The organism is Serratia sp. S4, from assembly GCF_000347995.1.
Classification (GTDB): Bacteria; Pseudomonadota; Gammaproteobacteria; order Enterobacterales; family Enterobacteriaceae; genus Serratia; species Serratia quinivorans.
The window spans coordinates 4,897,579-4,955,058 of the sequence record NZ_KB661120.1 but is presented as its reverse complement, the minus strand read 5'-3'; the positions used below and the strand labels follow the sequence as shown (position 1 = coordinate 4,955,058).

Here is a 57,480-nt window from a genome sequence, read left to right as displayed (position 1 = left end):
ATTCAGCGCTACTGCTGACGTGTATAAAGACAAATAATAACGATTGAATCAGTTAAGTTGGGGCGTGCTTTGTGCTGCGCCCCAACCTCCATTACTTCAAACGATACACCACGGTACTGCTGCACTTCTGGCCCTCAGGGCAGCTCTTGCAACTGCCGCTCAGGCAGGCGCTGTTATCCTGCTCGATTCGCTCCACTTTCCCCATTGCAATTAAACGCTCCAGCATGGCCTGCACTAACGGCAGCGGGGCGGCCAACTGACGGCTGAGTTGCAGCGCCTGCACGTTTCCGTGCAGCGCCAATGCATCGCGGATCTGCAACAGGCCGGCCATCAGTGACAGTTTCCCTTGCCACTCTGACAGCATGCTGCAGGTGTGGCGTTGCCCAGGCGAACCGTTACCCGGCTGCGCGCCCGGCGCAGGCCGAACAGGATCAACAGATTGAACAGCACCACAATGACGATCGCCGTCAGGCTGTATTGCGGATGCTGGCTGAAGGTGGCGACCTGATAAAACAGCGTGGCCAACGAGTAAGCGACATTCAGCCCCCAGAGAATGGAGAAGGTCATCCAGCCACGGCTGGATTCACGGGCGATAGCCCCCATGACCGAGACGCAGGGGACGTACAGCAGCACAAAGATCAGGTAGCTGTAGGCGGAGATTCCTGAACCGAATTTACTGCTCATCACGCCCATAGAACCGACGTCCATTTCCCCGTCACCCTTGCTGGCCTCAATCGGGTTGGACAGCACGCTCAGGCTGAAGGTGTCTTTCAAGCCCTGCCAGGTGGTATCAAGGGCACCGCCCAGTTCGTCCAACAGATTAAAGTTGGCGGCGTCAAACTCGGTGTTATTGATGCGTTCGGCGGTGTACAGCGTGTTCAGCGTGCCGACCACCACTTCTTTCGCCATGGCCCCGGTGACCAGGCCGACGGTGGCCTGCCAGTTATCATTGTGTACGCCCATTGGCTCTAGCAGCGGTGTCAGCACCTTGGATACCGACGCCAGCGCGGAGTCATTGATGTTATCCACCGGCTTGCCGCTGAATGAAAAGCTGTTCAGGCCACCAATGAAGATGCTGGCAATCACAATCACTTTACCGGCACGCAGGACGAAGCCTTTCAGTCGCTGCCAGGTTTGCAGCAGCAGGCTTTTCAGGTGCGGCACGTGGTAGACCGGCAGCTCCATAACGAAGGGGGAGGCTTCGCCGCGCATGATGGTGTACTTCAACACCAGCCCGGTGAGGATCGCCACCACAATGCCGAGCATATACAGGGAGAACACCACGCCCGCGCCGTCCTGGCCGAAGAAGGCGGCGGCAAACACGGCGAAGATTGCCAATCGGGCGCCACAGGACATAAATGGCGCCATCATGATGGTCATCAGGCGTTCGCGCTGAGCATCCAGCGTGCGGGCGCCCATGATGGACGGCACGTTGCAGCCGAAGCCCACAATCAGCGGCACGAAAGATTTACCCGGCAGCCCGAGTGCCTGCATCAGACGATCCATCACGAAGGCCGCCCGCGCCATGTAGCCGGAGTCTTCAAGGAATGACAGGAACAGATACATCATGCCGATTTGTGGCACCAGCGGCAGCACGGTATTGATACCGCCACCGACCCCCTGCGCCAGGAAAATCGTCAGCCATTCAGGGAAATGCAGGGTGTAGCCCAACCATTGAATGCCCTGGATAAAGATGGCCGCTGAGCCAATATCGAAAATAGGCTGTAGCGCGCCGCCGATGTTGATCGCCAGCAGGAACATCAGATACATCACCAGCAGGAAGATCGGTACCCCCAGCCAGCGATTGAGGATCACTTTATCCAATGCTTCGGTCAGGCGGTTCGGCATCGCCTGCTGAGAATTACTGACGGCGTCACACAGGGTGGTGATTGACTGATAGCGCGCATCGGCGATCACCAGTGCCGGGTCTTCCTGCTGCTGCTGTCGCAGTGCCTCTTTGGCTGCCGGCAGCAGAGCTGCTGCCGGGCCGGCCAAAGTATGGCTGTAGATATCCCCTTCCAGCATTTGCAATGCCAGCCAGCGACGCTGTTCGCTTGGCAAGTTTTGCGGCATCGCGTCGCTCAGCGTGGTCATTTCTTTCAGCAGCACCGGTGGGTAGAGCACCAGCGCTTTCAATTCGTTGAACTGATGATTGTCGATCATTTGCTTTAACACGCCAATACCGTCGGCCTTGGTGGAGACCAGCGGTACCACCGGGCAGCCGAGGCGTGCGGACAGTGCGGCAATATCAATATCAATTTTCTGACTTCTGGCAATATCCAGCATGTTCAGCGCGACGATGCAGGGAATACCCAGTTCCAGCAGTTGCAGCGTCAGGTACAGATTGCGTTCCAGGTTGGAAGCATCGACCACGTTGATCAGCAGATCGGCGTCGCCGCTCAGAATGTAGTGGCAGGCGATCTGTTCGTCGAGTGAGGTTTGCTCCGAGATGGTGGTCAGGGAGTAGGTGCCGGGCAGATCGACCAGCTTGACCTGGGATTGCGGCGTGGTGAACAGGCCTTCTTTACGTTCTACCGTCACCCCCGCCCAGTTCCCGACCCGCTGGCGCGCCCCGGTAAGCTGGTTAAACAGCGTCGTCTTGCCGGAATTAGGATTTCCTATTAAGCCAATAGTGAGTTTTTTCATAATTTTGCGTGATATCAGTCAAGGGAAATGGGGCCAGGCAATGTGCATGGCCAAGGCAAGGCGGCTCAGCGTCAGGATTGGCCGTCGAGCAGGATCAGGGCCAGATCTTTCCTGCGCAGCACCAGGCTGACGCGGCGGGTTTTAATTTCTATTGGGTCACCCAGCGGCGCTACGCGCACTACTTCAAACGATGAACCCGGCAGCATGCCGAGCGATAAAAGTTTCTGGCGGTAGGCTGGGCCAATGTCATTGGCGAAGCCGGCGATCTTATACGATCGTTTAGGCTGAAGATGCATGTAACCTTCCCTGAGCCCAGCTTATTGGGCCGATGATGATAAAAGAACGTTCCTGAGGAAGCGCCGAGCAAAGCTACGGGCTGCCGACGTTTTCAATCCATGAGGTAATGCAGTGAACACGCAAAATAATAATAGTGAGAATCATTATCGTATTCAATACAAAAAATAGGGGTATTGGTAACCAAAGGTTGTGGCGATCACATTTTACGATCGGGATTGCCTGACAGGACTACTTTTATCACCCGCTCTGGCGGGGTGCAAATGCGAATGGTGAGTTAAATCAGTTACGTGATTGTAGTGATTTTTTCCAGTTTGAAAAAATTAGCGACAAATTCGGCAGCTTTGTTCCGACGGCATCAATATCGGTATTTATTTGGCAACATCTCATTGGCTGAATACGAGCGGTAACCATTTGTGTTTCTCTGAGAAATACCAAAATGAGAACATGATGTTAATAACGGTGTTAATCGATGGCTATGCAGCGCTATTTTCAGGCCTGAAACAGCGGGTCATTATGGCTGTTGGCAAGATTGAAGAAATATGCAGGTTTATTGAGGCGGGTCAAAAAATTGCGGGGATAGTTCGGCAGGAAAGGGCGGAGTGAACTCCGCCCTGCATCCCATAGGCCTGGTCAGGGCCTGATTAAGATTTTTTGCCGAATGCCGCCGCCAGCGCATCACCCATGGCGCTGTTACCCGCCGAGGTGTTGTTGTTGCCGCGCGGTTTGGCCTTATTAGCCGGCGCCCGGTTGGCGTTGTCCCTGGCCGGGGCGGCGTTACCGCCGCGGCGTGGTGAACCTTCACCCGGTTGCTCGTCCAGACGCATGCTCAGCGCGATGCGTTTGCGCTGCAGATCCACTTCCATCACCTTCACTTTGACGATGTCACCGGCTTTCACCACGGTGTGCGGATCTTCGACAAACTTGTCCGCCAACGAGGAGATATGCACCAGACCGTCCTGATGCACGCCGATATCGACAAAGGCCCCGAAGTTGGTGACGTTGGTCACTGAACCTTCCAAAATCATCCCCGGCTGCAGGTCGCTCAGGGTTTCAACGCCCTCGGCGAAGGTGGCGGTTTTGAATTCCGGACGCGGATCGCGGCCCGGTTTCTCCAACTCCTTCAGGATGTCGGTCACCGTTGGCACGCCGAACTTGTCGTCGGTGAAATCGCTGGCCTTCAGGCTGCGTACTGCTGCCGGGTTACCCATCAGATCTTGCAGTGCCTGGCGGGTGGCGGCCAGAATACGTTCGACCACTGGGTAGGTTTCCGGGTGAACGGTCGAGGCGTCCAGAGGGTTGTCGCCGTGGTTGATACGCAGGAAGCCGGCGCACTGCTCGAAGGCTTTTGGCCCCAGGCGGCTGACTTTCAACAGCTGCTCGCGGTTGCTGAAACGGCCATTCTCATCACGCCAGGTAACGATGTTCTGCGCCATCATGCGGGTCAGGCCGGCCACGCGGGTCAGCAGCGGCACCGAAGCGGTGTTCAGATCAACCCCGACGGCGTTTACGCAGTCTTCAACCACCGAATCGAGTTTTTTCGCCAGTTGGCTTTGGCTGACATCGTGCTGGTACTGACCAACACCGATGGATTTCGGATCGATTTTGACCAGTTCGGCCAGCGGATCCTGCAGGCGACGGGCGATGGAGACGGCGCCACGCAGCGAGACGTCGAGATTCGGGAACTCCAGCGCCGCCAGTTCGGAGGCGGAATACACCGAGGCACCGGCTTCGCTGACGATCACTTTCTGCGCTTTGACTTCGCCGAATTGCTGTTGCAAATCAAGATAAAAACGCTCGGTCTCACGCGATGCGGTACCGTTGCCGATGGCGACCAGTTCCACTTTGTGTTTGATGCACAGTGCCGCGACGATGGCCGCGGCTTTGGCGGCCTGGCCGGTGTGCGGGTAGACGGTGTCGGTGGCGACCAGCTTGCCGGTGGCATCCACCACCGCCACTTTCACCCCGGTACGCAAGCCCGGATCCAGCCCCATGGTTGCGCGCATGCCGGCCGGTGCGGCCATCATCAGGTCGTGCATGTTACGGGCGAAGACGTTGATTGCTTCATCTTCCGCACGTTCGCGCAGGGTGCTCATCAGTTCGGTTTCCAGATGCAGCAGCACCTTGATGCGCCAGGTCCAGTTGACCACGGCTTTGCGCCAGGCGTCTGCCGGGGCGTTATTCAGGCGCAGATCGAGATGGCTGATGATGATCTGTTCCGCCTGGCTTTCGCGCGGGGCTTCTTCAAACTGCGGGTCGGCGTTCAGCGCCAGTTGCAGCACGCCTTCGTTGCGGCCACGGAACATGGCTAGCGCACGGTGTGAAGGCACCTGGGCAATAGGTTCGTGGTGATCGAAGTAGTCACGGAATTTCGCGCCGGCTTCTTCTTTGCCTTCCACCACTTTGGAGACCAGGTGCGCGTGCTTCCACAGGTAATTACGAACCTTGGCCAGCAGCGCGGCGTCTTCGGCGAAACGCTCCATCAGGATGTAACGCGCGCCGTCGAGGGCGGCTTTCACGTCCGCTACGCCCTTGTCGGCGTCAACGTAGCCTTCGGCCAGTTGTTCAGGCTGCTGCTGAGGATCTTGCCACAGGGTGTTTGCCAGGGGCTCCAGACCGGCTTCAATCGCGATCTGGCCACGGGTGCGGCGCTTGGGTTTGTACGGCAGGTAGAGATCTTCAAGTTCGGTTTTGCTTTGCGTGGCGGTGATCGCCCCCGCCAGCTGTTCGGTCAGTTTGCCCTGCTCGTCGATCGATTTAAGGATGGTCTGACGGCGGTCTTCCAGTTCACGCAGATAACCCAGGCGGGTTTCCAGCTGGCGCAGTTGGGTATCGTCCAGACCCCCGGTGACTTCCTTACGATAGCGTGCAATAAAGGGCACGGTATTACCTTCATCCAGCAGACGGATGGCGGAGTCAACTTGCTCCGGCCGGGCCTGCAGTTCTGTTGCAATAATGCGGCTCAGTGGGTCATTCATATGTCTGGTATCTGTTGGGAATGGTTAGTAAACAGGGGGACAGTTATACGGATTGCGCGGGGAAAATGCCAGTGAAGCGGGCCGCCTCTCGGCAGCCATGGCGCGCAAAACGGCCTGTACCGCGGCGGCGGGCGGCCGCTCGGAAAAAACTGAAATCTTTTAAGTTTGATTTTAGCCCGAGATACTCGGGCCTAGCGCACCGAGGGGCAACTCCGGCGGGCAAGCCCGCTACGACCCCTTCGGCACGCTCTCCCTAATAATGGACTTGTTAGTCGCCAGCTCTATTTAACGTACTCGATCTCATTCACATACCACAGCGCATCTCCTGCCGGAGTGTTGACGGTGGCGGCGTCCCCCACTTCTTTTTTCAGCAGGGCGCGGGCCATCGGTGAATCGATGGAGATGTAGTCCCGGCGGCCAAAAATCTCGTCATAGCCGACGATGCGAAAGCGTTTTATCTCACCGTCTTCGTTTTCTACCGCTACCCAGGCACCAAAGAAGACTTTGCCTTCCTGCTGCGGCGAGTAGTCGACCACCTTCAACTGTTCGAGGCATTTGGTCAGATAGCGCACGCGGCGATCGATTTCCCGCAGCCGTTTTTTGTTGTACTGATAGTCGGCATTTTCACTTCTGTCGCCGAGGCTGGCCGCCCAGGTCACTTTTTTAGTGACCTCTGGCCGATCTTCGCGCCAGAGGTAGTCCAGCTCTTGTTTCAGTTTGTCGTACCCTTCACGGGTGATCAGCGGTGTTCTCATGCAACCTGTTGCCATGGCAATAGTGGAACCTATAGCGCGAAGTGTACGACAGATGCGGGGCCAGAGGCATCGAAAATAGGGGCCGTTACGACGCGTTGTCGGCAATCGTGACCGACATCGCACCGATGCGCTCGATGTTGACCTCGATACGATCGCCGGCCTGTATCGGTGAGACGCCGGATGGCGTACCGGTATAAATCACGTCTCCCGGCCACAGGGTAAACATCGCCGAGGCATAGGCAATCAGGCGTTGTACGTTATAAATCAGGTGGCGGGTGTTGGAGTGCTGCCTGAGTTGGCCGTTGACCCGAATGCTGAGATCCAGGGTGTTCGGATCGCCGATTTCGTCAGGGGTGACAATCCACGGGCCGAGTACCGAAAACCCATCGGCCGATTTACGAAAAGAGGGAAACTCCGAGCCGCGTACGGTCATGTCTATGCCGATACTGTAGCCGAACACCACCTCAAGGGCCTGTTCGAGAGGTACGTGGCGCGCGCGTTGGCCAATGATCACCGCCAGCTCGACCTCTGGGTCGGTGCGTCGCTCGGGAGCAGGCAGGTTTATGATCTCGTTCGGCCCGCACAATGAGCTGTTGGCCTTGAGAAACAGACCGTATTCGCTGATATCGGTGTAGACCTTGCCGTGGTTGATTTGCTGATCGGCATTGGCTTCGGCGATGTGGTCACGGTAATTGATTGGCGCGCCGAGAAGCTTGCCTGGGTTGGCTACCGGTGCGTTCAGGCTCACCTGTTCCAGCGGATAGCTTACCAGCCGCTCCCAGTTTGCACCCAGCTGCGAGGCAATGTCGGGGAAATGGCTAATCATCCAGTCGGCAGGCGGTGCGGGCCAGTGGGCGGGGGTTATGGCGTGAAACATCGGCGTGATGTCGTACACCCGCTGTTGCCGGATGATCCCTATCCGATCCTGGTTAAAGCGGCAAATCTTCATGATATAGATCCTCTGAAGGTGGCAATGCAAGGGAGGCTCACGATGAGCCGAGGGGTAAAGCCGACGGCATCAGCCGTCCGGCGTGATTTCATGGCGCCAGATCCCCAGTTTTTCCAGCACCGGGCGATCGGAAAAGCTGAAACAGACCGTATCGCCGTCAGGTGCCGACAGCTGATAGCTGAGCCACGAAGGCAGCGCAAAAATGTCTTTCGGTTTTAGCCGGAAGTGGATCCCGCCGGTTAACCGGACTTCCAGTTCTCCCTCCATCACCACCAGCACCTGGCTGGCATTGCCGCGTTGGGCGAGGGTGGTAAAGCCTCCTGGCAGCAACATGATGACCGTGCCAAGGGTGGGAATAGCCCAATCACCGCTGGCCGGATTGATATAACGCAGGCTGATGGCGCTGGCTGGGTCGATCTCGCTATGGCGTTTTAATTGTTCCAGTGCTTCGCGGGTGCGCTGATACGGATAGTTAAATATCGGAGAAGGCTGGCTTTGCCTCGTTGGCCGGTATTCCAGCGGTATCAGGCCGGCACCGTAGCGGGCCAGGGCATCACCTTCCGGGCGTGGCTCCAGCGTTTGGCCCGCGGGCAGGCGGTCTTGCCGAAACCCGGCCTTGAGAAAGTGCAGCAGCGGGGCATCCAGGCCATCGAGCCAGAATATCGGTTTATCGGTATCATTCTGGTGCTGGTGCCAACGCCATGAAGGGGTAATGATAAAATCCCCCGGATGCAGAGTGGTCTGCTCGCCGTCCACCGTGGTGTTGCCGCCCTCGGCTTCCAGAATAAAGCGCAGGGCGGTGGGCGTGTGGCGATGCAGCGGGGCCACTTCCCCCGGCAGCACCATTTGCATCCCGGCGTATAGCGTGTCGGTGATGCGCGACGAACCCGGCGGCAGCGATGGGTTTTCCAGTACCAGCACGCGGCGTTCGGCACGTTCGAGGTCGATCTGCGAGCCGATATCCAGCAGCGCTTTTTTCACCTCGGCATAATGCCATTGGTAAGGCGTGGCCTGAGGTTCTGGTTGATTGGGAACCAGACCATGCAGTGACTCCCACAGCGGAAACAGGTGCTTTTTTTGCAATTGCTGAATATCGATGCTCATTTAGCACTCCCTTTGTGGGGCAGAAACCCCCACATTTTGATAGACGTGTTTGTATTCGATAAAACTGTCCAGTGAGGCGATGCCGTTCAAACGGCCAAGGCCGCTCTGCTTGTATCCGCCCTCTTCGAACTCATCGTGAATTTGCGCCCAGTCGTTGATCCACACGCTGCCGGCCTGAATTTCCCGCGCTACCCGGTGCGGACGGTTGGCATCCATTGACCAAATGCTGGCGGCTAACCCGTAGTCGCTATGATTGGCGGAAGCGATCGCTTGCGCTTCGTCGTCAAAGGCCTCCAGCGTCAACACCGGCCCGAAAACCTCCTGCTGCACAATGTCCATATCGCTGTTGGGCACTTCCAGCAGGGTCGGCCGGTAGAACGCGCCTTTGGCCAGGGGGCCTTCCACTACCGGTCCACCGCGAACCACGGCCTTGGCCCCCTGGGCCAGCGCGGCAGTGACCATGGCATCGACCCGCAGGACGCTTTTTTGGTCGATCAACGGCCCCAACTCAACGCCCGGCTCCAGCGACGGCCCGATTTTTACCGCCTCCAGCAAGGCGGCCATGCGGGCTTTAACCTGCGGATAGATCGCGCGCTGCACCAGTAAACGGCTGCCGGTAACACAGAATTGACCGCTGAAGGTAGTGAGTGAACGAACGATCATCGGCAAGGCGCGATCCAGGTCGGCGTCTTCGAACAACAGGTGCGGCGTTTTCCCACCTAATTCCAGCGAGATGCGTTTGACCCGCTGCATGGCGTTGGCCGCCAATGTGCGTCCGGTGCGGGTGCTGCCGGTAAAACTGATGCCCGGGACTGCCGGGCTGCTGACCAGCAACATGGCACCTTCGCTGCCGCTTTCGGTGAACAGGTTCACCACCCCCTGTGGCAGACTGTCGACTTCGGCCAGAATGCGGGCGAATGCCGCGTTAACTTGAGCGGTCTGAGCCGGAAGTTTGATGACGACGGTATTGCCCGCGGCCAACGCCGGGGCCAGCGATCTGATGGTAAGAATGGCCGGTGAATTCCACGGAGTGATCACCCCGACCACGCCCAGCGGCTCGTACAGCACCCGGGATAAGGCACCGGGCTGGATCTCCATGGCACGCCCGTAAGTGGTCAGTGCCAGTGCGGCGGCGTAGCGCAGTTTGCTGGGAATGAACTGAACCTCAAAGCGGGCTTCGCTCAGCGGTTTACCGTTGTCCTGCGCCAGGATCCGGGCCAGGGCTTCCGCATGCTGTTCAAATCGATCGGCCATTTGATTCAGGCAGCGGGCCCGCAGCTGCCGGTCGCGGCTCCAGGCCGGCACAAATGCACGTTGGGCGGCGGCAATCGCCATCGCGGCTTCCTCGGTGCCGCCGTCGGCAAATTCTCCCAGTTCGGAGCCATCCGCCGGGCTGATACTGATGCCTTGTTTGGGCGAATCCAGCCATTGGCCATCGATCCAGTGCAGTGCTTTTGGCCTGGCTGAGTGGGTCTGGTCACCTGTCTGCATAACCGCTCCTGTGATGCATTTTTGTTAATGAAATGAAAATTCTTATGTACTGAGAGAATATCTGCTGCCTACAATCAATCAATCGAATGTGGTTTATTGGGCGAATAAGAAAAATGAATTTGAAGAACGTCGATTTGAATTTATTGGTGGTGTTTGACGCTATCTTTCGCCAGCGTAGCGTCGGCCTGGCGGGGCAGATGCTGGGCATCAGCCAGCCGGCGGTGAGCCATGCACTGGCTCGCCTGCGTCAACTGTTTGACGACCCGATGTTTGTGCGGATTAATAACGAGATGTGCCCAACTGACCGGGCCAGCGAACTGATGCCGTCCGTGGAACGTGTGCTGTCGATGATCCGCGATGATGTTTTGCAACCGGTGGGGTTTGATCCTGCGGCTAGCCGCAGAACGCTGACGCTCTGTATGCCGGACATTGGCGAGCAGTATTTTTTACCACCTTTGATTAACCACCTGGCTCAGGTGGCCCCGGAGATGGCGGTGGTCAGCCATGAGCTGGGGCCAGCGCAATTGGAAGAGGCGCTGGAAAGCGGACGGGTCGATCTGGCTATCGGCTACTTTCCCGACCTGCGTCGCGCCGTTTTTTATCAGCAGCGGTTATTTTACAGTGGGTTCTGTTGTGCGGTGCGCCAGGGCCATCCGCAGATTGGCAAAACGCTGTCATTGCCGCAGTTCTTGCAGGCTGAACACGTGACCGCTCGTTTGCGTATTCGCAGCCAGGAAATTGCCGAACAGGCGATGAGGGAGCAGGGGATTGTGCGCAACGTCAAACTGCAGACCAGCCACTTTCTGAGCCTGACCCAGATCATTGCCCAAACGGACCTGCTCGCCACGGTGACCTATGAGGCGGCACAGTTACTGCAGGCTGCGGGCAAGGTGCATATTTATCCGGTGCCTTTCCCAATACCTCCGTTCCCGGTGATGCAGTATTGGCATGAGCGCGCTCATCATGACCGTGGCAATCAATGGCTGCGGGGCGAAATACGTGGGTTATTCCAACGCGATGACGACAATAGTGCCGATGAATGCACGGCAGAACATTAGGTGCATTGTCACTGGCGGCTTAGACTGAGGCCACACTCGCCGGCATCAGGGCTAATCAGGTTATAAATACGTTATTAATTTGAGGGCCAGTCCCCAGCAGTCCACGATGATGATGTCATTCTTCCGGGAGGGCTGAGTGAGCTTTTTACGGCGAAACGAGGCAATATTGAGTGGATTAATTGACTTGTTGAATGAAAGATATTGATAACTCGGTAAAAGAATAAGCTTTGTAACAATTTAGTCTAGAATATATACCAATAATCGCTGTCCGAATTGCCATGGTTTTTTAACAATATTCACGTCAGGCAATAAAGCCTTTGGGAGTACTACAATGCAAGAGAATCATAAGATTCTGGTCGTCGATGATGACATGCGCCTGCGCGCGCTTTTAGAACGTTATTTAACCGAACAGGGTTTTCAGGTTCGCAGCGTAGCCAACGCTGAGCAAATGGATCGCTTGCTGACACGTGAATCCTTCCACCTGATGGTGCTGGACCTGATGTTGCCGGGCGAAGACGGGCTTTCTATCTGCCGCCGTCTGCGCAGCCAAAGCAACCCTATGCCGATCATTATGGTGACCGCCAAAGGTGAAGAAGTCGACCGTATCGTCGGTCTGGAAATCGGCGCTGACGATTACATCCCAAAACCGTTCAACCCGCGTGAACTGCTGGCCCGTATCCGTGCGGTATTGCGTCGTCAGGCTAATGAACTGCCGGGCGCGCCTTCGCAAGAAGAAGCGGTGATTGCCTTTGGCAAATTCAAACTGAACCTGGGTACCCGCGAAATGTTCCGTGAAGACGAGCCTATGCCGTTGACCAGCGGCGAGTTCGCGGTACTGAAGGCGTTAGTGAGCCATCCGCGTGAACCGCTGTCGCGTGACAAGTTGATGAACCTGGCCCGCGGCCGTGAATACAGCGCCATGGAACGCTCCATCGACGTGCAGATTTCTCGTCTGCGTCGTATGGTTGAGGAAGATCCTGCGCATCCACGTTATATCCAGACCGTTTGGGGTCTTGGCTACGTCTTCGTCCCGGACGGCAGCAAGGCATGAGACGATTACGCTTTTCACCGCGTAGCTCGTTTGCCCGAACCCTGCTATTGATCGTCACCTTGCTGTTCGTCAGCCTGGTGACGACCTATCTGGTGGTGCTGAACTTCGCCATCCTGCCCAGTTTGCAGCAGTTCAACAAGGTATTGGCCTACGAAGTTCGTATGCTGATGACCGATAAGCTGCAGCTGGAGGATGGGACCTTGCTGGAGGTGCCGCCGGCGTTCCGTCGTGAAATCTATCGCGAACTGGGGATTTCTCTCTACACCAACTCGGCGGCAGAGGAGAGCGGTCTGCGCTGGGCGCAGCACTATCAATTCCTCAGCCAGCAAATGGCTCAGCAGCTCGGTGGGCCAACCGATGTCCGTGTAGAAGTGAACAAAAACTCACCGGTGGTGTGGCTGAAGACCTGGCTGCAGCCGGATATCTGGGTGCGCGTTCCGCTGACTGAGATTCACCAGGGCGATTTCTCGCCGCTGTTCCGTTATACCCTGGCAATTATGCTGTTGGCGATAGGCGGTGCCTGGCTGTTTATTCGTATCCAAAACCGCCCGCTGGTGGAGCTGGAGCATGCGGCTCTGCAGGTCGGCAAGGGTATTATTCCGCCGCCGTTGCGTGAGTACGGCGCATCTGAAGTACGTTCGGTAACGCGGGCCTTTAATCAGATGGCATCGGGCGTTAAGCAACTGGCGGATGACCGCACGCTGCTGATGGCCGGCGTCAGCCACGACCTGCGTACACCGCTGACGCGCATCCGTCTGGCAACCGAGATGATGAGTGCCGAAGACGGCTATCTGGCGGAGTCGATCAATAAAGACATTGAAGAGTGCAACGCCATCATTGAGCAGTTTATTGACTATCTGCGCACCGGCCAGGAGATGCAGACCGAGTTAAGCGATCTGAATGGCATTCTGGGTGAAGTGGTCGCGGCCGAGAGTGGCTATGAGCGGGTTATCGAAACCGCCATGGCACCGGGTGAACTGATGATGAATGTGCATCCGCTGTCGATCAAGCGTGCGGCGGCGAATATGGTGGTGAATGCGGCACGTTACGGCAACGGCTGGATCAAAGTCAGTAGTGGCCGTGAGCTGCAGCGCGGCTGGTTCCAGGTGGAAGACGACGGCCCGGGCATTAAACCGGAAGAGTTGAAACATCTGCTGCAGCCGTTTGTCCGTGGCGACAGCGCACGCAGCACCAGCGGAACCGGGCTTGGCCTGGCTATCGTACAACGTATTATCGATGGTCATCACGGCGCTTTGGATATTGGCACCAGCGAACGCGGCGGGTTGTTGATCAGGGCTTATATTCCGTTGCCGATGGAAAAGAAAGAGTCGGCCAACGGGCATCAGGCAGTGAAAGACAGCGCCAAACTCCCCTGACAGTGAGGCTACCCTGTCAGGGTTTTCTGCTCATGACGTAATATTCCGCCGCTTCTTCATGCAGACGCCGACCGGTGCTGGCTTGCCAGGGGTCGATTAATTCAATTCCGCAATGGATAAAGTCTTTGGTATTACGCGTGGCCAGGGCGGCACCGTAATGCAGGCAGGTGGCGGCGATTTGGGTGTCCGCCATGCTCATTAACCGGCCCTGACGCTGATTTTTCCCCATAAGTTCCGCGTATTGCAGCGCGCAAAGTGTATCAAATGGCAGAGTTTGCTCATCAAATCTTATCTGCACCGCCTCCGCCAGCTTATGTTTGAATTCGCGCTGCCGTTTACCTTCAGGCATACAGGCCACCCCACTGAACAGCTCGGCGAGAACTATCGCACTTAGATAAAGCTCATCGTTGTCTTTTTCATTCAGCCATGTGAGGACGTTGTAGTGCGGATTGGGGCGCAACGTTTCTGAAACCACATTGGTATCGAGAATAATCATACCTGGTCATCGTCGTCGTCAAAGGTGACAATGCGCGGAGGTGTTTTATCACGCGGCGGGATCTCCAGTTCAACGCCACCCAACTCGGCAAAATGCTGATGCATCCAGGTGCCCAACCCATAGCGCGGGTGTTTTTTCACTAATGCCTGTTTCAAAATCATACGAGCTTCCTCCTCCATGGAATGGCCATTTTTCGCTGCCGAGACGCGCAGCAACTCTTTTACTTCGTCGTCCAGATTCCTGACGGTTATGGTAGCCATTGAAACCTCCTTTGCTATCAATGATTGCACTGCATTATTATCCCTTTGCGTTGATTAAATAACAACCAATAAAAATAAAAAAAGGCGTGGGATCCACGCCTTGGCTGAAGCTGTAAAAAGAAGGTTTTACAGTTTTGGACCGGCGCTGACCAGCGCGGCACCTGCCGGGGTATCGGTGTATTTGTCAAAGTTGGTGACAAAACGCTCGGCCAGATCCTGTGCCTTCTCTTGCCATTGCTCAAGGCTGGCGTAAGTGGCGCGTGGATCCAGGATATCCGGGTTAACGCCCGGCAGTGAGGTTGGCATCGCCAGGTCGAAGATAGGCAGAGTAATGGTTTCTGCCTTATCGATTTCACCGCTGAGGATCGCGTCGATAATGCCGCGGGTATCCTTGATCGAGATACGTTTGCCGGTGCCGTTCCAGCCGGTGTTTACCAGATAGGCCTGCGCGCCGGCGGCCTGCATGCGTTTCACCAGCACTTCAGCGTACTGCGTTGGGTGCAGCGACAGGAAGGCTGCGCCGAAGCAGGCGGAGAAGGTTGGGGTCGGCTCGGTCACGCCGCGCTCGGTACCGGCCAGCTTGGCGGTAAAGCCAGACAGGAAGTGGTACTGGGTCTGGTTAGCGGTCAGGCGAGATACCGGCGGCAGTACGCCGAAGGCGTCTGCGGTCAGGAAGATCACCTTGGTGGCGTGACCCGCTTTGGAAACCGGCTTCACGATATTCTGGATGTGATAGATCGGATAGGAAACGCGGGTATTCTCGGTTTTCGAACCATCATTGAAATCTATGGTGCCGTCAGCCAGAACGACGACGTTTTCCAGCAGCGCATCGCGTTTGATGGCGTGATAGATATCCGGCTCGGCTTCTTCAGACAGCTTGATGGTTTTGGCGTAGCAGCCGCCTTCGAAGTTAAACACGCCGTCATCATCCCAACCGTGCTCGTCATCGCCAATCAGTTGGCGTTTCGGATCGGTGGACAGGGTGGTTTTGCCGGTGCCGGACAGGCCGAAGAATACCGCCACGTCGCCTTTCTCGCCTACGTTGGCCGAGCAGTGCATTGAGGCGATGCCTTTCAGCGGCAACAGGTAGTTCATGATGGAGAACATACCCTTTTTCATTTCGCCGCCGTACCAGGTGCCGCCAATCAGTTGCATGCGCTCGGTCAGGTTGAAGGCGACAAAGTTTTCCGAGTTCAGGCCCTGTTGCTGCCAGTTCGGGTTAGTGCATTTGGCGCCGTTCATGACCACGAAGTCCGGCTCGAAATCCTGCAGCTCTTCATCCGTCGGACGGATGAACATGTTTTTAACGAAGTGCGCCTGCCAGGCTACCTCGGTAATAAAGCGGACTTTCAGACGGGAGTCGGCGTTGGCGCCGCAGAAGGTATCCATCACAAACAGACGTTTACCGGAGAGTTGTGTGGTGACCAGCTGTTTCAGGTCTGCCCAGGTTTCCGGGCTAAGGGGTTTGTTGTCGTTTTTACCTTTACCCTGATCGGCCCACCACACGGTGTCGCGGGTGATGTCGTCACGGACAATGTACTTATCTTTCGGGGAACGGCCGGTAAAAATACCGGTGTCGACGGATACAGCACCCAGTTTGGTTACCACCCCACGCTCAAAACCTTCCAGAGATGGGTCTGTTTCTTCCTTGAACAGCAAGTCATAACTCGGGTTGTGAACGATTTCGCCGACGTTATGAATCCCATAAGCGGCCAGATCCTGAGGGGTTATACCTTTAACACGCATGTCACTACTCCTTGGTCACAGAATTTCTGGCGCCAATTGTAGGGATTCAGCAGCGAGTAACCGCGATAGGTATCAAATATTTAACGTTTTAGTCGGTTTTTCGTTACGTTATGAGAGATAGCACACGGAAAAAAGCAAACGTGCAAACGAAGAAAACCGGCAGGCGCAGGGCGCGCCCGCCGATATAAGGTGCTACTTAGTGCAACTGCTCGCTTTCGCCGGTGTTACCGGTGTACAGCGCGGCTACGTCCATGGCGTCGAAGACATAGTGATTGCCGCAATAATCGCAGTGCATATCAATATTGCCGTCTTGCTCCAGCATTTGAGCCACTTCTTCCGCCGGCAGCGTGATCAGCGCATCGGCGCAACGCTGGCGTGAACAGGTGCAACGGAAGACAACGTCCTGCGGTTCATACAGGGTGACTTCTTCCTGATGATACAGGCGATACAGCACTTCGTTGGCCGGTAGGCCGAACAGCTCTTCGCTTTTCACCGTGTTGGTCAGTTGCACCAGATGATCGAAGTCATCGGCGTTACCGTCCTGCGCCGGCAGCACCTGCAGCAGCATGCCACCCGCGGCCGGTTGACCTTCAGACTCACCGGTACGGATGAACAGGCGGGTAGGTAACTGCTCTGACTGACGGAAGTAAGCCTCGAGGCACTCGGCCAGCGTTTCCCCTTCCAGCGCCACTACGCCCTGATAGCGTTCGCCCTCGGTGGGGGCGATGGTGATCACCATGACGCCATTGCCGATCATTTGGTGCAGCGTACTGTCATCAGTAATTTCGCTCTGTACGCGTGCTACGCCACGCATTTCCTGGCGGTTGTTACCGTTAATCACCGCCAGCTTCAGTGGACCGTCGCCTTGTAACTGGACGGTGATGTCGCCGTCAAACTTCAACGTTGCGGTCAGCAGGCTGGTGGCAACCAGCAGTTCACCCAGCAGTTTCTTGACCGGTGCCGGATAGTCGTGGTTGTTCAGAACCTGCTGATAGGTTTCGCTGACGGTAACCAGCTCACCGCGCACCGCGTAGTTTTCAAACAGGTAACGGTGCAATTGGTCATGGTTAGACATAGTTTTCTCTCATTGCGGTGAGGGGTTATTCCTGCTCACCAAATTTAAATTTAATCAGGTCGCGCCGCTCTTTCTTGTCCGGACGGCGGTCCGGATGCGGCATGGTCAGCGTATTCATTTTGCGCGCGAGCGCCACTTTCTCTCGGTTGACGATGCTGGCCTCGGTTTCCTGATACATTTGCTGCGCCTCATCGGCGCCGCGCCGTTGGCTGGTCAAAGCCAGCACGATCACCGTGCGTTCTTCATTTCCCTGACGCAGTTTGATCTCGGCGTTAAGCTCGACAATTTTGCTCGGTTTGCCGCGCTGTCCGTTGTAGTGCACCTTGCCGCCGTCGATCATCTCCCGTGCCAGTGCGCGGGTCTTATAAAAACGTGCCGCCCATAGCCACTTGTCCAGCCGAACGGCTTCGTCGCCTGTTGCTTTTCCTTTCATCAATTCCCCCTGGCCAGCGCCGGTATCAACAGGCGGTAATCGCGCATCGATGGGTAATGCTGGAAGGTTTTCTCCGCCATGCTGGAATCCGGGTTTTGCACGCCCAGGCAGTAGCGAATACCGAAGGTACGGGCGGCATCCAGTATCGGTTCGCCGTCGTCGACAAACAGCGTACGCTGCGGATCAAAACCGGTGTGTTGCTGCACTGCCTGCCACAAACGCTGATCTTCTTTCGGATAACCAAATGTGTGGGTGGAAAGTAATAAATCAAGGTGCCGATCCAAACCGGTGTGCTCAATTTTTACCGCCAGGCTGTGCGGATGGGCATTGGTCAACAAAATCGTCTGGTGGCCCGCCGCACGTAATGCTTGTAAAAACGGCTCGGTATCTTCACGCAGACGAGCACGGTTGCCTACCTCGCTGGTCATGCGGTAAATATCCATATCCAGCCGTTCGCTCCAGTAATCGAAGCAGTACCAGTTCATGGTGTGCTGTACGGCCAGATATTCCTGGTGAATAATTTTACGCGCTTCATCGAAGGGAATAGCCCGCTGCTCGCTCAGGGCCTGTGGTACCAGGCTGAGCCAAAAGTGGCTGTCGAACTCCAGATCGAGCAGGGTACCGTCCATATCCAGCAGCACGGTATCAATCTCACTCCAGTCAAACTCGGGAACCATGAAAACTCCATAGGCGAACCTTCGGCGATCCGCAGGATAAGGGGAATAGCGTTAGCGTAGCATAAGCTGATGACAGGGCGCAGGCCGGGGCTAATGACTCAGGGCATCGGCCGCAATGACATCGGGGCGAGCTGCGGGTTAAAGCAGCTTTCGTAGTAGCGCTGGATATCGGCGATGCGGTGCTGATTGATGCGACGGCGCTGCACCAGTTTCCAGCTGTTGTAGCCCAGCACGACGGCGACGCTCAGCAGCAGCAGGCTGGTGCCGAGATAGCGCCACAGGGTGATGATATCCGGTTCGCTGTGCAGTGCAATATGACGGGTACCGTTGGCATCGACGCTGATATTGGTGATCACGCCCTGGGCCTCGAACGGCGTATGCAGCAGCATGCCGGCAAGGCGTTGTAGCTCATTCCACTGGTCAAGTGCGTTGTATTCGTTTAGCGGCACCGTCGGCTGCGGATGATTCACCAGCTGTTTGCCTTCATCACTGGTGATCAGGAACCCCCCCGGTGGCGGGCTGTTGAGCGCGGCGGCGGCCTGCCTGGTTTCGCTGTAGACGAAGGATGATGCGGCCACTTTGGTCAGGCTTTCCAGCGATTCGGCGCTCACCGGGCGCAGCAACACGTTCACCCCTTGCAGCGAGCCTGATTTGGCACGTTTCACCAGAGTGCCCCAATTTTTGACGTTGCCCAGATTGACCAGTGCGTTCTTCAGCCGGACGCAGTCATTATCCGCTTGGCACAGATCCTGCGTTTTCAGCACGATATCGGAAAAATCATCCAGCAGGATCATGCCGGATTTTTCGATTGCGCTGGCCAACTGTGGGTTGAGCTTTTGGTCGGTGCCGTCAGGGTGCAACTGGGCGTTGACCGTCGCCAGCAGGGCTGAGGCCTTGTCGATTACTTCCGATTCCGGCTGCGGCAGTGGCGCCGCGTTGTTCCAGTAAATTCCGGAACAGTCGAACGGCATAAAGCTGGCGGAGCGCGTGCCACTGGTTAACGGTGGTACGTAGCACATGCCCGTGCCCTGGGCTTTCAGGGTATCCCCGATGCGTAACGTTGCGCCTTCCAGTGCCTGTACGTTGGTCACTTCAATTTTTTGCGCGCCCTGTAGCCAGGCCATGCTCAGCTTGAGTGGCAGGCTTAGCGGGATATAGGTCAGCAACAGCAGCAGCACCAAAAGTGAACTGGCCATGAGAACCGCGTTCCTGCCCCATTGCTGCAGCGGGAAGTTTTTCACCTCGTCATGCAGTGAAAGGTAGCGACCCTGGCGCAGCACCTGACGGTTAAGGTAGATATCCACGTCGGTGGTTTTACCTAGATCCTGGGCGATGTATGGCTGCCAGTGCGGCGGGTAAATCAGATCAATGATGCCGAGTGAGATATTGCTGATTTGCCCCTGATTGGATTCGCCAAACAGCCCCCAGCGCTTGGGGGTACCCCGCAGGCAGTGCACTTCTTTTAGTTCGCGTGTGGCAGGGCGGCGGAACAGGTTCCAGCAGCCCCAGGCGATCATCAACACGGCGACGACAATCATCCAGGGGATCACCACTACCGGGCTTATCAGGCTGAAGAACAGCAGCAGCAGAGCCGCCGAGATAATGGCGGCCTCTTTGATACCGTTCGGGCGATTGAGTGCGTGTTCCTCCGGGGTTTCCTTGCGGATGTTCAGCAGTTCGACATGCTCGCTCTCTTCCTTGCGGATAGAGGCGTTTTGGCTCGGGGTCGCCTTCACCACCGGCGGCAGCGGCCGATCGTGAATATGGTCTTTCAGCGAATGCCCGTTGAGAGAGATCACCAGCGGCAGCGTCTGGGTTCTAATCACTTCCACATGGTTATCGGCGCTGATGTACTGCTCCCAGAACGGCGGCAGATGCACCTCTTCGGCGTCCAGATAATAGCGCCATTTATTGGGTTCATCGCTGGCGAGGCCGTAACGGGTAATGGCGTGGGTAACCGGGTAGACGTTGTCGCTTTGCGGCGTCAGCGCCAGTTTGGCAGAAGGCAATGAGTTGCTGCCGGGCAACAGTTTGTTGCTCAGCTTGTTTTGTTGGCCAAGATAGTGCTCAACGGCGGCGCGTTCTTCGCCGGTCAGCTTGCGGTGGGTGGGTTTGATAAAGGGCAGCGTACGCATCAGCAGCGGCTGATTGCGGGCTTTGAACCAAAGATACAGGCCGGCGGCAATCAGGCAGGCAAGCACTAAGGCCAATATCAACACTATTGTGCTCATGCTATCCCCATCCTGTACCCGTGAACCTCACCAACCTGATGAATCCTGGACTATTATACGCAGCCAAATCACCAAGAGACACCCTGATCCGTAACGAGAGAACAGATTCTCTGTCAGGATCTCACTTATTGATAAAAATATTCGTCTTATTGCCCTTTCTTACCTGTGTGATGATAGCAACCAGGTTGCACTGTCGATATCGGCATTATCTTATTTTAATGCGCTCTTTTTACTGGATGAGAACAGAAAAGCGGCGGGTACTGGCTAGGCTTGTTAAAAAAAAGTAAATTACTGCTTGTGCTCGTTGCGGCAAAGGTTCTCATTAACGCACAATGTGATCAAGATCGGATTTGGTCAGCGTTTGAACGCATGCGGACTACGCGTCACGCCCATCATTATTCTGGTTACCCGCGTTAGCACGCCCGATGCTGTGGCTTGCTAGCGGATAACTCATTTGAGGCAATCATGGATAAACACCTGCAAAAACCTAAAATTCTGAAAGTGGAAACGGTCGCGCGTTCGCGTTTATTTAACGTTGAATCGGTCGATCTGGAGTTCAGTAACGGTGTACGGCGGGTGTATGAGCGGATGCGGCCCTCAGATCGCGAGGCCGTGATGATTGTGCCGGTGATTGGCGACGATTTGCTGCTGATCCGTGAATATGCCGTGGGCACCGAATCTTATGAGCTTGGCTTTCCCAAAGGCTTGATTGATCCGGGTGAAGGCGTGCTGGAAGCGGCTAACCGTGAGCTGATGGAAGAGGTAGGTTTTGGTGCCAGACGCTTTGATTTCCTCAGCAAGCTGACGATGGCCCCGTCGTACTTTTCCAGCAAAATGAATATTGTACTGGCGCACGATCTCTACCCGCAAAGTCTGGAAGGGGATGAGCCGGAGCCTTTGCCGCAGGTGCGTTGGCCAATAGCGGATATGATGGCGTTGCTGGCAGAGCCTGATTTCCGCGAGGCGCGCAACGTGAGTGCGTTGTTCCTCACCGAGGCATTTTTACGCGGTTCCCGCTAAGCGCGACGGTTAAATGAAAAAGGGCCCAGATGAATCTGGGCCCTTTTTTTGTTAGAACAACTCGTGGCTTTCGCCGCCGGGATCCGTCAGCGTAGTGCCGGTATCTCGTGAAGGATAGTCCGTCGGCTGAGTTCCTTCGATAAAGTACTCGGAACGGCTGCCGCCGCCGCCACCGGAAAGCTTACCGCTGCTTTTGTCGATGGTAACGCTGATAATGCCCGGTGGTGGGGTCACCTTCTGCTCTGGAATGCCTTCCAGTGCGGTTTTCATAAAGTCATCCCATGCCGGTTGCGCACTCTTGGCCCCGCCTTCACCGCCGGAAGCCTGATCCGGGATCGCGCCGGATACCGTTGTACGGCCAAGATCACGGCGGTGGTCATCGAAACCAATCCATACCGACGTCACGGTATCCGGGCCATAGCCGGAGAACCAGGCGTCTTTTGAACTGTTGGTGGTACCGGTTTTGCCACCGATATCACGGCGTTTCAGGTCACGACCTGCACGCCAGGCGGTACCCATCCAACCCGGTTCGCCATAGATATTGCTGTTCAGCGCATCGTGCATCAGGAACGCCAGCGGGGTGCTGATAACGTGCGGCGCATACTGCTGATCGCCGTCCTGCTGGACTTGAGCCGGGGTTACCTGCTCCAACTGCGGCATTGGCACGTTGCCATTTTTGCCTTCCTGCGACGTCGCGACATTTTCAATGTTGTCTTCGGAAAGCACGGCCGAGCGGTGAGTGTCACCATAAATCACCGGCAGATTACAGCTGTCGCAGACAATCTTCGGTTTGGTTTCGAACACGGTGTTGCCGTTATCGTCTTCAATCTTGGTGATGAAGTACGGATCCACCAGATAACCGCCGTTAGCCAGCACCGCGTAACCGCGTACCAGCTGCATTGGGGTGAACGAAGCCGAGCCCAGTGCCAGTGATTCGGTATGCACGATGTTTTGCGCCGGGAAGCCGAAGCGCTGCAGGTATTCCGCTGCGTAGTCGACGCCCATAGCACGCATCGCGCGCACCATCACCACGTTCTTCGATTGTCCCAGCCCCTGACGCAGGCGAATCGGGCCATCGTAAGTTGGCGGTGAGTTCTTCGGCCGCCAGTCGGTACCGGCACCTGGATCCCAACGGGTGATCGGCAGGTCATTGAGGATAGTGGCCAGGGTCAGGCCCTTGTCCATCGCGGCGGTATACAGGAAGGGCTTGATATTGGAGCCGACCTGACGCAGCGCCTGAGTCACGCGGTTGAACTTGCTTTGGTTGAAGTCAAACCCGCCGACCAGGGCTTTCACCGCGCCGTCATTCGGGTTGATCGAAACCAGGGCGGAGTTGACGTCCGGTACCTGTGACAGCCACCAGTTTTCACCCACCTTGCGAACCCACACTTGTTGGCCGGCCTGCACCACATCGGTGACGCGTTTCGGCGTTGGGCCTTGCTGAGTGTCGGATCTGTAAGGCCGCGCCCAGCGCATGGTGGACATCGGCAGCGCGACATGGCTGCCGTCTGCCATCATGGCCGTTGCCTCTTCGGCGCTGGTTGCGACAATCACCGCCGGCGACAATGGGCCGTAGTTCGGCAGATTCTTCAAGGAATCGACGATCTGCTTTTGGTCCCAGGCCGCTTCACCCACTTTCCACAGCACGTTGGACGGGCCGCGGTAGCCGTGGCGCATATCGTACGCCAGCACGTTGTTACGCACTGAGTCCTGCGCCGCCAACTGCAGTTTTTTGGTGACTGTGGTGTAGACCTTATAGCCGTCGGTATAAGCATTGTCACCGTAACGCTTGATCATCTCCTGACGCACCATCTCGGAGAGATAGGGGGCGGAGAAGCTGATTTCTGGCGCATGGTAATTGGCCACCAGCTCTTCACTGCGCGCCTGATCGAACTGCGCCTGAGTGATGTAATGCTCATCCAGCATCCGCGACAGCACCACGTTGCGGCGAGCTACGGCGCGATCGTGAGAGTAGAGCGGATTGAAGGTTGATGGGGCTTTCGGCAAGCCGGCGATGGTCGCCATTTCGCTTAAGCTGAGCTGACTGACGTCTTTACCGAAATAAACCTGCGCCGCAGCACCCACGCCATAGGCGCGATACCCCAGATAGATTTTGTTCAGATACAGCTCGAGGATTTCGTCTTTGGTCAGCATCTGCTCGATGCGTATTGCCAGGAAGGCTTCCTTGATCTTGCGCATCAGGGTGCGTTCCGGGCTTAAGAAGAAGTTTCTCGCCAGCTGCTGGGTAATGGTACTTGCCCCCTGTGACGCATGGCCAGAGACCAGCGCAATAGAGGCAGCACGGAAGATACCGATTGGGTCGACGCCATGATGCTCATAGAAGCGGCTGTCTTCGGTGGCGATAAACGCATGCACCATAACCGGCGGAATTTGGTTCAATTTTAGCGGAATACGGCGTTTCTCACCGTATTGGGCGATCAGCTCGCCATCGGCGCTGTAAACCTGCATCGGTATTTGCAGCCGCACATCTTTCAGCGTTGCGACGTCAGGCAGCTGTGGCTCGACATATTTGTACAAGCCAAAAATCGAGGCTGCCCCCAACACGATGCAACACACTGCAAGGATTAGTAAATACTTTACGAACTTCACCTGAGATTTCCCATTTTCATGTCATTTGGGCAGTTTATAAACAACCGCGCGGTAGTATAAAGGCAAGCCTGCAACATGGATATGTTCTTTTGTTATCTGACGATAAGGAGGTCGGGCAAAATATGATCACTCAAGCATGGCAGGTGGGGCTGGATATACAAAGTCACTGCGTTCGTGCCCTGGCGGCACAGCGCCGTCGCAATGGCTGGCAACTGCGTCACTGGTGGCAACAAAGGTTGCCGCAACCGGTGCTGCGTGAGGGCTGTCTGGAGCAGAGCGACGCGCTGATCCAGGCGTTGCGCCAATGGCGGGTTCAGTTACCAAGACATATTTCCTTACGCATTGCTCTGCCCGCGCAGCGGGTTTTACAGCACAGGTTGCCACTGCCGGACGCCAGGCTGAAAGAGCCTGCGCGCGGTGACTACATCACCAGCCAGGGGCTGAAAAAGTTTCCTCTGGATAGCCAAACATTGGCGCTGGACTACCGCCAATCCCTGCCCGAACACGCGACTCTGCTGCTGACCGCCGCCCGTCAGCAAGAGCTGCAACAGTGGCTGAACTGTCTGCGTCAGGCCAATTTACAGCCGCAGGTGGTTGATATTGCCCCATGTGCGCTACGCGTGATGGCGGCGGCCGCAGGCGTGTCGGGCGAAGCCGGTTTGCTGCACCGCCTCGATGAAGAATGGTTATGGGTGACCGCACACCGAACGGAGTTTGCCTATGGCCAGGTATCGATTCGGGAAGCGGACGGGGCAAATCAGGTGTTGGCCGCAATGCGTACCGCCTGCCCATCGCTCGGCGAACATCAGATTTACTATAGCAGCGTGATGGATGAGCAGCCTCCGTCTGGGAGCTTGCCGTGGTCACCGCTCAGCGCTTTCAGCCAGCTGCGTCCTCCGTTACCCCCATTGCCGGCGGCATTTGTTTTGGCCGGCGGGCTGGCGCTGCGCGCTGAGGACAACTGATGTATCAGGTTAATCTTTTGCCCTGGCGCATGCGGGGCCAGCGTCGCCGCTATGCCTTTTGGCTACGCGCATTCATTTTGCAGTTGGTGCTGGTGTTGGCGGCACTGATGGTGGTTTTCGGCCTGTTGAGTCAGCAACAGGCCCAGCGGCATGAGGCACTGCTGATGCTGAGCGGCCAGCAGACAGAATTGACCGGGCGTTATCAGCAATTGCAACAGGCGGTGGCGCGTCTGGCACGCTTAACCGCGTTGGCGCAACAGCATGACAACAATCGGGTGCATAACCGGCGTTACCTGCAGCTGTTGCAGCAGCTCTCCACCCTGTTGCCTGCCCCGGTGTGGCTTATCGCAATGGAAAGCCACTCGCAGAATATCACTTTACGGGGACTTGGCCGGCGTTATGAGGCGGTGCTTCAGTTTGAGCAGCAACTGACGGCGTTACCCCTGTTACAGAACTACCGTCTGGCAGAGGTGGTACAGCGCCAGGATGGTCTGTTCTCGTTTACCTTAATGGCGCAATGGGGGCCGGGTGGATAAGTCATTGCCGCTGTGGTTGGCGAGGGGGCTGAGTTTGCCGGGGTGGAAGCTGTTGGCCATCCAGTGGCTGGTGTTGGGCAGCCTGATCCTGCTGTTCAGCCTGCTGCTGTTACAAGGAAAATGGCAGCAACTGACACAAACCGAGGCGCAGCAGCAGCATCTGATGCAACAGATGACTCCCTTGTGGGAGCAACTGGCTCGTATGCCGACGCTGGATCAGGTGAATCAAAGTCTGCAGCAGGTCACTCGCCCAGCTGCCGCCGATAGCGATTTGGCGAGCACGTTGCAACGAGCGGGGGCCGGGCTGCAGCGTTGGCAGCAGCAGGGTGATTCGCCGCGCCAAACCCTGATGCTGCATCTCAATTACGGCAGTTTATTAAGGCTGCTGGAGCGTTTTCCAGCCCAGTTGCGTATTGATCAAATGACCGTTGAGGCGCAGGTGGGGGAACTAACGGCGCATTTCATTCTCCTGGCGGCTTTGGCAGAGGTAGAAGCAGAGGCGGTAAACCCCAATGAATAAATGCTGTGGGTTCTGGTTACTGTGGCTGCCTCTGGCGCTGATGGCCCAGCCTCAGCCACGCGATCCTTTTAAGCCATTACCCCTGCCCGACTGTCCGAGCGCGGCGGAGTTACCGGTGAATTGGCAATTGAAGGGCACCATTGGGCGAGCGGCGTTACACCATGCCTGGGTGGTTACGACCGCCGGGCAGTGGCTGCGATTAAAACCCCAACAAACCCTGTTGGACGGGCGTTGGCGGGTGGAGCAGGTCGGTAAGGGGCAAGTAACGCTGAAAGTGAACCAGGGCGATCCGCTGTGTCCGGCCGCTGAGAATGCAGTGGTGTTGACCCTGAGAAACCATAAGGAAGAAAAATGAAAGGATGCCGTTGGTTGGCCGGGTTGCTCTGGGGTGTGGTTATCGCCGGTGCAGCACAGGAGCAAGAACCCGTTTCGCTGGAGTTTCAGGAGGCTCCCATTACGCTGGTGTTGCAGGCGCTGGCGGACTATCAACAGCTGAATATGGTCACCGCTGCCGGTGTGGGGGGCAACCTGACGCTGAGGTTGGATAATGTGCCCTGGCACCAGGCACTGGCGGTGATTTTGCGTATGGGGAAGTTGTCAATGACGCTGGAGGGGAATGTCATGATGGTCTCTCCTGAACCCAATGAGCAAGAAAAGCAGCGCCAACAGCAGGCGTTGGCACAAAAACAGCCGCTGAAAAGCGTAACCCTGCCGTTGAGTCATGCCGATGCCGAAGAGGTTGCTGAAAACCTGAACGCGCAGGGCGGAATATTGCTGAGCGAACGTGGCAGCGTGGTGGCAGATAAACGCACCAATGCGGTGTTGATCCGCGATACAGCACCGATCGTGGCGTTATTAACGCAAAGGATCGGCGAAATGGATGCGCCTTTGGCTCAGGTGCAATTGGCGGCGCATATCGTCACCATCAACAGCGAGAGTTTACGTGAGCTTGGCGTGCGCTGGGGGTTGGCTCCGGACGACCGGCCGGCCAGCTCATGGCAGATGGACGGCTTTAACGTCGGGTTACCACTGGAGCGCAGTGCTGTCAGCGCGGGTTTTCATCTGGCGCGAATTGGCGGGCGATTATTGGATCTGGAGTTGATGGCTTTGGAGCAGGAGAACCGGGTAGAAATCATTGCCAGCCCACGCCTGCTGACTGCGAACCTGCAAACCGCCAGCATAAAGCAGGGGACTGAAATTCCCTATGAAGTGAACAGCGGCTCCAGCGGGGCGACGTCGATGGAGTTCAAGGAAGCGGTGCTGGGCATGGAGGTGACGCCGAAAATTTTGCCCAATGGCCGCATCACCCTGACGTTGCAAATCAGTCAGAACATGCCCGGGCGTTCAATCAGCCGTGCGGCCGGCGAGACGTTGGCGATAGATAAACAGGAAATCAAAACTCAGGTGACGGTAAAAGATGGCGAAACCGTTGTTTTGGGAGGCGTATTTCAGCGCCATAGCGCCGAGGGGGCCGATAAGGTTCCCGGAATTAGCGACGTGCCGTTGCTGGGTTCCCTGTTCAAACAGAGCAGCAAACAGCATAAACGGCGCGAACTGGTGATATTCATTACTCCGACATTGATTAAGGCCTGAGCAACCGGGTGTGCGGTTCGTGGGAAATCGCCTAAAGTTGATGAGCAGATGCACTTTTTTATCACCTTCGAGGCATCTGCGTTTGACGCTGCGACCGATTTAGCTTACAAGGGTTACCGAATTGAGCACCGAGGTTTTTTTGTTAGCGCCAAGACGCCGTTAAAAACGTATGGTTTCCCTCCTGCGGCGTGGATTGCGATTTATTCGGTTGCCAAACTACCAAGAGTGTTGAGATAATTTTCCGTCTGATCTCGCACTATCGTTCATGAGGTTTCAGTTTAGGTCCCGCCGCTGATTTGATTGGCGGGGCGGGTTAACATTAACGAATTGTCTTAGTAATACCGAAAAACATGGCAGAGAAACGCAATATCTTTCTGGTTGGGCCTATGGGTGCCGGCAAAAGCACTATTGGCCGTCAGTTAGCTCAGCAACTCAATATGGAGTTTTTCGACTCCGATCAAGAAATTGAGCGACGTACCGGAGCTGACGTGGGCTGGGTATTCGACGTGGAAGGTGAAGAAGGTTTCCGCGATCGTGAAGAAAAAGTCATTAATGAACTGACGGAAAAGCAAGGCATCGTGCTGGCTACCGGCGGCGGTTCGGTTAAATCGCGTGAAACGCGTAACCGTCTGTCGGCGCGTGGCGTAGTGGTGTATCTGGAAACCACTATCGAGAAGCAATTGGCCCGTACCCAGCGCGACAAAAAGCGTCCGCTGCTGCAGGTTGATTCTCCTCCGCGTGAAGTGCTTGAAGCGCTGGCGAAAGAGCGCAATCCGTTATACGAAGAAATTGCAGATGTCACCATCCGCACCGACGATCAAAGCGCCAAAGTGGTTGCCAACCAGATAATCAACATGCTGGAAAGCAACTGATAGCGGTTTCCGTGTTCGCCACGGCAAATGCGGAAGACTGATTGTGTTCCCCGCGTTGCGGGGATAAACCACATTGAGAACTGAGCGCGACATGGAGAGAATTACCGTAACGCTTGGGGAGCGCAGCTACCCGATAACCATAGCCGCCGGATTGTTTAACGATCCGGCTTCTTTTATGCCGCTGAAGGCGGGTGAACAGGTCATGCTGGTCACCAACCAAACCCTGGCGCCACTCTATCTGGACCACGTCCGGAAGGTGTTGGAGCAGGCAGGCGTCATGGTGGATCAGGTGATTTTGCCTGATGGCGAACAGTATAAATCTCTGGCCGTACTCGAGCAGGTGTTCTCGGCACTGTTGGAAAAGCCGCACGGTCGTGATACCACGCTGATTGCCCTTGGGGGCGGCGTGATTGGCGATCTTACCGGCTTTGCCGCCGCCTGTTATCAGCGCGGTGTCCGCTTTATTCAGGTCCCTACCACGCTGTTGTCGCAGGTGGACTCTTCCGTTGGCGGTAAAACCGCCGTCAATCATCCGCTCGGCAAGAACATGATCGGCGCCTTCTATCAACCCGTTTCTGTGGTGGTTGATCTCGATTGCCTGAAAACCTTACCGGCGCGTGAGCTCTCCTCTGGTTTGGCTGAAGTGATCAAGTACGGGATTATTCTCGACCACGATTTCTTCGTCTGGCTGGAAAACAATATCGATGCCCTGGTGGCGCTGGATATGCAGGCTCTGGCCTACTGTATCCGTCGCTGCTGTGAGCTGAAAGCTGAGGTGGTTGCCGCTGACGAACGCGAAAGCGGGCTGCGCGCGCTGCTGAATCTGGGCCATACTTACGGCCATGCGATCGAAGCCGAAATGGGCTATGGTGTATGGTTGCACGGTGAGGCCATTGCCGCCGGTATGGTGATGGCGGCAGAAACCGCGCACCGTCTCGGCCAGTTCTCCCGCGAAGATATTGAACGTATTAAAGCACTGTTGTTGCGCGCCGGTTTACCAGTGTGTGGCCCGCAGGAAATGGCTCCGGGAACTTATCTGCCGCATATGATGCGCGATAAGAAAGTCCTGGCCGGCGAATTGCGCCTGGTACTGCCGACGGCCATTGGCCAGGCGGAAGTCCGTGGCGGAGTGGGGCATGATATGGTGCTCGCTTCGATCGCAGCTTGCCTTCCTGACGGAATGTCTAAGTAAATCGGACGAAGTAACAGTGGCTTAGCCGCCGTTTACATCTATATTAATTAATGTGCAAAGCATGACTGACGTCGCTTTGCCATCATCGGGTTAATCTGCCCGTGCCACGGTAGGTATACAGTGGTGGGCTTTTGCCTCTAGTTGGAGGGTTTCAGATGGATGAGTTTAAACCGGAAGACGATCTCAGACCTGATAGCAGCGATCGTCGTCCTGCACGTTCGCGAAAACCGGCTCCGGGACCGCGTTTTGCCATTTCACGTCAGCATTTAATGATTGGTATCGGTATTTTGGTGCTGTTGTTGCTGATTATCGGCATTGGCTCGGCGTTGAAGGCGCCAACCAAGCATGAGGCGGCACAGGATAGCGCACAGAATGGCGCAGCCAAGGACATTAATCTGTCAGGTTCTTCGTCACTGACTGCCGGTAATACCGGTGTTCCGGGCGGAACCACGGATACCAATGACAATAACGGCGTGAGCAGCAGCTCGCCGCCGCAAACCGTCAGCGTTCCTCCGATCTCCAGCACCCCGACGGAAGCGCAACCGCAGCCACCGCAGGGCGGCGCGCAGCAGCGTGTCGATCTGCCGGGCAATATGTCGGATGCATTGTCAGCGCAGCAGGGTCAGGTTGATGCCGCTACGCAGGGCATGACGGGTCCAGCTTCGACGCTGCCAACGGCTCCGGCAACCCTGATGAACGGCGCTGCGGCGAAAGAAACCGTCCGCCCGGTTCAGGGTACTGAGCCACAGCAACATAAAACACCGGCGAAAACCGTCAGCAAGCCGACGGCCACGGCCACACAGCATAAATCGCCAACCACGGTGTATACGCCGGCACCAACCTCTTCTGCCAAAGCGGGAGCAGCCAGCGCCAAGGCAGGAGCCGTTAGCGGCAGCGGCGGTTCGCTGCAGTCTGCACCGGCAAGCCATTACACTCTGCAACTGAGCAGCGCCTCGCGTTCCGATACGTTGAACGCCTACGCCAAGCAGCAGAAATTACAGCATTATCTGGTCTATTCGACTAAACGTGACGGCAAACCCTGGTACGTGCTGGTGAGTGGCAACTATGCCTCTTCTGCGGAAGCCAAGCGTGCCATTGCGACGCTGCCGGCAGATGTTCAGGCGAAAAAACCCTGGGTCCGGCCTGTAAGTCAGGTCCAGCAGGATCTGAAAAAGTAACCCGATAGATTTCAAGCTGCATTCAGGCATTGAAGGGGCGCACAAACTGCGCCCCTGTTACTCAGGGCGGACAGAGTCGCCCATGACCGATGGCTGGAGTTGCCTGCGGACAGGCCGAATAACTGTGCGTGGCCAAGGGTGCTGCGGCTTGAAGGATGAAGGGTATCAATCACTTAAATTTGTGCGCTGATGTGCTGTCTGAAACAGAGTACAATCCGCCGCTCTGAATTGTATAATAAGTAGCTAATTGACGGCATGAAGAAAAACCGCGCTTTTTTAAAATGGGCTGGTGGAAAATACCCGCTGGTGGACGAGATCCGTCGTCACCTACCAGCAGGCGACTGCTTAATCGAGCCCTTCGTGGGTGCGGGTTCAGTCTTCCTGAACACGGAATACGACGCCTATATTCTCGCCGACATCAACAGCGATCTTATTAATCTGTATAACATCGTTAAACTGCGTACGGATGACTTCGTGCGTGATGCCCGCCTGCTTTTCACCGATGAATTCAATAAGTCAGAACAGTTTTACCTGCTGCGTGAAGAGTTCAATATGAGTGCCGATGCTTACCGTCGTGCGCTGCTGTTTCTTTACCTGAACCGCCACTGCTATAACGGCCTGTGCCGCTATAACCTGCGCGGGGAGTTCAACGTGCCGTTTGGACGTTATAAGAAACCGTACTTCCCGGAGGACGAGCTGTACTGGTTCGCTGAAAAATCCCGCAACGCCACTTTTGTCTGCGAGCATTACCGCGATACCATGGCAAAAGCCGAGCGTGGTACCGTGGTGTATTGCGATCCGCCGTATGCGCCATTATCGGCGACGGCGAATTTTACCGCCTACCACACCAACAGCTTTAGCATGGCCGACCAGCAGAGCCTGGCACTGATGGCGCACCAGCTTGCGGTAGAAAGTCAGGTGCCGGTATTGATTTCCAACCATGATACCGAGCTGACGCGTGACTGGTACCAGCACGCCTCGCTGTACGTGGTGAAAGCGCGCCGTACTATCAGCCGCAATATTCTTGGTCGCAGCAAAGTGAACGAGCTTTTAGCGCTGTATCGTTAAACCGGGGTTACGCCCCGGCGTAGTTATCCTATGGATTTCGAACCCTACGTTTGGAGATAGCGGATGAAAAAATTTTTGATTGCCCCGTCCATTTTGTCAGCAGACTTTGCCCGTCTGGGTGAAGATTCTGCCAACGTGTTGGCCGCAGGCGGCGACGTAGTGCATTTTGACGTAATGGATAACCACTACGTTCCCAATCTGACCATCGGGCCGATGGTTTGTCAGGCGCTGCGTAATTACGGCATCACCGCACCGATTGACGTTCACCTGATGGTGAAACCGGTCGACCGCATCGTGCCGGATTTCGCTGCAGCGGGCGCCAGTTGCATCTCTTTCCATCCGGAAGCCTCCGAACACGTCGATCGCACCATTCAATTGATTAAAGAGCACGGCTGTAAAGCCGGCCTGGTGTTCAATCCGGCAACGCCGCTCAGCTACCTCGATTACGTGATGGATAAAATCGACGTGATCCTGTTGATGTCGGTCAACCCTGGTTTTGGCGGTCAGTCGTTTATCCATGGCACTTTGGATAAGCTGCGTCAGGTGCGCAAAATGATCGACGAAAGCGGTCGCGACATCCGACTGGAAGTGGATGGCGGCGTGAAGGTCGACAATATCGCCGAGATCGCTGCCGCCGGTGCGGACATGTTTGTCGCAGGTTCCGCTATCTTCAGCAAGCCGGATTATCGTCGGGTGATCGACGAAATGCGCAGCGAGTTGGCGAAGGTGACGCATGGCTGATTTTGGAGCGATCCGCGCTCTGGCTTTCGATCTCGATGGCACGCTGGTAGACAGCGCGCCGGGGTTGGCAGCCGCTATCGATCTGGCCTTGGCGGAAATGGGCCTGCCGCAGGCCGGTGAGGCCCGGGTGGGCACCTGGATTGGCAACGGCGCCGACGTGCTGGTACAGCGTGCGCTGCGCTGGGCAGAAGTGGAAGCCACGCCGGAGCACTGCGGGCAACTACGCGAGCGCTTCGATCATTTCTATGCGCAAACCGTCGACAGCGGCAGTCGCCTGTTCCCACAGGTGAAAGAAACCCTGGCTCAACTGGCTGCGCAAAATTACCCGATGGCGCTGGTGACCAACAAGCCAACGCCGTTTGTTGCGCCGTTGCTGGCCGCATTGGGCATTATTGATTACTTCTCGCTGATTATCGGCGGTGACGACGTGGTGGAAAAGAAACCGCACCCGGCGCCGCTGTATCTGGTCCTCGGTAAGCTTGGCCTGCGCGCCAACGAGTTGCTGTTTGTCGGCGACTCCCGCAATGATATTCAGGCTGCGCAAGGGGCAGGTTGTCCAAGCGCCGCGCTGACTTACGGTTATAACTACGGCGAGGCCATTGCCCTGAGCCATCCCGACCGCGTGTTGGAGCGCTTTGCCGATTTGTTGCCCGCTCTTGGGCTGTCATCTTTAGAGAATCAGGAAATTTAAACATGAGTAAGCCCATCGTATTTAGCGGCGCGCAACCGTCCGGTGAACTGACCATTGGCAACTACATGGGGGCACTGCGTCAGTGGGAAAAAATGCAGGATGATTACGACTGCATCTACTGCATCGTTGACCTGCATGCGATCACCGTACGTCAGGATGCAGAAAAATTGCGTAAAGCCACGCTCGATACGCTGGCGCTGTATCTGGCCTGTGGTATCGATCCGCAAAAAAGCACCATCTTCGTGCAGTCGCACGTACCGGAACACACGCAACTGAGCTGGGTGTTGAACTGCTACACCTATTTCGGCGAACTGAGCCGCATGACCCAGTTCAAGGACAAGTCCACCCGTTACGCGGAAAACATTAACGCCGGCCTGTTCAGCTACCCGGTATTGATGGCGGCGGATATCCTGCTGTACCAGACCAACCAGGTGCCGGTCGGCGAAGACCAGAAACAGCATCTGGAGTTGAGCCGTGACATCGGTCAGCGTTTCAACGCGCTGTACGGTGACGTGTTCAAAGTGCCTGAGCCGTTTATTCCCAAGTCCGGCGCCCGCGTGATGTCGCTGCAAGAGCCGACCAAGAAGATGTCCAAGTCGGACGATAACCGTAATAACGTGATCGGCCTGCTGGAAGATCCGAAAGCGGTGGCTAAAAAGATCAAACGCGCGATGACCGACTCGGAAGAGCCGCCAGTGGTGCGTTATGACGTGGTGAACAAGGCGGGGGTATCCAACCTGTTGGATATTCTCTCCGGCGTGACCGGCAAGAGCATCTCTCAGTTGGAAGCCGAGTTTGAAGGGCAGATGTACGGCCACCTGAAAGGCGCCGTCGCTGACGCGGTCTCCGGCATGCTGGGTGAGCTGCAGGAGCGCTATCATCGTTTCCGTAATGACGAGGCCCTGCTGCAGCAAGTGATGCGTGATGGCGCTGCCAAGGCCCGTGCACGAGCTCAGGAAACGCTGGCGAAGGTTTACCAGGCTGTGGGCTTTGTTTCCCCACAGTGAGGCTCCGAGCAAAAAGAAAAGCGGCCACTGGCCGCTTTTTTTACGTCTGTATCAGGCCATTTGCGCCAGTGGTTGCGGTGGCTCCTGGCTTGAGAACCAGTTCAGCTTGCTGCGCAGGCTGACTACGCTGCCGACGATGATTAAACTTGGGCTGGCAGCCTGTAAGGCCAGCGTCCCCAGTTGGCTTAATTCCCCTTCGATCACTCGCTGGCGGCAGGAAGTGCCGTTTTCTACCAGCGCCACCGGCGTAGCGGCAGGCATGCCGTGGGCGATCAGTTGGCGTTGGATGTCCGCCGCCTGCGTCAGGCCCATGTAAAACACCAGCGTCTGCTGCCCGGCAGCCAGCGTTGACCAGTCCAACCCGCCGTCACTCTTGGCGTGGCCGGTCACCAGCCGCACGCTCTGGGCGTGGTCGCGATGGGTGAGGGGAATGCCGCTGTAGGCCGAACAACCAGAGGCGGCGGTAATGCCCGGCACCACCGAGAACGGAATATTGGCGTCGGCCAGGGTTTCCAGCTCTTCACCGCCGCGGCCGAAGATAAAGGGGTCACCGCCTTTCAGCCGCACCACGCGTTTACCGAGCTGCGCCTGCTGCAGCAGGATTTGGTTGATCTGCTCCTGCGGCACGCAATGGTGGCCGGCCCGTTTGCCGACAAAAATGCGTTCGGCATCGCGGCGCACCAGCGTCATGACTTCATCAGACACCAGCCGGTCGTAAACCACCACGTCAGCCTGCTGGATTTGCTGCAGGCCTTTCAGCGTCAGCAAACCGGCATCGCCCGGCCCGGCGCCCACCAGCACCACTTCGCCGCACTCTTGCGGTTGATGGCTAAACAGTTGCTCAATTTGCCGCTCCGCCAGCGCTACGTCATTATTGGCCAGCGACTGTGCCAGCCGATCGTGGGCAAACAGCTTTTCCCAAAAACGGCGGCGTGAGCCGATGTCGCTGAAGTGCTTTTTCACCCGCTGACGCAGTGAACCGCCCAACTGTGCCAACTTGCCAAGATGTTGGGGCAGTACGGCTTCCAGCTTTTCGCGCAGCAGTCGTGCCAGCACCGGGGCTTTACCGCCGGAGGACACTGCGACCATAATCGGCGAGCGATCGATAATCGACGGCATGATAAAGCTGGCGCGTTTCGGATCGTCGACCACGTTGCAAAATACCCGCTGCTGGTTGGCACATTGGTACACCAGCGCATTGACCTCGACCTTGTCGGTAGCGGCGATCACCAGCCATTTTTCCGCCAGTAACTCTGCGCTGAATTCACCGGTCGCCAGCGTGAGGCGGCCAAGAGCTGCCCACTCGTGGAACTGTGGGGTGAAGCTACAGGCGTTAACGGTCAGTGCCGCACCGGCGTCCAGCAGCAGGCGAGCCTTGCGCTCGGCAATCTCGCCGCCACCGACCAGCAGGCAGGCTTTGTGTTGCAGTTGGCAGAAAATCGGCAGGTAATCCATCGGCAATCCTCGGGGCAATCAGCAGTGGGGCGCAAGGCGCCCCGGAATATTATGCAGTCTGGCGAGCTACGGCTTTATCAGCCTGTGGCCGTTCGGCGCGCGGCGTGGCGTACCAATAACCCAGGCCCATCAACACGGCCCCGGACAGGATATTGCCCAGCGTCACCCACAGCAGATTATGGCCGATCCCGCTTAGGGTATAGGCTTCACTGTGATGGCCGAACCAGGACAGGGCAAACAGCGTCATGTTGGCGACCGAGTGTTCGTAACCGGAAGCGATAAAGGCCAGCAGACACCACCAGATGGCGATGAATTTGGCGGCACCCTCAACGCGGATGGCCATCCAAATCGCCAGACAGACCAGCCAGTTACACAGCACGCCCTTGAAGAACAGCACTTCTGCCGGTGCAGTGGTTTTCGCCAGTGCCACGCTGTGTACCAGACTGGTGTCCACCGGCAACAGGCTGCCGCCGCCGTAATAGTACATCAGCGCTACCAGTACCGAACCCAACAGGTTACCCAGCCAGGTTTGCGGCAATACGGCCCACATCTGGCCCTGCGTAATGGTGCCGGCTTTGACGCCCAGCGTCAGGAACATGGTATGACCGGTGAACAACTCCGACCCGGCAATGATCACCAGCGTCAGCGCGATGCCGAAGGTGGCACCCATCACCAGTGGACGAAGTGACGGATCGACAAGGTTGCCGAGGGTGAAGATCAATATGATGCCGAGGCCGACGTAGGCCCCGGCCATTGCCGAGCTGATCCAAAAGCCCAGCGGGCTGTGCTTTGCCAGCCTGACGATGCGCGCCGCGTTGGCGGCACATTTGTTGATGGTATCGGTGAACATGCTGCTTCCCCTGAGGTTAAATAAAAATATCAGGCCGCGACCTGTACCATGCCGTCCACAACCCGGCTGGTGAAATGCGCGACGCAGCGGCTGTCATCTTCCAGACAGTAGCCGTCGTGCAGGCGGAAATGCTGTTTTTTTAGCGGGCTGGCGACCCACAGCTCACCCTGATGTTCGGCAATCAGCCCACGTGACAACACGCTGGCCTGGGCGAAGGGATCAATATTGCTGATGGCAAACACCTGCTCGTCGGCAAAGGGGCGGAAAATCGCCACCTGTTGGTCGCCGACCAGGGCACACACGCCGGTGCCAGGCAGAATATCGGTGATGGCGCAAAGGGTTGTCCACTGGCTCATACGTTGTTCTCCTCGGCTTCAAGCAGGGTGACGGGAATGCGTTCATCCGGACGTGCCGGACGGTGCTGTTCGCGCTCGGCGACCACCTGGACGTTAGGATCGCGCAGGTTGCTGTTGATAAAGTGGGCGAAGCGCACCTGGGTTTCAGGGTGCTCAAGGGTTTCTTTCCACTCGCAGACAACCGCATCACGCAGGCGGGCGATCTCGGCTTCCAGTTGGTCGTTGATCCCCAGTTTGTCGTCAATAATCACCTTACGCAGGTAATCGATACCGCCTTCCAGGCTTTCCAGCCATACAGAGGTGCGCTGCAGTTTATCGGCGGTGCGGATATAGAACATCATAAAGCGATCGAGGTAGTGCTCCAGCGTTTCGCGGTCGAGATCGGCTGCCAGCAGGTCGGCATGGCGTGGTTTCATCCCGCCGTTACCGCATACGTACAGGTTCCAGCCGTTTTCGGTTGCGATAATACCGACGTCTTTGCCCTGAGCTTCGGAGCATTCGCGGGTACAGCCGGAAACGCCAAACTTCATTTTGTGCGGGGTGCGAATGCCCTTGTAGCGATGTTCCAGTTTGACGCCAAACCCGACGCTGTCACCGACGCCAAAGCGGCACCAGGTGCTGCCGACGCAGGTTTTTGACATGCGCAGCGCCTTGGCGTAGGCGTGGCCGGTTTCAAAACCGGCGGCAATCAGTTTGCTCCAGATGGCCGGCAGATCGTCTTTCTGTGCGCCGAACATGCCGATACGCTGGGAGCCGGTCAGTTTGGTGTAAAGGTTATATTCCTTGGCGATCTGGCCAACCACCATCAACCCTTCCGGGGTAATTTCGCCGCCGGGGGAGCGTGGGATCACCGAGTAGGTACCGTCTTTCTGGATATTGCCGAGGAAGTTGTCGTTGGTGTCCTGCAGCGCCGTGTGTTGCGGCTTGAGAATGTACTCATTCCAGCAGGAGGCCAGCAGCGAGCCGACGGTCGGTTTACAGACTTCGCAACCGTAGCCCTTGCCGTATTTGGCCAGCAGTTCGTCGAAGGATTTGATGCCTTCGACGCGGATCAGGTGGTACAGCTCCTGGCGCGAATAAGCGAAGTGTTCGCACAGGTGGTGGTTCACCTCAATGCCCTGTTTGCTCAATTCGGCGTTCAGCACCTGAGTGAGCAGTGGAATACAGCCGCCGCAGCCGGTACCGGCCTTGGTTTCTGACTTGAGCGCGGCCACGGTATGGCAACCCATGCTGACCGCTTTGATGATATCGCCTTTACTGACGTCGAAGCAGGAACAGATTTGCGCGCTTTCCGGCAGTGAATCGACGCCGATGGCCGGTTTGCTGCCCGCATGCGCCGGCAGGATCAGGCCGTCCGGATTTTCCGGCAGTTCGATAGCATTCAGTGCCAGCTGCAGCAGGTTGCCGTAGTCGCTGGTGTCGCCCACCAGTACTGCGCCCAACAGGGTTTTGTTGTCGGCGCTGACCACGATGCGTTTATAAACTTCTTTGCTCTCGTCCAGATAGACGTAGCTGCGTGCGCCTTCGGTGCGGCCGTGAGCATCACCGATACCGCCGACGTCGACGCCCAGCAGTTTCAGCTTGGCGCTCATGTCGGCACCCATGAAGGTATTTTCACGACCCAGCAGATGGTCGGCGGTAACCTGCGCCATTTTATAGCCTGGGGCTACCAGACCGAAGGTGCGCTCACGCCATGAGGCGCATTCGCCGATGGCGTAAACGTCAGGATCTGAGGTTTGGCAACTGTCGTTAATCACGATGCCGCCGCGGCGGGCAGTGGCCAGACCGCACTGATGGGCCAACTTGTCCTGGGCGCGGATGCCGGTGGAGAAGACGATAAAGTCCACTTCCAGCGCGGTACCGTCGGCAAACTGCATGGTTTTGCGCGCCTGTTCACCGCCGTTGACGATTTCCTGGGTATTTTTACCGGTATGGACTTTGACGCCCATGCGTTCAATCTTGCGGCGCAGTTGATCACCGCCCATCGGATCGAGCTGTTCGGCCATCAGTACCGGTGCAAACTCGATGACGTGAGTTTCAACACCGAGGCTTTTCAGCGCACCGGCGGCTTCCAGCCCCAACAGGCCACCGCCGACCACCGCACCGCGTTTGCTGCGACGGGCGCAGGCTTCGATGGCGTTCAGATCTTCAATGGTGCGGTAGACGAAACAGTCCTGACTTTCGGAGCCTTTAATCGGTGGGATCCACGGATAAGAACCGGTGGCCATGATCAGTTTGTCGTAGTAGACGGTGCGGCCGGTATTGGAGTGAATGACTTTCTCGCTGCGGTTAATGGTGATGGCGCGTTCACCAACCAAAACCTTCACGCCCTGCTTCTCGTAAAAGCCTTCACGTACCAGTGAAAGTTCTTCGGCGGTGTGGTGGGAGAAATAAGAAGAAAGGTGTACGCGATCGTAGGCGATGCGCGGCTCTTCACAAAATACGGTGATGTCGAATTGGTCTTTGTCTGCTTTTTCCAACAGATCTTCGATAAACCGGTGGCCGACCATGCCATTGCCGATGACAGCGAGTTTGACTCTGCTCATTATTGCCTCAAAATTCTGGTTTCCTAGCGTTACCTTATTCCTCCCTGTGGGCAATTTATTGATGCAAATCAAGCGCCCCTCCATATACCTCTAATGTGGTATATGAATGATTTTTATCGTTATTTGATAAGTTGCGGTTTTTATTCATCTTTAGCTGAAACGAGCCAGTTAATGCGAATTCTACCCATTCGGGAGTAATGGGTGGGGGTAATAAATTATTGGCGTCTTTGTCAGTAGGATGAGCTGCCAGTATGATGAATGAAACAGGCTGGAACAGCAGAGGTGAAGGGTGGCCAAGAGTCCATTGAAGTTTATCGATAACCTGCGTCTGAGCGGGCATGAAGGGCTGTGGCAATTGGTCATTGAACAGGGGCGCATCGCCCATATCGTGCCGCAGCCGGAAGGGCGGGAATGGCGCAGCGACGTGCTGGATGCACAGGGCGGGCTGGCGCTGCCGGCGTTTGTCGAACCGCATATCCATCTGGATACCACCCAGACCGCCGGGCAACCGGCCTGGAACCAGTCAGGCACCCTGTTTGAAGGCATTGAGCGCTGGGCCGAGCGCAAGGCGCTTCTGACCCACGAGGACGTCAAACAGCGCGCCTGGCAGACGCTGAAATGGCAGATCGCCAACGGCGTACAGTACGTGCGTACGCACGTTGACGTTTCTGACCCGACCCTGACCGCGCTACGTGCGATGCTGGAAGTGAAACAGGAAGTCGCACCCTGGGTCACGCTGCAAATCGTCGCTTTTCCACAGGAAGGCATTATGTCTTATCCCAACGGCGAGGCGCTGTTGGAAGAGGCGCTGCGGCTGGGGGCCGATGTGGTAGGAGCCATTCCGCACTTTGAGTTTACGCGCGAGTACGGCGTGGAGTCCCTGCACAAGGCATTCGCCCTGGCGCAGAAATACGATCGGCTGGTGGATGTTCACTGTGATGAGATAGACGACGAACAGTCGCGCTTTGTCGAAACCGTGGCGGCGTTGGCGCTGAAGCTGGATATGGGCGCCAGGGTCACTGCCAGTCACACCACGGCGATGCATTCCTACAATGGGGCTTACACTTCACGGCTGTTCCGCCTGCTGAAAATGTCCGGCATCAACTTTGTCGCCAACCCCCTGGTCAATATTCACCTGCAGGGGCGCTTCGACAGCTATCCGAAACGGCGCGGCATCACCCGGGTGAAGGAGATGCTGGAGGCGGAAATTAACGTCTGCTTCGGCCATGATGATGTGTTCGATCCCTGGTATCCGCTGGGCACTGCCAATATGCTGCAGGTGCTGCATATGGGGCTGCACGTGTGCCAACTGATGGGATACGGCCAGATCGACGACGGGCTGAAACTGATCACCAGCCACAGTGCACGAACTCTGAACCTGAGCGACTATGGCTTGAAGGCTGGCAACAGCGCCAATCTGGTGATATTACCGGCCGATAGCGGCTTTGATGCTGTGCGCCGACAGACGCCGGTGCGTTACTCGATACGTCAGGGCACGGTAATTGCCGAAACCCAGCCGGCAGAAACCACGCTGTATCTGGCGCAGGATGAGAAGGTGGATTTCCGGCGTTAAGCTGGGGGTTATCAGCATAAAAAAGGGTGCCGAGGCACCCTTTTTCATATCACGTCATTGACGACAGATCAGTGGGTCACGTGACCGTGGCTGCGGTGCTTGGTTACGAAACCGAGCAGCAGACACATCACGAACACCGCCAGGTACAGACCATTGGCGGTAGTCAGCGCCGCGTGTGCGCCGCCTTTGGCTACGATCGGGCCGGTAACCACGAAGGTCAGCATGGTGCCGATGGTGCCGCAGGTCAGGATGAAGTTAACCAGTTTCGGTGAGGAAACCTTGGTCTGCAGCGAGCCCAGAGTGATCAGGGTGGTGTAGATCGCGCTGGAAACGAAGCCCAGAGCCATAATGTAGTAGCTCAGGTGTTCCGGGTTATCGGTGCTGACGAACAGGTACATCGCACCGGTCGCCAATGCGGCCAGGATAGTGACGATGCGCTGCAAATCGAAGAAGCGCAGGATAAAGCTGAATACCCACATGCCGATCATGTACGAGGTCCAGAAATCGCTCACCAGCTTACCGGCCTGGCTGATATCCATCCCGAACGACTTGGTGGCGTATTCCGGCACCCACTGAATGAAGCCAAGCTGGCCGAGGATGTAGCACAGTGCGGCGATCGACAGGAACAGCACGCCGATACCCCATTTCTCTTTCACTACCGGCTGGCCCGCGTCGGCTCCTTTGTTGCCCAGTACCGGGAACTCGGAGAACAGGGTCAGCACAAAGATACCTACATACAGCAGGCCGATGCAGGCGTACACCCAGTACCAGCCGATCTGACGCGCCAACAGCATCGCGGCGACAATCGGGAAGATCATTCCGGCCATGCTGAAGAAGGAGTCAGTGAACAGCAGGCGCGAACCGCGTTGGCGGCCGGCATACATATGGGTGATCAGGAAGGTGCCTATCGACATGGTGATACCGCTGACCACGCCAAGGATAAACATGCACAACGAGAACATGGTCAGGCTTTTACCGAGCATCAGCCCGGCAATAGCCAGTACCATCAGCACAAAGCCAAACATCAGTTGACGTTTAAGCGGGATAATTTCCATCAGCCAGGCATTGAGGAAGATCGAAATCAAAATACCGGCGTTAAGGAAGGTGAAAGTATTGCTCATGCTGGAAACCGGCAGATTAAAGTACTCTGCAATGTTCCCCATCACCATCCCTGTGACGATAACTAAAGCACCGGTCAGCGCGTAAGAAAAGTAGCTGATCCAGGTAAGCCGTAGACGGTTGCTATCATTCATTATTTAGGCCTGATTAAGTCTATAAAGAGTTTAAAACTGGATTAAGGCCGCTGGCTTTTCCTGGCAAAGCAGAAAAAAGTCCCGATCAGGCCACCAGGGAGCGGATCCTAGCACAGACAACGGGAGTTTTTGTGATGCCTATCTATTTTTTGATGCAATCAATGAGTAGTTCTGAAATATTTTTGTGATCTATTTGCTCGCCGTCACGATCGAGTCGCGGCTGATGACTATCGGCGCAAAGCTAATCGGTGGCGTGGCCGGGTCAATCAGCAGGCGTGCGGCATATTGCGCCATTTCGCTAATCGGGAAATGCACGCTGGTCAGCGCCGGGCGGACAAAGGGGGCGCGTTCGCCGCTGTCGTAACAGATAAGCGAGATATCTTGCGGCACCCGCAGGCGGTGTTCGTTGACGGCCAGCAGTGCGCCGATAGCCATTTCTTCATTGCAGCAATAGATGGCGGTGGGCAGGGTTTTCATTTTCAGCAGTTGATCGGCGCAGCGATAACCGCTCTCCAGATCGTAAAGCCCTTCGGCGCAGGCGACCGGCTTGATATGCGCTGCCTGCATGGCCTGTTCAAAACCCTGCAGCCGCAAGAGACTGGAAGGGCGGTCGCGCGGGCCGCTGATACAGGCGATGTGCCGGTGGCCGGCATCAATCAATTGTTGTGTTGCCATGCGGCTGGCGTACTGGTGATCGAAAGTGACGCAGTGCGCTTCCAGGCCGGGCACCAGGCGATCGAGCAGCACAAAGCGGCGTTGCTCCGCTGCCAGTTGGCGCAATTGGTCATCGCTGAGGAAACGGACGTGCAGGATCACACCATCGCAGCGCAGATTGAACAGCCGCTGGATCGCCTGCCATTCGTTTTCCGCACTGTTACGCCCCTGGGTCACCAGCAATTGCTTGCCGTGGGATTCGGCTTCGGTTTGCACAAAGTCCATCAGTGCGCCGAAGAAACCACCGCGATAGGAGGTAGTGACCAACCCCAGGGTATTGCTGTGGCTGGAGGCCAGCGCACGGGCGGCCGGGTTGGGCGTGTAGCCAAGTTGGGCCACCGCCTTTTCAACCTTCTCGCGGGTTTGCCCCTTAACGTTGGTATCGCCATTCACTACGCGTGACACGGTGGCGCGGGACACGCCCGCCAGGGCTGCGACATCTTCCAGTGTCACCATTATCCGACTCCTGATTACGACAAAAATGGGGCCGACTCAGCGACCCCTTATACTAGGTATAGCAATGTATCAGCAACCGCGGTTGGCCCGACGGTTATTTAAACTGAGGCAAATAAGGCGCGTTCACCGCCAGCACTTCATCCAACAGCGGCTGCGCCACATTGGCATTGCCGACCAACGGGTTGGTGACCAACGCCAGCAGGCCACTGCGGCGATCGCCGTGCACTGCGGCTTCGATGGTCAGGCGCTCATAGGCTTTCACCTGTTGGGTCAGCGCGTGCATGGAATCCGGCAGCGTGCCGAAGGTCAGCGGATGAGCACCCTGAGCATCGACGATACAGTTGGTTTCTATCACCGCGTCGTCCGGTAAACCGCGAATAGCGCCACGGTTTGCGGTATTAACGACTAATTGCGTACCGAGATTATTATGGATCGCACGAATTAGCTCCAGCGCCACTTCCGAATAATATGATCCACCGCGGAAACTTAACTGCTCCGGTTTGCTGTCGAGATGTGGATCGGCGTACAGTTCAAACAGCTCTTTCTCCACCTTCATCACCTGCTCGGCGCGGGTACCGCGTTCGGCTGCTGCGGCAATTTCCTCGGCCAGCATTTCTTTGGTTTGGTAGAAATAGCGGTGATAGGGGCAAGGGATCGCCCCGACGGCGCGCAGGAAGTCCGGCTGCCAGGGTTCTTCCTTGATGTTGTTCATGGTCAGCGCGGCACCGTCGCACAACATGTCGATCACCTTGCCGGTGACGTCATGCCCGTTTTGCAGCACCTGATGTACCCACACCATGTGGTTCAGCCCGGCGAACTGCAATTGCACCTCTTGCGAAGGGACTTTCAGCATGTTGGCAATCATGTGATGCATGCTGATCGGCACGTTGCACAGGCCGATGATTTTCGCTTTGGTGTAGCGGGAGACCGCTTCGGTGACGATGCCGGCTGGGTTGGTGAAGTTGATGATCCAGGCTTCAGGCGCCAGTTTTTCCACCCGGCGTGCAATATCCAGCATCACCGGAATGGTACGCAATGCCTTGGCGAAGCCGCCAACGCCGGTGGTTTCCTGGCCGATTAAATCGTATTTCAGCCCCAGACGCTCGTCGGCGGCGCGTGCCGGCAACTGACCCACGCGGAACTGGGTCAGGACGAAATTGGCGTCGCGAATGGCCTCATCCAGTTCGAAATGCACGCTGACCTTCACCTGCTCCAGCCCATGGCGCGCCAGCATGCGTTCGGTCAGAGCGGCAATAATCTCGACCTTTTCGCGGCCAGGCTCAACGTCAACCAGCGCCAGTTCGGTGACCGGCAGTTCTTCGATACGCTGGATCAAGCCATCGACCAATTCTGGCGTGTAGCTGCTGCCGCCGCCGATAACGGCGATTTTTAACGATTTCATGCACGAATCTCCATTTTGGCCTGACGGCGGTAAAGCTCAATCATGTCATCCGCCAGATCCTGGATCACCATGGCGTTCATCAGATGGTCCTGGGCATGAACGGTAATCAGGTTGATGGTCAGTTTGCCGCAGCCTTCGTCCAGGCCGATCAGCTGGGTCTGGATCAGATGGGCCTTTTTTACCGACTGTTTGGATTCGGCCATGTGTTTGGCTGAAGCTTCAAAGTCGCCGGCACGCGCTTGTTGCAGCGCCATCAGCGCACTGCTGCGGGCGCCACCGGAGAACACCAGCAGCTCCATGATGGTGCTTTCAAAATCGGGGCTGATTTCAGTTTCAGTCATCAATTCACTCACATTATTTCTCCTGTATTGCACGGCGGTGGTGCCGGCGGGCATTCATTATTCTTATCTTTGCGCTAAATGAGAGCGCTCTCATTTCTCTAGAGTAACGGGAATGGAAAATGAAACCGGGAGTTGTGTCGCAAAAAACGACCAAGGCGTAAAAAGGGCAAAAAATGCGTGATGCAGTTGGCAAAAAGGTCTAAGGCGATCATACTTTTGGCAGTAAAATCCGGGGCTGACTGAGATAAGTCCCACTATTAAGTAAATATAGGTAAATGGCTGGCACTCGCAGGTGCAGCTCTTTAGAATCAATGCGCTTTTCCGTTGTTTGTCTCTCAGAGAAAGGACCCGTTAATGTTCAAACGTACTTTAGTGACCTTCGTTGCGCTGTGTTCCCTGACAGCAATGGCACCTGCCGCGCTCGCCGCCGGCGAAACACATGTCATGCTGACTACCTCGGCTGGGAATATCGAATTGGCGCTCGACAGTCAGAAGGCTCCGGTTTCCACCAAGAACTTCGTCGACTACGTGAACAGCGGCTATTACAACAACACCATTTTCCACCGTGTGATCCCGGGCTTTATGGTTCAGGGCGGTGGTTTTACTGCTGATATGCAGCAAAAATCCACCCAGGCACCGATCAAGAACGAAGCGGATAACGGCCTGCGCAACCTGCGCGGCACCATTTCGATGGCGCGTACCGCTGACAAAGACAGTGCCACCAGCCAGTTTTTCCTCAACGTGGCAGATAACGCCTTCCTGGATCACGGCCAGCGCGATTTCGGCTATGCGGTATTCGGCAAAGTGGTCAAAGGGATGGACGTGGTAGATAAAATCTCCCAGGCACCGACTGGCAACGTCGGTCCGTACCAGAATGTTCCGAGCAAACCTATCGTCATCCTGTCAGCAAAAGTGCTGCCATAATGATTTTGCGCCGGCCCCAGGTGGGCCGGCTGCGTTGCTTTCCCCGGAAGCCTTGCCTGCATCACTGTTTTTTCCCCCTCCACATGCTTTAATCGCCAGCTTATAACCAGACCGGAAACCCGGCGTTCTGCATCTGTTTTGTTAAGGGATGAGCTGCTGCCATGTTTGAATTTAGCCAGGTTCTGCTGCTGTTGCAGCAGATGTGCGTTTATCTTGTCATTGCTTATTTACTGAGCAAAACCCCGTTATTCATTCCGCTGACGCAGGTGACCATTCGCCTGCCGCACAAGCTACTGTGCTACGTCATTTTCTCGGTGTTCTGCATCATGGGCACCTATTTCGGTCTGCATGTCGAAGGTTCCATTGCCAACACCCGCGCTATCGGCGCCGTATTGGGCGGCCTGTTGGGTGGGCCTTCGGTCGGGCTGCTGGTGGGGCTGACCGGTGGCCTGCACCGTTATACCCTGGGGGGCATGACCGATATCGCCTGTACGGTATCAACCGTGGCGGAAGGGCTGGTGGGCGGGCTGGTGCATAGCATCGCCATGCGTCACCGGCGTATCGACCTGCTGTTTAATCCGTTGTTTGTCGCCGGGGTCGCGCTGGTGACCGAAGTGCTGCAAATGGTGATCATCCTGGCGATTGCGCGGCCGTTCGACGAGGCGCTGCGGCTGGTGGAACATATCGCTTTGCCGATGTTGATCGCCAATACGGTGGGGGCCGCGATGTTCATGCAAATCCTGCTGGACAGGCGAGCGATGTTCGAGAAATACACCGGTGCGTTTTCCGCCAAGGCGCTGAAGATTGCCGAACGTACCGAAGGGATCTTGCGACAGGGGTTTGATCAGGAAAACAGCATGAAGGTGGCGCGGGTGATTTATCAGGAGCTGGGCATCGGTGCCGTAGCGATAACCGACCGCGATAAATTGCTGGCGTTTATCGGCATCGGTGACGACCACCACCTGCCGGGCACGCCGATTTCATCAAAGCACTCGCACCGCGCAATCGACAACAACGAAGTGGTCTACGCCGACGGCAATGAGCACTCCTACAGCTGCTCGATTAACCCCGGTTGCAAACTGGGTTCGACACTGGTGATCCCGCTGCGCGGTGAGAATCAGCGGGTGATCGGCACCATCAAACTGTATGAACCGAAGAGCCGGTTGTTCAGCACCATCAATCGTACGCTGGGGGAAGGTATCGCCAGCCTGTTATCCGCGCAGATTATGGCCGGCCAGTATGAGCGCCATAAACAGCTGCTGGCGCAGTCAGAAATCAAATTACTGCATGCGCAGGTCAATCCGCACTTTCTGTTTAACGCCCTGAATACGCTGGTAGCGGTGATCCGCCGTGACGGCGACCGGGCCTGTGAGCTGGTGCAGTCACTTTCGACCTTTTTCCGCAAGAACCTCAAGCGTTCCGGCGATGAGGTCAGCCTGGCGGACGAACTCGAGCATGTGAATGCCTACCTGCAAATCGAACTGGCGCGTTTTGCCGATCGGCTGGAAGTCGTGGTTTCGTTGCCGCAAGACCTGTTGGCAGTACGGTTGCCGGCATTTTCACTGCAGCCGATCGTGGAGAATGCCATTAAGCATGGCACTTCGCAGCTGTTGGGGGTGGGGCGGATTGGTATCGGTGCGCGGCGCGAAGGGGAATGCCTGTTGCTGCAGGTGACCGACAATGCCGGATTATTCCAATCGCAGCCGAACAACAGTGGGCTGGGGATGAACCTGGTGGATAAGCGTATCCGCGTACGCTACGGCGATGATTATGGTGTACAGGTAGCCTGTGAGCCGCAAACATTCACCCGGATTACAATCAATGTCCCCTTGGCGAGGGCTGCCTGATGTTAAACGTACTGATTGTCGATGACGAACCCTCCGCGCGCGATAACCTGCGGCATTTGCTGGAGGCGGAAGATGGCATCTCTATTGTTGGCGAATGCGCCAATGCGATAGAGGCCATCAGCGGCATCCATCGCCTGCAGCCGGATGTGGTGTTTTTGGATATCCAGATGCCGCGAATCACCGGGCTGGAGATGGTAGGCATGCTAGATCCCAACCGTATGCCGCACATCGTCTTTCTGACCGCCTATGACGAATACGCGGTGCAGGCCTTTGAAGAACACGCGTTTGACTATCTGCTGAAGCCGGCGGAACCGAAGCGGCTGAGCAAAACGTTGCAGCGCCTGCAGCAGCAACGGGGGCAGCAGAATATCGCTGCGCTGGACGAAAGCGCCGGCTACCTGAAATACATTCCCTGCACCGGCCACAGCCGCATCTATTTGCTGCGCTTTGATGAGGTGGTGGCTATCCGTTCACGGTTGAGTGGGGTGTTTGTGGTCCGCAATGACGGCATGGAGTGCTTCACCGAGCTGACACTGCGCACGCTGGAAATGCGAACGCCGTTGGTGCGCTGTCACCGCCAGTATCTGGTTAACCTGGAGCAGGTGCGTGAAATTCGCTTTGATGACAACGGCGCGGCGGAAATGATCATGCCGGTCGGCGAGCCGGTACCGGTCAGCCGTCGCTACCTTAAAGCACTGAAAGAAGAGCTGGGGCTGCGTGGTTAGGGCGATTCTGAAATTCTTGGCTTTGTGGGCGTCTTGATGACGCCCTTTTTGTTTGTCCTTGACGGGGTTACGCCACGCTTATAGCTTTATTGACATCCACTGGCGCTTTTCGCGCCACGTCAGCGTCCAAGGAAAAGAAAATGAGTGAAGCACGGATTATTGCCAAAGCGATGAAAGACGGGAAACCCGAACAGGATCTGGTTATCTTGCCCGCGTTGGCCAACCGCCATGGTCTGATCACCGGCGCGACCGGGACCGGTAAAACCGTGACGCTGCAAAAAATGGCTGAGCAATTCTCGCGTATCGGCATTCCGGTATTTTTGTCCGACGTGAAGGGCGACCTGTCGGGGATTGGCACCGAAGCCGTGCCTTCCGAAAAACTGCAGGCGCGCCTGACGGCCATTGGCGTCACTGACTGGCAGCCGCAGGCCTGCACCATTATTCCGTGGGACATCTACGGTGAGAAGGGCCACCCGATCCGCGCTACCGTGTCTGACCTGGGGCCGCTACTGCTGGGCCGCTTGCTGGATCTGAACGAAGTACAAAGTGGCGTGCTGCAGTTGGTGTTCAAAATTGCCGACGATAACGCGTTGCTGCTGTTGGATATGAAAGATCTGCGTGCCATGGTGCAGTACGTGGGTGACAACGCCAAACAGTTCCAGACCCAATACGGCAATATTTCTTCGGCTTCGGTGGGCGCTATCCAGCGCGGGCTGTTAACACTGGAAGAGCAGGGGGCCAACCAGTTCTTCGGCGAGCCGATGCTCGATATCAATGACCTGATGAAAACCGACGCCAACGGTCACGGAGTGATTAACCTGCTGGCGGCGGACAAACTGATTAACCAACCGAAACTGTATTCAGTATTCCTGCTGTGGCTGCTGGCCGAACTGTTCGAACACCTGCCGGAGGTGGGCGACCCGGAACAGCCGAAGCTGGTGTTCTTCTTTGATGAAGCACACCTGCTGTTCAACGATGCGCCGGCGGCACTGCTGACAAAAATCGAACAGGTGGTGCGCCTGATCCGCTCCAAAGGCGTCGGCATCTACTTCGTGACCCAGAACCCGCTGGATATCCCGGACAGCGTACTGGGCCAGCTAGGCAATCGCGTACAGCATGCGTTGCGTGCCTTTACCCCTCGCGACCAGAAGGCAGTGAAGGCTGCGGCACAAACCATGCGAGCCAATCCGGCCTTCGACGCCGAAACGGCGATCACCGAACTGGGCGTCGGCGAGGCGCTGGTGTCGTTCCTGGATGAAAAAGGGCGGCCAAATGTGGTGGAGCGAGCGATGGTGATCGCACCGGAATCCAAGATGGGCATGTTGGGGGCCGAAGGGCTGAACAGTGCGATCAACAAGTCGCCACTGTATGGTCGCTACGAGGATATGGTTGACCGCGAGTCCGCTTATGAGAAGTTGTCGTCGGAAGGTTTTGCTACCGTCGGCACACCGCAACCGGGCCAGCCGACACAGCAACCGCAGGCGCAGCAGCAGGCGGGCGGTGGCCTGATGGGCGGTCTGAACGATATCCTGTTCGGCTCTACCGGCCCGCGCGGTGGTAAGCGTGATGGCATCGTCCAGACCGCCGCCAAGAGCATGGCGCGTGACCTTGGTCGCCAGATCCTGCGTGGGGTGCTGGGCTCGATTATGGGCGGCCGTAAAAAGTAAGCTGAAATTATCGCTGGCGGCAGCATTGCAGGGGCGTTGTATAATGCACCGGTATCAATCGGGGCGAGCCCCTTACCCTGCTGTCCGTTGGAACCCCTATGCTGCTGCTAATCGATAACTACGATTCTTTTACCTATAACCTTTACCAGTACTTCTGCCAATTAGGCGCCGAAGTGCTGGTGAAGCGTAACGACGAACTGCAACTGGCTGATATCGAAAGGCTGGCCCCGCAGCATTTGGTGATCTCTCCTGGCCCTTGCACCCCGAACGAAGCCGGTATCTCGCTGGCGGCCATTAGGCATTTTGCCGGCAGGCTGCCGATCCTCGGTGTTTGCCTGGGGCACCAGGCACTGGGGCAGGCTTTTGGCGCCAAGGTCGTGCGTGCCCGCGAGGTGATGCATGGCAAGACCTCGGCGATCCGCCATCTCGACAGTGGCGTTTTTCACGGACTGAACAACCCGCTGACCGTGACCCGCTACCACTCGCTGGTGCTTGAAGCCGCGACCTTACCGGACTGTTTTGAAGTGACGGCCTGGAGCGAGCGCGACGGCGTACGCGATGAGATTATGGGGATCCGCCACCGCCAACTGGCGCTGGAAGGGGTGCAGTTCCACCCGGAGAGCATCCTTAGCGAGCAGGGGCACCAGCTGTTGGATAATTTCCTTAAAAGTTAGTCGGTTAGGTTTTTTTTAACCGCGAAGACGATTTGCGTTTGCCCTTTATTGGTTTTTTATGCATATTTTGTGATTATATTTTCACTCAATTGCAACCAAAAGACTGAGTCATATTCAGGGTGGACCACATAATGACCGAAAAAACCGCAGTAAGCCGCAGTACCTTTGATCAGGTTATCCTGCCTGTTTATGCACCCGCGCAGTTTGTTCCGGTCAGGGGCAAAGGCAGCCGCGTGTGGGACAGCCAAGGGAAAGAGTACATTGATTTCTCTGGCGGTATTGCGGTGACGGCGTTAGGGCACTGTCACCCGGCCCTGGTCGAAGCGCTGAAACAGCAGGGCGAAACCCTGTGGCATACCAGCAACGTTTTTACTAACGAGCCGGCGCTGCGGCTGGCCACCAAGTTGATCAACGCCACCTTTGCCGACCGGGTGTTTTTCGCCAACTCCGGCGCAGAGGCTAACGAAGCGGCCTTCAAACTGGCGCGTCATTACGCCATTACCCGCCACAGCCCGTACAAAACCAAAATCATCGCGTTTTATAACGCTTTCCATGGCCGCACGCTGTTCACCGTCTCGGTGGGTGGGCAGGCCAAGTATTCGGATGGTTTTGGGCCAAAACCGGCCGACATTGTGCACGTGCCGTTCAACGATTTGGCGGCGGTGAAAGCAGTGATGGACGACCATACCTGTGCGGTGGTGATGGAGCCAATCCAGGGCGAAGGGGGCATTACTCCGGTTAATGCCGAATTCCTCAAGGGCGTGCGCGAACTGTGCGACAAACACCAGGCACTGCTGGTATTCGACGAAGTGCAAAGCGGCATGGGGCGCAGTGGCAAGCTGTTTGCCTATATGCACTATGGCGTGACGCCGGACATTCTCACCACGGCCAAAGCGCTTGGCGGCGGTTTCCCGGTCAGCGCCATGCTGACCACCGAAGAGATTGCCTCGGTGATGCAGGTCGGTACCCACGGCACCACTTACGGCGGCAACCCGCTGGCCTGTGCGGTGGCGGAAGCGGCGCTGGACGTGATCAATACGCCGGAAGTGCTGAGCGGCATTGAGTTGCGTCATGGGCTATACGTGCAGGCGTTAAAGAAAATTGGCGATAAGTATGGTATTTTCAGCGATATTCGCGGCATGGGCCTGCTGATTGGTGCTGAGTTAACGCCGCAATACCAGGGTAAGGCGCGCGATTTCCTGACCGCAGCTGCCGCACGTGGGCTGATGATCCTCAATGCCGGGCCAAATGTGATCCGCTTTGCCCCTTCGCTGGTGGTGGAGACCCAGGACATCGACCAGGGTATGGCGCTGTTTGAGCTGGCGGTGCAGGACGTGATTAACGCGTAATGCGTTGCATTGATGACAAGGGCGCCAGACGGCGCCCTTATTGATCGCGCAGTTTGCGTTTTAACCAGATGCCGTGGTGTGGGCGTTGGCTCCAGGCCAATGACGAGATGGTATGCATCACGCTCAGGTGTGAAAGAATACGCCGCAGGTGGCGCTCCATTTCGGTCACCGGCATATCAGGGTGCAAATCCGGCGGCTGCATAATGCTGTTGCCACTGCTCGGCCCGTCGTACTCCAGCCGTTGCTGGCAGCTCTGCAGCGCGATCTCGCAAGATTGCAGATACTCCTCCGCCAGTTTTGGCGTCAGCATATAGTGCTCGCGCGCCAGGATAGTCATCGCATTCAGATGCTCGACAATAAACTGGCTGTGCGTCACCCACAGGCGCATATCCGCCAGATAGTTCGATTCAAACCCCGGCTCCTGCATCGCCTGATTCAGTGAGGTGAATAACGCGTTGTGCGCCTGATTGACCTGCATGCGTGCGTAGGCCAGTGCACTGGGATCCGGCTCTTGCTCTTCCAGCAACAAACGTAATGCCTGCTGATCGTTCTCCAGCGCCTGATGGGCATTCTTGCGCAGCAGCCCGCTTTGCCACTGCGGCCACAGCCAAATGGTACTGCCGAACACCAGCACGCAGCCAATCAGGGTGTCGATCAGACGCGGTACCAGGAAATTCGTGCCGTTCAGCGCCAGTAATTGCAGGGTATAGACCGCCGTCACCGTAAAACCAATCACCGCCAATCCGTAATTTTTACGTGACACCATATAGGCCAGCAGCGTAATCACCAGCATCACGCTCAGGGTTTCGGCCTCGGGCAGTTGTAATTGCAGCAGACCGGCGGCGATCACCAGCCCGGCCAAAGTACCGAGCGCACGGTGCTGGATGCGCACCCGGGTGGCGTTGTAGCCGTTCTGGCTCACCAGCATGATGGTGAGCAGGATCCAGTAGGGTTTCGGCAGGTTGAAAATCATCCCCAGGCTACTGCCTGCCGCCAGCGTGACGCCTAATCGTGCCGCATTACGCAGGGCATTGGATTTGAACGACAGATAACTGACCAGCGCCGGCCAAAAAGGCAGGCGGTTTTGATTGGCCATCAGGTCACGCCGGTAGAGTGGATGCTGGGTACGCAGCAGGCGGGCGATGCGGCTGAAGTGGTAGTAGCAGAACTGACCTACCGGATTATCCGGGTGCTGTGCCGCCACTTTTTCCAATGCTGCCAGTTCATTGCCCATATTGAAGCGCTGCGAATGCTGGTGGTAGAGAATATCGTGCGCCACCGTGCGTAGCCGGCCGGCAATCACCTGTGCGTTGCGGCGGATAATCGCTTCGGCCTGGCTCTGTTCCACCAGCTTTTGTACCTCTTCCGGCAGGTGCAGGCTGACGGTGATGTGTTCCTGCAAATCCAGCGCGACCTGGAAGGTGCGTTGCAGACGTTTTTGCTCGAGGTTACTGGCGTGCGGCAGAAAGTTTAGCTGCTGATACAGCAGGGTGATCAGGTCCATCACCTTTTGCTGACGAACCAACAACGGCGGTAACGCGGTCTGTGGATCAGTATGCTGGGTCAGCAGTGAGTATTTGGCCTCGAAGTAGTCCGCCAACTCCAGATAGAGCTGATTGAGCGACTCGCGCATCGGCTGCTCTTTCCACAGTTTGAACCAGAACCAGGTGAACAGCCCGTACCAGGCGGTGCCGACCACATATAACAGCGGCGCATGCCAAAGTGGTACTGAACCGGCCATGCTGAGGGAGAAGATGGCGGCAACCAGCGCAGCGGGCAGCAGACGGGCGTGTAACGGGCTGATTTCACCGCTGACGCCGAGCAGCAGCGCCAGGCCGAGCATCAGTATCGGCAGCGGCAACTGCCATAACAGGGCTTGCTGCAGTAACAAACTGCTGAGTGCGAACAGTGAACCGCCGACGATCAGGCGTTTGAAAAAACGTTTGTGAGGCGTGTCCAGCCCGGCGATGTTACAGCAGGCGGGAACCAGGGAAAATAACAGGCCGTATTGCAGTTGGCCGATCAGCAGGCCAAGCAGTACCGGCAGGCAAAGCACCAGCGTTTGCCGCAGTGCGTAATTAACTTCCGGGTGGTAGATCAGTCGGCGCCACATGATGACTCGGGGCATAAAAAAACGGCGCGAATCATCGCGCCGTTTTTTCAGTAATTAACGCGTGCCGTAAACGACAATAGTTTTGCCGTGGGCGGAGATCAGGTTTTGATCTTCCAGCATTTTCAGAATACGACCCACGGTTTCACGTGAGCAACCGACGATCTGGCCAATTTCCTGGCGGGTAATTTTAATCTGCATACCATCCGGGTGGGTCATGGCATCAGGCTGTTTCGCCAGGTTCAGCAGGGTTTGCGCGATGCGACCCGTAACGTCCAGGAAAGCAAGGTTACCCACTTTCTCAGATGTGATCTGCAGACGGTTTGCCATCTGAGCTGACAGGCGCATCAGGATGTCCGGGTTAACCTGAATCAACTGGCGGAATTTCTTATAGGAAATTTCAGCCACTTCACAGGCGGTTTTCGCCCTAACCCAGGCGCTACGCTCCTGACCTTCTTCAAATAATCCAAGCTCGCCGATGAAATCCCCCTGGTTAAGGTAGGACAGGATCATCTCTTTACCTTCTTCATCCTTAATCAGCACCGCGACGGAGCCTTTGACGATGTAGTAAAGCGTTTCGGCCTTTTCACCTTGGTGAATCAGCGTACTTTTGGATGGATATTTGTGGATATGGCAATGAGACAGGAACCATTCGAGAGTAGGGTCTGTTTGCGGTTTGCCGAGAACCATTCGCTGTTATCCTCTGTTGTTATCGCTGCCTTGTGTCACAGGGGTCAGAGTTCCCTGTAAAACGTGCTGTCGCCGTTCTTTTAATGGTGGCTGGCAGCAGGTTTTGAGGCGTGTCATAAATATACGCTGTCGCCCTAGCATATTAACTTGCCGGGAGAGCTGCAAGCTACATTCTGTTAACATACCGGTAAAGGAGCCTTTCCCTGGGAGTTTCCCTGAAATCAGTGTCCCGGAAAGATTTATTGCGGCTCTGTTTGTAGCACAGAGTGAGGCGGGTGTCTTGTGTTGTCTCGCTTCAGCATGATTAGCATCAGGTTCCGTTGCCAGTTTCTATGCGAAAGCGTAGTCTGATTTTAAGAAATTAACCGGAGTGACCAGTATGCAGGCAAGAGTTAAGTGGGTGGAAGGGTTGACGTTTCTGGGCGAATCCGCGTCTGGCCATCAGGTGCTGATGGACGGCAACGCCGGGGATAAAGCCCCCAGCCCAATGGAAATGGTACTGATGTCGGTGGGCGGTTGCAGCGCGATAGATGTGGTGTCGATCCTGCAAAAAGGACGTAACGACGTGCGCGACTGCGAGGTGAAATTAACCTCCGAGCGGCGTGAGGAGGCACCACGACTGTTTACCCATATCAACCTGCATTTCATCGTCACCGGTAAAGATTTAAGTGACAAAATTGTTGAGCGCGCGGTGAATCTTTCCGCCGAGAAATACTGTTCGGTGTCATTGATGCTGAGCAAGGCCGCCAGCGTGACCCACAGCTTTGAGATCCGCGCAGTGTCCTGACGGATAAAGGAGCGCGGCTTGTTGCCGCGCTCCGGTAAGCTATTCGATTTTTTTGCCTTCCAGCAGTTGCTGCACCAGCGGCGCCATAATCAACTCCATCGCCAGCCCCATTTTGCCGCCCGGCACCACCAGCGTATTGATATGCGAGATAAAAGAACCCTGCAGCATCGCCAGCAGATAAGGGAAATCGATCTGATCCAGGCCGCGGAAGTGGATCACCACAAAGCTCTCGTCCAGTGAGGGGATCGCCTTGGCGGCGAACGGGTTGGAGGTATCTACCGTCGGCACCCGCTGGAAGTTGATATGGGTGCGGGAAAACTGCGGCGTGATGTAGTTGATGTAGTCTTCCATCGAACGTACCACCGAATCCATCACCGCTTCACGAGAGTGGCCGCGCTCGCCGGTATCGCGGATTAACTTTTGGATCCATTCCAGGTTAACGATAGGCACCACCCCGACCAGCAAATCGACATGCTTGGCCACGTCGTTGTGCTCGGTCACTACGCCGCCGTGCAGCCCTTCATAAAACAGCACGTCGGTCGGTGCCGGTAAGGCTTCCCACGGGGTAAAGGTACCAGGTACCTGGTTATAGGGCACCGCTTCATCGTAGGTGTGCAGATACTTGCGAGAACGGCCGGTGCCGTTGGTGCCGTACTCGCTAAAGCTTTGTTGCAGCAGGCCAAAGTCGTTGGCCTCGGGGCCGAAATAGCTGATATGACGGCCAAGATCGCGCGCTTTGCGGATCGCCGCGTCCATTTCCGGCCGGGTATAGCGATGGAAACTGTCGCCTTCCAGCTCCGCGGCGCGGATGTTCAACTGCTGAAAGATTTTACGGAACGCCACGCTGGTGGTGGTGGTGCCGGCGCCGCTGGAGCCGGTCACTGCGATAACGGGATGTTTGGCGGACATGGTGATGGGTCACTCCGTGTTTAATGCGCAGGCGTCAGATATCATTATTGGTGTGTTTGACGCCCTTTCGCCAAGGGCAAAATTCCGCGCGTTGGTTTGCAATCCTTCATTGTTACCTGATTTTTTCCGTCAGTCATAGAACCGATAAGCACTAAATTTCTTCTTGTCCGGCGCGGAACTGCCCGCGCGGCATGATGTTGATGGTCTCATGCAGTTCTGACCACACCAGCAGCACCTCG

54 protein-coding genes (2 of these 54 cut by a window edge) are annotated in these 57,480 nt (G+C 56.5%); 26 read left to right on the top strand and 28 right to left on the bottom strand.

Annotated elements, in window-relative coordinates; all coding sequences use genetic code 11:
* A protein-coding gene (locus tag SERS4_RS0123910; RefSeq protein WP_012147306.1) for a YdgH/BhsA/McbA-like domain containing protein crosses the window boundary here: on the top strand, positions 1–37 show its end. It extends 245 nt beyond the left edge of the window; the window shows 37 of its 282 coding nt (coding positions 246–282); its start codon lies off the left edge, out of view; the stop codon is at positions 35–37.
* A 54-nt stretch (positions 38–91) separates the two neighbouring features.
* Here SERS4_RS0123910 and SERS4_RS0123905 read toward each other — a convergent pair whose 3' ends face one another.
* The 3 genes from SERS4_RS0123905 to feoA form a co-directional block, all read right to left on the bottom strand.
* Positions 92–331 carry a FeoC-like transcriptional regulator gene (locus SERS4_RS0123905; protein WP_012147305.1) on the bottom strand — a complete coding sequence of 80 codons (240 nt, stop codon included), beginning with the start codon at positions 329–331 and terminating at the stop codon, positions 92–94.
* Entirely contained in the window at positions 331–2,646 is a 2,316-nt protein-coding gene (feoB, locus tag SERS4_RS0123900; RefSeq protein ID WP_017894302.1) for a Fe(2+) transporter permease subunit FeoB, read from the bottom strand. Before feoB ends, SERS4_RS0123905 begins: the two co-directional genes overlap by 1 nt.
* 71 nt (positions 2,647–2,717) lie before the next feature.
* A complete protein-coding gene (gene feoA / locus SERS4_RS0123895) occupies positions 2,718–2,942 on the bottom strand; it encodes a ferrous iron transporter A (protein ID WP_012147303.1) in 225 nt (74 codons plus the stop codon).
* A 445-nt stretch (positions 2,943–3,387) separates the two neighbouring features.
* Here feoA and SERS4_RS27105 point away from each other — a divergent pair, with 445 nt between their 5' ends.
* Positions 3,388–3,546, top strand: a complete 159-nt coding sequence (locus SERS4_RS27105; protein ID WP_156816667.1) for a hypothetical protein — start codon at positions 3,388–3,390, stop codon at positions 3,544–3,546.
* Between the two features lie 38 nt (positions 3,547–3,584).
* Here SERS4_RS27105 and SERS4_RS0123885 read toward each other — a convergent pair whose 3' ends face one another.
* The 5 genes from SERS4_RS0123885 to SERS4_RS0123860 form a co-directional block, all read right to left on the bottom strand.
* On the bottom strand, positions 3,585–5,918 hold the full coding sequence (locus tag SERS4_RS0123885; protein ID WP_017894300.1) for a Tex family protein: 2,334 nt from the start codon (positions 5,916–5,918) through the stop codon (positions 3,585–3,587).
* A gap of 281 nt (positions 5,919–6,199) precedes the next feature.
* Positions 6,200–6,673 (bottom strand): transcription elongation factor GreB, encoded by a 474-nt coding sequence (gene greB, locus SERS4_RS0123875; protein WP_017894298.1) that lies wholly within the window; start codon positions 6,671–6,673, stop codon positions 6,200–6,202.
* 85 nt (positions 6,674–6,758) lie between these two features.
* Positions 6,759–7,622 (bottom strand): fumarylacetoacetate hydrolase family protein, encoded by an 864-nt coding sequence (locus tag SERS4_RS0123870; RefSeq protein WP_017894297.1) that lies wholly within the window; start codon positions 7,620–7,622, stop codon positions 6,759–6,761.
* Between the two features lie 69 nt (positions 7,623–7,691).
* On the bottom strand, positions 7,692–8,726 hold the full coding sequence (locus tag SERS4_RS0123865; protein ID WP_017894296.1) for a cupin domain-containing protein: 1,035 nt from the start codon (positions 8,724–8,726) through the stop codon (positions 7,692–7,694).
* The gene (locus tag SERS4_RS0123860; RefSeq protein WP_017894295.1) at positions 8,727–10,217 is read right to left on the bottom strand and encodes an aldehyde dehydrogenase family protein; all 1,491 of its coding nucleotides are present in this window, start codon (positions 10,215–10,217) and stop codon (positions 8,727–8,729) included.
* 113 nt (positions 10,218–10,330) lie between these two features.
* Between SERS4_RS0123860 and SERS4_RS0123855 the strand changes: the two genes are divergently transcribed.
* The 3 genes from SERS4_RS0123855 to envZ all read left to right on the top strand — a co-directional run bounded on the left by SERS4_RS0123855 (position 10,331) and on the right by envZ (position 13,702).
* Positions 10,331–11,275 carry a LysR family transcriptional regulator gene (locus SERS4_RS0123855; protein WP_017894294.1) on the top strand — a complete coding sequence of 315 codons (945 nt, stop codon included), beginning with the start codon at positions 10,331–10,333 and terminating at the stop codon, positions 11,273–11,275.
* 331 nt (positions 11,276–11,606) lie between these two features.
* Entirely contained in the window at positions 11,607–12,326 is a 720-nt protein-coding gene (gene ompR / locus SERS4_RS0123850) for a two-component system response regulator OmpR (RefSeq protein ID WP_004709363.1), read from the top strand.
* Positions 12,323–13,702, top strand: coding sequence for a two-component system sensor histidine kinase EnvZ (gene envZ, locus SERS4_RS0123845; protein ID WP_012147296.1), 1,380 nt, complete (start codon positions 12,323–12,325; stop codon positions 13,700–13,702). The genes ompR and envZ overlap by 4 nt, the downstream gene beginning before the upstream one ends.
* A 16-nt stretch (positions 13,703–13,718) precedes the next feature.
* Here envZ and SERS4_RS0123840 read toward each other — a convergent pair whose 3' ends face one another.
* The 7 genes from SERS4_RS0123840 to SERS4_RS0123810 form a co-directional block, all read right to left on the bottom strand.
* Positions 13,719–14,198, bottom strand: a complete 480-nt coding sequence (locus tag SERS4_RS0123840) for a type II toxin-antitoxin system VapC family toxin (RefSeq protein ID WP_017894293.1) — start codon at positions 14,196–14,198, stop codon at positions 13,719–13,721.
* A complete protein-coding gene (locus SERS4_RS0123835) occupies positions 14,195–14,458 on the bottom strand; it encodes a plasmid stabilization protein (protein ID WP_017894292.1) in 264 nt (87 codons plus the stop codon). Before SERS4_RS0123835 ends, SERS4_RS0123840 begins: the two co-directional genes overlap by 4 nt.
* A 126-nt stretch (positions 14,459–14,584) precedes the next feature.
* On the bottom strand, positions 14,585–16,204 hold the full coding sequence (gene pckA / locus SERS4_RS0123830; RefSeq protein ID WP_012147293.1) for a phosphoenolpyruvate carboxykinase (ATP): 1,620 nt from the start codon (positions 16,202–16,204) through the stop codon (positions 14,585–14,587).
* 196 nt (positions 16,205–16,400) lie between these two features.
* Positions 16,401–17,279 carry an Hsp33 family molecular chaperone HslO gene (gene hslO, locus SERS4_RS0123825; protein ID WP_017894291.1) on the bottom strand — a complete coding sequence of 293 codons (879 nt, stop codon included), beginning with the start codon at positions 17,277–17,279 and terminating at the stop codon, positions 16,401–16,403.
* Positions 17,280–17,304: 25 nt separating this feature from the next.
* A complete protein-coding gene (gene hslR, locus SERS4_RS0123820) occupies positions 17,305–17,712 on the bottom strand; it encodes a ribosome-associated heat shock protein Hsp15 (protein ID WP_017894290.1) in 408 nt (135 codons plus the stop codon).
* On the bottom strand, positions 17,712–18,389 hold the full coding sequence (gene yrfG / locus SERS4_RS0123815; RefSeq protein ID WP_012147290.1) for a GMP/IMP nucleotidase: 678 nt from the start codon (positions 18,387–18,389) through the stop codon (positions 17,712–17,714). Before yrfG ends, hslR begins: the two co-directional genes overlap by 1 nt.
* 98 nt (positions 18,390–18,487) lie before the next feature.
* Complete coding sequence (locus SERS4_RS0123810; protein WP_017894289.1) at positions 18,488–20,620, bottom strand: intracellular growth attenuator family protein; 2,133 nt, start codon at positions 20,618–20,620, stop codon at positions 18,488–18,490.
* 465 nt (positions 20,621–21,085) lie between these two features.
* On the opposite strand from SERS4_RS0123810, the gene nudE reads away from it, so the two are divergent.
* Positions 21,086–21,640 carry an ADP compounds hydrolase NudE gene (gene nudE, locus SERS4_RS0123805; RefSeq protein ID WP_012147288.1) on the top strand — a complete coding sequence of 185 codons (555 nt, stop codon included), beginning with the start codon at positions 21,086–21,088 and terminating at the stop codon, positions 21,638–21,640.
* A 51-nt stretch (positions 21,641–21,691) separates the two neighbouring features.
* On the opposite strand, the gene mrcA is transcribed toward nudE, so the two are convergent.
* On the bottom strand, positions 21,692–24,250 hold the full coding sequence (mrcA, locus tag SERS4_RS0123800) for a peptidoglycan glycosyltransferase/peptidoglycan DD-transpeptidase MrcA (protein WP_026142565.1): 2,559 nt from the start codon (positions 24,248–24,250) through the stop codon (positions 21,692–21,694).
* A 122-nt stretch (positions 24,251–24,372) separates the two neighbouring features.
* On the opposite strand from mrcA, the gene pilM reads away from it, so the two are divergent.
* The 12 genes from pilM to trpS all read left to right on the top strand — a co-directional run bounded on the left by pilM (position 24,373) and on the right by trpS (position 34,613).
* Entirely contained in the window at positions 24,373–25,215 is an 843-nt protein-coding gene (gene pilM, locus SERS4_RS0123795) for a type IV pilus biogenesis protein PilM (protein ID WP_017894287.1), read from the top strand.
* Positions 25,215–25,751 carry a PilN domain-containing protein gene (locus tag SERS4_RS0123790; RefSeq protein WP_017894286.1) on the top strand — a complete coding sequence of 179 codons (537 nt, stop codon included), beginning with the start codon at positions 25,215–25,217 and terminating at the stop codon, positions 25,749–25,751. The genes pilM and SERS4_RS0123790 overlap by 1 nt, the downstream gene beginning before the upstream one ends.
* Positions 25,744–26,271 (top strand): hypothetical protein, encoded by a 528-nt coding sequence (locus SERS4_RS0123785; RefSeq protein WP_017894285.1) that lies wholly within the window; start codon positions 25,744–25,746, stop codon positions 26,269–26,271. Before SERS4_RS0123790 ends, SERS4_RS0123785 begins: the two co-directional genes overlap by 8 nt.
* Complete coding sequence (locus tag SERS4_RS0123780) at positions 26,264–26,626, top strand: DNA utilization family protein (RefSeq protein WP_017894284.1); 363 nt, start codon at positions 26,264–26,266, stop codon at positions 26,624–26,626. The genes SERS4_RS0123785 and SERS4_RS0123780 overlap by 8 nt, the downstream gene beginning before the upstream one ends.
* Positions 26,623–27,864, top strand: a complete 1,242-nt coding sequence (gene hofQ / locus SERS4_RS0123775) for a DNA uptake porin HofQ (protein ID WP_017894283.1) — start codon at positions 26,623–26,625, stop codon at positions 27,862–27,864. The genes SERS4_RS0123780 and hofQ overlap by 4 nt, the downstream gene beginning before the upstream one ends.
* 350 nt (positions 27,865–28,214) lie before the next feature.
* Positions 28,215–28,736, top strand: coding sequence for a shikimate kinase AroK (gene aroK, locus SERS4_RS0123770; RefSeq protein WP_004391482.1), 522 nt, complete (start codon positions 28,215–28,217; stop codon positions 28,734–28,736).
* Between the two features lie 91 nt (positions 28,737–28,827).
* Complete coding sequence (gene aroB / locus SERS4_RS0123765) at positions 28,828–29,928, top strand: 3-dehydroquinate synthase (protein ID WP_026142563.1); 1,101 nt, start codon at positions 28,828–28,830, stop codon at positions 29,926–29,928.
* Positions 29,929–30,083: 155 nt separating this feature from the next.
* Entirely contained in the window at positions 30,084–31,106 is a 1,023-nt protein-coding gene (locus SERS4_RS0123760) for an SPOR domain-containing protein (RefSeq protein ID WP_017894281.1), read from the top strand.
* A gap of 255 nt (positions 31,107–31,361) precedes the next feature.
* Positions 31,362–32,174, top strand: a complete 813-nt coding sequence (gene dam / locus SERS4_RS0123755) for an adenine-specific DNA-methyltransferase (RefSeq protein ID WP_012147279.1) — start codon at positions 31,362–31,364, stop codon at positions 32,172–32,174.
* A gap of 63 nt (positions 32,175–32,237) precedes the next feature.
* Complete coding sequence (gene rpe, locus SERS4_RS0123750) at positions 32,238–32,915, top strand: ribulose-phosphate 3-epimerase (protein WP_017894280.1); 678 nt, start codon at positions 32,238–32,240, stop codon at positions 32,913–32,915.
* Entirely contained in the window at positions 32,908–33,606 is a 699-nt protein-coding gene (locus SERS4_RS0123745) for a phosphoglycolate phosphatase (RefSeq protein ID WP_012147277.1), read from the top strand. The genes rpe and SERS4_RS0123745 overlap by 8 nt, the downstream gene beginning before the upstream one ends.
* A gap of 2 nt (positions 33,607–33,608) precedes the next feature.
* Complete coding sequence (gene trpS, locus SERS4_RS0123740; protein ID WP_017894279.1) at positions 33,609–34,613, top strand: tryptophan--tRNA ligase; 1,005 nt, start codon at positions 33,609–33,611, stop codon at positions 34,611–34,613.
* A gap of 51 nt (positions 34,614–34,664) precedes the next feature.
* Here trpS and cysG read toward each other — a convergent pair whose 3' ends face one another.
* The 4 genes from cysG to nirB are packed head-to-tail and all read right to left on the bottom strand — an operon-like array spanning position 34,665 to position 39,820.
* Complete coding sequence (gene cysG / locus SERS4_RS0123735; protein WP_017894278.1) at positions 34,665–36,068, bottom strand: siroheme synthase CysG; 1,404 nt, start codon at positions 36,066–36,068, stop codon at positions 34,665–34,667.
* A gap of 49 nt (positions 36,069–36,117) precedes the next feature.
* On the bottom strand, positions 36,118–36,918 hold the full coding sequence (gene nirC, locus SERS4_RS0123730; protein ID WP_017894277.1) for a nitrite transporter NirC: 801 nt from the start codon (positions 36,916–36,918) through the stop codon (positions 36,118–36,120).
* 29 nt (positions 36,919–36,947) lie between these two features.
* On the bottom strand, positions 36,948–37,274 hold the full coding sequence (nirD, locus tag SERS4_RS0123725) for a nitrite reductase small subunit NirD (RefSeq protein ID WP_012147273.1): 327 nt from the start codon (positions 37,272–37,274) through the stop codon (positions 36,948–36,950).
* Positions 37,271–39,820 (bottom strand): nitrite reductase large subunit NirB, encoded by a 2,550-nt coding sequence (nirB, locus tag SERS4_RS0123720; protein ID WP_017894276.1) that lies wholly within the window; start codon positions 39,818–39,820, stop codon positions 37,271–37,273. Before nirB ends, nirD begins: the two co-directional genes overlap by 4 nt.
* A gap of 304 nt (positions 39,821–40,124) precedes the next feature.
* On the opposite strand from nirB, the gene SERS4_RS0123715 reads away from it, so the two are divergent.
* Complete coding sequence (locus SERS4_RS0123715) at positions 40,125–41,393, top strand: cytosine deaminase (RefSeq protein ID WP_017894275.1); 1,269 nt, start codon at positions 40,125–40,127, stop codon at positions 41,391–41,393.
* 68 nt (positions 41,394–41,461) lie between these two features.
* On the opposite strand, the gene tsgA is transcribed toward SERS4_RS0123715, so the two are convergent.
* The 4 genes from tsgA to SERS4_RS0123695 form a co-directional block, all read right to left on the bottom strand.
* Positions 41,462–42,646 (bottom strand): MFS transporter TsgA, encoded by a 1,185-nt coding sequence (tsgA, locus tag SERS4_RS0123710; RefSeq protein ID WP_012147270.1) that lies wholly within the window; start codon positions 42,644–42,646, stop codon positions 41,462–41,464.
* 189 nt (positions 42,647–42,835) lie between these two features.
* Positions 42,836–43,816, bottom strand: a complete 981-nt coding sequence (locus SERS4_RS0123705; protein ID WP_017894274.1) for a LacI family DNA-binding transcriptional regulator — start codon at positions 43,814–43,816, stop codon at positions 42,836–42,838.
* A 94-nt stretch (positions 43,817–43,910) separates the two neighbouring features.
* Positions 43,911–45,218, bottom strand: coding sequence for a 6-phospho-beta-glucosidase (locus tag SERS4_RS0123700; protein WP_017894273.1), 1,308 nt, complete (start codon positions 45,216–45,218; stop codon positions 43,911–43,913).
* The gene (locus SERS4_RS0123695; RefSeq protein ID WP_037410805.1) at positions 45,215–45,559 is read right to left on the bottom strand and encodes a PTS lactose/cellobiose transporter subunit IIA; all 345 of its coding nucleotides are present in this window, start codon (positions 45,557–45,559) and stop codon (positions 45,215–45,217) included. The genes SERS4_RS0123700 and SERS4_RS0123695 overlap by 4 nt, the downstream gene beginning before the upstream one ends.
* Before the next feature lie 354 nt (positions 45,560–45,913).
* Here SERS4_RS0123695 and ppiA point away from each other — a divergent pair, with 354 nt between their 5' ends.
* The 6 genes from ppiA (at position 45,914) to SERS4_RS0123665 (ending at position 52,745) form a co-directional block, all read left to right on the top strand.
* Positions 45,914–46,483 (top strand): peptidylprolyl isomerase A, encoded by a 570-nt coding sequence (gene ppiA, locus SERS4_RS0123690; protein ID WP_012147266.1) that lies wholly within the window; start codon positions 45,914–45,916, stop codon positions 46,481–46,483.
* Between the two features lie 161 nt (positions 46,484–46,644).
* On the top strand, positions 46,645–48,330 hold the full coding sequence (locus tag SERS4_RS0123685) for a sensor histidine kinase (protein WP_017894271.1): 1,686 nt from the start codon (positions 46,645–46,647) through the stop codon (positions 48,328–48,330).
* Positions 48,330–49,055 carry a two-component system response regulator BtsR gene (gene btsR, locus SERS4_RS0123680; RefSeq protein WP_017894270.1) on the top strand — a complete coding sequence of 242 codons (726 nt, stop codon included), beginning with the start codon at positions 48,330–48,332 and terminating at the stop codon, positions 49,053–49,055. Before SERS4_RS0123685 ends, btsR begins: the two co-directional genes overlap by 1 nt.
* A 140-nt stretch (positions 49,056–49,195) precedes the next feature.
* On the top strand, positions 49,196–50,722 hold the full coding sequence (locus tag SERS4_RS0123675) for a helicase HerA-like domain-containing protein (protein ID WP_012147261.1): 1,527 nt from the start codon (positions 49,196–49,198) through the stop codon (positions 50,720–50,722).
* A 98-nt stretch (positions 50,723–50,820) separates the two neighbouring features.
* Positions 50,821–51,396, top strand: coding sequence for an aminodeoxychorismate synthase component II (locus tag SERS4_RS0123670; protein WP_012147260.1), 576 nt, complete (start codon positions 50,821–50,823; stop codon positions 51,394–51,396).
* Between the two features lie 131 nt (positions 51,397–51,527).
* A complete protein-coding gene (locus tag SERS4_RS0123665; protein ID WP_017894269.1) occupies positions 51,528–52,745 on the top strand; it encodes an aspartate aminotransferase family protein in 1,218 nt (405 codons plus the stop codon).
* A 37-nt stretch (positions 52,746–52,782) separates the two neighbouring features.
* Here the strand turns inward: SERS4_RS0123665 and SERS4_RS0123660 are convergent, their stop codons facing one another.
* Complete coding sequence (locus SERS4_RS0123660; RefSeq protein ID WP_017894268.1) at positions 52,783–54,858, bottom strand: YccS/YhfK family putative transporter; 2,076 nt, start codon at positions 54,856–54,858, stop codon at positions 52,783–52,785.
* Between the two features lie 54 nt (positions 54,859–54,912).
* On the bottom strand, positions 54,913–55,545 hold the full coding sequence (gene crp / locus SERS4_RS0123655; RefSeq protein WP_004718520.1) for a cAMP-activated global transcriptional regulator CRP: 633 nt from the start codon (positions 55,543–55,545) through the stop codon (positions 54,913–54,915).
* 379 nt (positions 55,546–55,924) lie between these two features.
* On the opposite strand from crp, the gene SERS4_RS0123650 reads away from it, so the two are divergent.
* On the top strand, positions 55,925–56,332 hold the full coding sequence (locus tag SERS4_RS0123650; protein ID WP_012147257.1) for an OsmC family protein: 408 nt from the start codon (positions 55,925–55,927) through the stop codon (positions 56,330–56,332).
* Positions 56,333–56,371: 39 nt separating this feature from the next.
* Here the strand turns inward: SERS4_RS0123650 and SERS4_RS0123645 are convergent, their stop codons facing one another.
* Together SERS4_RS0123645 and SERS4_RS0123640 are read right to left on the bottom strand one after the other, a co-directional pair.
* The gene (locus tag SERS4_RS0123645) at positions 56,372–57,241 is read right to left on the bottom strand and encodes a phosphoribulokinase (protein ID WP_012147256.1); all 870 of its coding nucleotides are present in this window, start codon (positions 57,239–57,241) and stop codon (positions 56,372–56,374) included.
* Positions 57,242–57,392: 151 nt separating this feature from the next.
* On the bottom strand, positions 57,393–57,480 hold the final stretch of the coding sequence (locus tag SERS4_RS0123640) for a YheU family protein (protein ID WP_012147255.1). Its footprint extends 146 nt past the window's final position; only the last 88 of its 234 coding nucleotides appear in the window; its start codon lies beyond the right edge, outside the window — the gene reads right to left on this strand; its stop codon occupies positions 57,393–57,395.

Coding starts and splice junctions, on each gene's coding strand:
- yrfG (WP_012147290.1), bottom strand. CDS start 18,389: ATGGTTCCCGAGTTTGACTGGAGTGAGATTGATACCGTGCTGCTGGAT.
- pilM (WP_017894287.1), top strand. CDS start 24,373: ATGATCACTCAAGCATGGCAGGTGGGGCTGGATATACAAAGTCACTGC.
- aroK (WP_004391482.1), top strand. CDS start 28,215: ATGGCAGAGAAACGCAATATCTTTCTGGTTGGGCCTATGGGTGCCGGC.
- ompR (WP_004709363.1), top strand. CDS start 11,607: ATGCAAGAGAATCATAAGATTCTGGTCGTCGATGATGACATGCGCCTG.
- SERS4_RS0123670 (WP_012147260.1), top strand. CDS start 50,821: ATGCTGCTGCTAATCGATAACTACGATTCTTTTACCTATAACCTTTAC.
- SERS4_RS0123705 (WP_017894274.1), bottom strand. CDS start 43,816: ATGGTGACACTGGAAGATGTCGCAGCCCTGGCGGGCGTGTCCCGCGCC.
- nudE (WP_012147288.1), top strand. CDS start 21,086: ATGGATAAACACCTGCAAAAACCTAAAATTCTGAAAGTGGAAACGGTC.
- cysG (WP_017894278.1), bottom strand. CDS start 36,068: ATGGATTACCTGCCGATTTTCTGCCAACTGCAACACAAAGCCTGCCTG.
- nirB (WP_017894276.1), bottom strand. CDS start 39,820: ATGAGCAGAGTCAAACTCGCTGTCATCGGCAATGGCATGGTCGGCCAC.
- nirC (WP_017894277.1), bottom strand. CDS start 36,918: ATGTTCACCGATACCATCAACAAATGTGCCGCCAACGCGGCGCGCATC.
- pckA (WP_012147293.1), bottom strand. CDS start 16,204: ATGCGTGTTAAAGGTATAACCCCTCAGGATCTGGCCGCTTATGGGATT.
- SERS4_RS0123665 (WP_017894269.1), top strand. CDS start 51,528: ATGACCGAAAAAACCGCAGTAAGCCGCAGTACCTTTGATCAGGTTATC.
- SERS4_RS0123865 (WP_017894296.1), bottom strand. CDS start 8,726: ATGAGCATCGATATTCAGCAATTGCAAAAAAAGCACCTGTTTCCGCTG.
- greB (WP_017894298.1), bottom strand. CDS start 6,673: ATGAGAACACCGCTGATCACCCGTGAAGGGTACGACAAACTGAAACAA.
- SERS4_RS0123855 (WP_017894294.1), top strand. CDS start 10,331: ATGAATTTGAAGAACGTCGATTTGAATTTATTGGTGGTGTTTGACGCT.
- SERS4_RS0123905 (WP_012147305.1), bottom strand. CDS start 331: ATGGCCGGCCTGTTGCAGATCCGCGATGCATTGGCGCTGCACGGAAAC.
- SERS4_RS0123675 (WP_012147261.1), top strand. CDS start 49,196: ATGAGTGAAGCACGGATTATTGCCAAAGCGATGAAAGACGGGAAACCC.
- nirD (WP_012147273.1), bottom strand. CDS start 37,274: ATGAGCCAGTGGACAACCCTTTGCGCCATCACCGATATTCTGCCTGGC.
- tsgA (WP_012147270.1), bottom strand. CDS start 42,646: ATGAATGATAGCAACCGTCTACGGCTTACCTGGATCAGCTACTTTTCT.
- envZ (WP_012147296.1), top strand. CDS start 12,323: ATGAGACGATTACGCTTTTCACCGCGTAGCTCGTTTGCCCGAACCCTG.
- SERS4_RS0123645 (WP_012147256.1), bottom strand. CDS start 57,241: ATGTCCGCCAAACATCCCGTTATCGCAGTGACCGGCTCCAGCGGCGCC.
- SERS4_RS0123860 (WP_017894295.1), bottom strand. CDS start 10,217: ATGCAGACAGGTGACCAGACCCACTCAGCCAGGCCAAAAGCACTGCAC.
- SERS4_RS0123810 (WP_017894289.1), bottom strand. CDS start 20,620: ATGAGCACAATAGTGTTGATATTGGCCTTAGTGCTTGCCTGCCTGATT.
- btsR (WP_017894270.1), top strand. CDS start 48,330: ATGTTAAACGTACTGATTGTCGATGACGAACCCTCCGCGCGCGATAAC.
- SERS4_RS0123760 (WP_017894281.1), top strand. CDS start 30,084: ATGGATGAGTTTAAACCGGAAGACGATCTCAGACCTGATAGCAGCGAT.
- SERS4_RS0123650 (WP_012147257.1), top strand. CDS start 55,925: ATGCAGGCAAGAGTTAAGTGGGTGGAAGGGTTGACGTTTCTGGGCGAA.
- hslR (WP_017894290.1), bottom strand. CDS start 17,712: ATGAAAGGAAAAGCAACAGGCGACGAAGCCGTTCGGCTGGACAAGTGG.
- SERS4_RS0123695 (WP_037410805.1), bottom strand. CDS start 45,559: ATGACTGAAACTGAAATCAGCCCCGATTTTGAAAGCACCATCATGGAG.
- hslO (WP_017894291.1), bottom strand. CDS start 17,279: ATGTCTAACCATGACCAATTGCACCGTTACCTGTTTGAAAACTACGCG.
- feoB (WP_017894302.1), bottom strand. CDS start 2,646: ATGAAAAAACTCACTATTGGCTTAATAGGAAATCCTAATTCCGGCAAG.
- SERS4_RS0123745 (WP_012147277.1), top strand. CDS start 32,908: ATGGCTGATTTTGGAGCGATCCGCGCTCTGGCTTTCGATCTCGATGGC.
- crp (WP_004718520.1), bottom strand. CDS start 55,545: ATGGTTCTCGGCAAACCGCAAACAGACCCTACTCTCGAATGGTTCCTG.
- SERS4_RS0123835 (WP_017894292.1), bottom strand. CDS start 14,458: ATGGCTACCATAACCGTCAGGAATCTGGACGACGAAGTAAAAGAGTTG.
- SERS4_RS27105 (WP_156816667.1), top strand. CDS start 3,388: ATGATGTTAATAACGGTGTTAATCGATGGCTATGCAGCGCTATTTTCA.
- SERS4_RS0123790 (WP_017894286.1), top strand. CDS start 25,215: ATGTATCAGGTTAATCTTTTGCCCTGGCGCATGCGGGGCCAGCGTCGC.
- SERS4_RS0123700 (WP_017894273.1), bottom strand. CDS start 45,218: ATGAAATCGTTAAAAATCGCCGTTATCGGCGGCGGCAGCAGCTACACG.
- feoA (WP_012147303.1), bottom strand. CDS start 2,942: ATGCATCTTCAGCCTAAACGATCGTATAAGATCGCCGGCTTCGCCAAT.
- trpS (WP_017894279.1), top strand. CDS start 33,609: ATGAGTAAGCCCATCGTATTTAGCGGCGCGCAACCGTCCGGTGAACTG.
- ppiA (WP_012147266.1), top strand. CDS start 45,914: ATGTTCAAACGTACTTTAGTGACCTTCGTTGCGCTGTGTTCCCTGACA.
- SERS4_RS0123685 (WP_017894271.1), top strand. CDS start 46,645: ATGTTTGAATTTAGCCAGGTTCTGCTGCTGTTGCAGCAGATGTGCGTT.
- SERS4_RS0123660 (WP_017894268.1), bottom strand. CDS start 54,858: ATGTGGCGCCGACTGATCTACCACCCGGAAGTTAATTACGCACTGCGG.
- aroB (WP_026142563.1), top strand. CDS start 28,828: ATGGAGAGAATTACCGTAACGCTTGGGGAGCGCAGCTACCCGATAACC.
- SERS4_RS0123870 (WP_017894297.1), bottom strand. CDS start 7,622: ATGAAGATTTGCCGCTTTAACCAGGATCGGATAGGGATCATCCGGCAA.
- SERS4_RS0123780 (WP_017894284.1), top strand. CDS start 26,264: ATGAATAAATGCTGTGGGTTCTGGTTACTGTGGCTGCCTCTGGCGCTG.
- dam (WP_012147279.1), top strand. CDS start 31,362: ATGAAGAAAAACCGCGCTTTTTTAAAATGGGCTGGTGGAAAATACCCG.
- hofQ (WP_017894283.1), top strand. CDS start 26,623: ATGAAAGGATGCCGTTGGTTGGCCGGGTTGCTCTGGGGTGTGGTTATC.
- SERS4_RS0123840 (WP_017894293.1), bottom strand. CDS start 14,198: ATGATTATTCTCGATACCAATGTGGTTTCAGAAACGTTGCGCCCCAAT.
- rpe (WP_017894280.1), top strand. CDS start 32,238: ATGAAAAAATTTTTGATTGCCCCGTCCATTTTGTCAGCAGACTTTGCC.
- SERS4_RS0123885 (WP_017894300.1), bottom strand. CDS start 5,918: ATGAATGACCCACTGAGCCGCATTATTGCAACAGAACTGCAGGCCCGG.